A 56,248-nucleotide genomic window follows, 5' to 3' on the forward strand; every position below is an offset into this window, starting at 1 on the left:
GAAGCCGAAGCCGGGATCGATGCTCTCGAGCTTTCCGTCGAAGAGGCGGGCGATGTGCCTCGGATCTCGGGTGGCTTGGCTGGTGGCGCAGGTGACGGAGGAGACCTCTCCATCCGTGCGGTAGACGGTCAGGTGCACACGGCGGAGGCCTTTGCCTTCGTCATGGAGGTGGGTGCAGAGTTCCTCGGCCAGCTGGGGAATCCATTCGGTCGGGTCCTGCACTGGTTCGGCCAGTCGCGATTGCACCACGAAGCGCGGCGGATCCTTGGGGGCGGTCAGTGGCTCTGCGAGTTTGCCGGTCATCTGGTCCAGCCGCATCAGCGGGTTTTCTTCCAGCGCATTGCGGGCAAAACGGCGGGTGAGCGGCACGCGCGGGGTTGCCAGCAGATCACCGATGGTTTTGAGGCCGAGGCGGTTCAGCAGGGTAACTGTTTCGCCGTGAAGGCGCAGCGCACGTACGGAGAGGGCGGCGAGTTCGCCATCGTAGACATCGTGGCAGATCGCGGCACCTGTGCCGTAGCGGGCCAGGGCCCATGCGGCGCCGTGCGTCGGTGCGATGGCGAGGCGGCAGCTCATGCCAGCGCGGGCGAGGTCGGCCTCGACCGTGCTGAGGAAACCTTCCTCTCCGCCAAAGAGATGCGCGCAGCCGGTCACGTCCAGCACGAGGCCGTCTCTGCCGTCCATCGCGGACCACGGCGCCCAGCGGCGTGACCAGAGCATCAGACGTTCCAGCGCGTGTTTTTCGGCATGGAGGTCCGCGTGTTCCATCCGCAGGTCGGGGCAGAGCGCGCGCATGTCGACCACGCGGGCGCCAGCATGGATGCCTTGCGCTTCGGCTGCAGGATTGACCGCATGGACGACGGGGCCGCGCGGGGTGTCAAGGCCCAGAGCGCAGGGCTTTTCAGGGTCCAGCGTTTCACCGCGGCGTCGGGCGCGGATTTCCCAATGCTCCATTCCGAAACGCGGGAGGTAGACCGACAGAATGCGGCGGGGTTTGCTCATGTCAGGGGCGGTCGTCATTGGATCGCTCCGTTAGCGAAGGTGTGGGCGTCCGCTTCAATTCCATGCTCGAAGTGCATGTTTTCGTTTTCATATTTCACAACCCAGCGACCTGTCTTACCGTTGCGGCTGCGGAACAGTTCGGCCTCCCACATGGGGGTGCCGGGGGCTTGGGCGTTCCACGGGTGACGCAGCGATTGCAGCGAGGCGACGCGCCAGCGGTTGCGCGCGGCACTCAGGTTGGGCTGGGCGGAACGGCGGATGATCCAGCCGGGGACTTCATGACGTTCGGCGCGCAGGGCCAGACGTTTTGTTGCGGTGAAATCCAGCACCTGCGGGTCGCCCCAAATCTCCCCCAGAACCGCGCCGAAACCGGAGCAGTTCAGACCTTCCTCCATTGCCCAGAGGACATCGACGGGGCGCTTGGCGTCTACATACACGATCTCCATCGGGCGGAGCATTCCGGGCATGTAGGGGCGGCCCGATTCCTTGCGGGAAATGCGGTCCTGAATCCACAGAACGGGCTTGTCCGACTTGATATGCGCCAGCACGAAACCGACCGGCGCTGCGTCGATCGCGCGCTTGCAGAAAACTTCGGACAATGTGGGGTCGTCGGGGCAGGGATGGGTCATGTTCTCGTCCAATGTTCTTGCTTTGTTCTAATTCGAGTCGTTCTGTTCGTCAAATATTCTGATGGGCAGTGAGCCGTTGACCTTGCGGCCCATACGGCGATGATAGGCGCGGGACGCAGGGAGGAAAAAATGCGGGAATCCATTGGAATCAGCGCTTTGCTGATTATGCTCGGCGGTACTGTTTGGGCTGCGGACGGGCTTCCCGATCCTGTGACCGACGGCGATTTTGCGCCTGTGAACATGGATGAGGCCGCTCTGGGCCAGCTTTTGTTCTACGATCCCATCCTTTCGGGGAATCGCGAGGTGTCCTGCGCCACTTGCCACCATCCCAAGCACGGAACGGGCGATGGTTTATCGCTGCCTCTGGGCGATGGCGGGCATGGTCTGGGCATGGACCGTCTGGCCGATCAGGAGAACCTGCCCGAGCAGCGCGTGCCACGGAATGCGCAGGCGCTTTTCAACCTCGGAGCCCATGAATTCACACGGCTTTTCCACGATGGTCGCATCGAGGAAGACCCGACCCGCCCCGGTGGTCTGCGAACCCCGCTGGACGAGGAAATGGTTGCGGGCTTCGACTCGATTCTGTCGGCGCAGACGATGTTCCCCGTGCTCAGCCCCGACGAAATGGCCGGCCATTATTCCGAGAACGAAGTGGCCAAGGCTGTGCGCCTCGGTACGCTGACGGCAGAGGGCGGTGCGTGGGATCTGATCTCGCGCCGCGTGGCGGGGATTCCCGCATATGCCGACCGGTTCAAAGATGTTTACGGGCTGGAGGCGCAGGAGATCGGATTCACTGACATCTCCAATGCGATCGCGGCGTTCATGGCGCACGAATGGCGCTCCGATACGTCGCCGTTCGATGCCTATCTGCGGGGCGAGGGCGAGCTGTCCGCCGATGCGATGGCGGGGATGGAACTGTTCTACGGCGATGCGGGCTGCGCGTCCTGCCACTCGGGTAAATTCCAGACGGACCAGCAGTTCCACGCGACCGGCCAGCCGCAGATCGGACCTGGCAAGGGTGCGCGGTTCGAAACCCATGCGCGGGACGAAGGCCGCTTCCGTGTGACGGGCGATCCGGCAGACCTCTATGCGTTCCGCACGCCGTCGCTTCGCAATGTGGAACTGACCGCGCCTTATGGTCACGCGGGGGCCTATGCGACGCTCGAAGGGTTCATCGCGGCCCACGCCGATCCTGTTGCCGCGCTCGAAAACTACGACCGCTCGCAGGCAATGCTGCCCGCTTTGGAGGTGTCCGACTGGCGCATCATGGATGATCCGACAGAGGTCGAGGCAATCGTCGAAGCCAACGCGATGCCCGCCGTCGACCTGAGCGAAAGCGACATTGCAGAGCTGGTCGCTTTCCTTGGTGCACTCACCGATCCCGTCGCGAAAAGCGGCCGGATGGGTGTTCCGGCCACCGTGCCGAGCGGTCTGCCCGTCGCGAATTAATGCTGGATGATCAGAGGTTTATCGGCCTTGGCTAAGGTGGTGCTTTCGGTGCCATCCGGCCAAGTCACCGTGACCTCTGCCTCCGCCATATCGCCCAAACCAAAGTGGAGCGGCAATGCCTGACCGCCCGCATGACCGCCGCCGACAGTCACCTGCTGGGTGCGACTCACGCTATTCGCGGTGACGGTCACCTGCGCGCCGATGGCGTTCCGGTTGCCGCCGTCTTGCTCCAGCGCAATGGACAGCCAGTGGCCCGTGCCTTCGGTGACATTGCGGTAAATCTCCAGCGGAGCGCGGCGGTTCAGGACCAGCAGATCCAGTCGCCCGTCGAGGTCAAAATCCGCAAGCGCCGCGCCGCGAGAACGGTCGGTGGTATCAACGCCAGCAACATCCGCTTTCTCTACGAAGTGTCCGTTCGGCTGCTGCATCAGCATGTTGTTGGGATCGTGGATCGCGTTCGTCGGCATTTGGTCGACGTTGCCTTTGGCGATGAACAGATCGTCCAGCCCGTCGTTGTCGATATCGCCGAACTGCGCGTGCCAACCCGTCGACGGACGCCCGTCCGAGCCGTCGAACGGGATTTGCGCGTAAGTGCCGATGTCGTAGCGGGCAGCGGCGTAGGTGCCGTCGCCTTGGGCAAAGCTGAGGACGTTATCGCCCATGGAGGTCAGCATCACCTCGTCTTTACCGTCGCTATCGAGGTCGCGGCTCGCGATGCCCATGCCCCAGATCGACAGCTTCTTCCAACCGTCCTCTTCGGTGAGGAAGCGGCGGTCTTCGATGTCCCACATCTGCTCCCATCCGCCGCGCACGTAGTACTGACGATCGTTCGATAGGCGCAGCGTCATCCGGCCCCGCGCATCGCGAGCGGCGAGCATGGAGAGCGGGCAGAAACCGGGCTCCAGCGTCTCGCTGACGTATCCATCGCTCTCAGGGCGTAGGATCGCGTTGGTGTCACAGGCAAAGAACGGACCGTCGGGATTGGCGCGGTCGACGTAATTGCCGACGGCCATCACGGGGCGCTCGTCACCTTCCCACCACGCGGTGAAGGCGGTCGACCACGCGTCACCGCCATCGGGAATGCCCCATTCGGCGGTCGCGTCGGTAAAGCTGCAATCAGGGGCGCCCTTCAGCGCGATGTTCGGGCCGGCACGCAGCACGAAGAGGTCCATCCAGCCGTCAGCATCGATGTCGAGCGGGTAGGCGCCGGTGGTGTGCAGCATCTCGGGCAGGGTGCCGTCATGGAACGCGAAGTCGCCGTCATTAATGAACAGGCTCGCCGGATTGTCCCCGCCAGCGGCAAAGAAATCGGGCAGGTCGTCGCCGTTGCAATCAAACACAGCAACACCGCCGCCCACGAAATGCTCCCACCCGCCGACATAGGCGTGCTCGGTCAGCGCATCCGAGTGGTTTTCAAATGCAGGGTCGGCAACGGCGTTCGTTGCGAGCAGCAAGAGGGGAAAGGTGCGGATCATGACTGGCCTCCCAGCGCAGCGGCAGTGATTTCGGAAAGTGCCAGCGCCGCAGCGCCGCGCGCCCAGACAAGGTCGCCCCACGCGTGGGTTTCGATTTTGCATTCGGGCGGGCCGTTGAACAGGATCAGGTCGCGCGTCTCGCTCATCACCTCGTCGGCGTAGAGGTATTCGTAGCGCATCCGTTCGCCCGACACGATAATCAGCCCAGGATCGAACAGCTGCACGACGTTCGCGAGGCCAAGTGCGAGGTAGCGCCCTGCGCGGCGGAAGATCGTCAGCGCCGCCTGATTGCCTGCCTGCGCCTGACCGTAGAGCGTTTCCAGCATGGCGTGGGGGCTTTGCAGATTGCGGGTGTTGCGGCCAAGTGCTGTCGAGGCCTCGCGCACGAGGGCATAATCGGCGAGGTACGCCTCAAGGCAGCCACGCTGACCGCAGCGGCAGAGCGCACCGTCGAGTTGGACCTTCGTATGGCCAAGTTCGAGCGCCATGCGCCGTGTGCCGCGATAGAGGCGGTTGTTGAGCACAAGGCCCATACCCACGCCGTGTTCGATCGTGACCACCGCGAATTCGGAGCGCGACCGACCCGCGCCAAACCACAGCTCGGCCAGCGTCAGGACGTTCGCATCGTTGTCCAGATGCACGGGTACGTCGAAGCGTTCCTCGAACGCCGTGCGGAATTCGATGTCATTCTCAAGCATGAGCGGCGACCAGTGAACGATGCCCGAGGTGTTGTCGCACAGGCCCGAAATCCCGATGCCGATAGCCGATACCTCGCGGACCTTCATGCCGCGCGGGGTGAGGAGTGACATGATCAGCTGCTCGGTCTCTGCCAAAAGCTGGTCGAGCGTCTTTCGAACGGGCGGGGTAGGGAGCGTCGCATCGGCGAGCTGGTTTCCTGCGAGGTCGGTCAGAACGGCGGTGTGATTCTCGTCCGAAAGCTTGATGCCGATGACGTAATGGGTCTCCGCCACGACTTCGAGCGCGACGGGAGGGCGGCCACGGCCCGACTCGCGGGGCGTTCCTTCGACCTCGCGCAGCCATCCGGTGGAGATCAGGTCCGAAGTGACGGCGGTCGTCGATCCGGCGCTGATTCCCAGTGCGCGGGTCACATCGGCGCGCGCGGCGCGGCCTGAAGCACGCACATGTTCGAATACCTTCTGGCGCAACGGGGTCGCGTCATATCCACTCGAAGCAAGCAACGGGCCGCATCCCTTTGGAAAATCATCGGGTGCGGGCATCGCATCAGCGGGCCGGTCATACATTTTTCATTCCTTGAAGTATTTATCTCCGCTCCTCCAGCAGAGACGTCCTCCTGATCCCGAATCTAATCATGATTTGCAGGACTTCCCAAGTGAAAAGCTAAAAATTTGATCCCTGAACGAAAATTTTATTTTGACAACTGAATATAATTCGCCATGGTTGATGGTGTCGGATCAACGTCCGGCGTCTGCGTCGCACTGCGACGTGGAAACCTTTGGGAGGAAATCATGAATAAATACATCATCGCCGCTGCGGTTGCAGTGGCCGGTTTCAACTCGGCTGCAATGGCCGAAGGTCTCACCATCGGCGTTAGCTGGTCGAACTTCCAGGAAGAGCGCTGGAAAACCGACGAAGCCGCGATGAAGGCCGCAATCGAAGCCAACGGCGACAGCTACATTTCTTCGGACGCACAGAACTCGGCAGCCAAGCAGCTGACCGACGTCGAAGCTCTGATCGCTCAGGGCGCTGACGCTCTGGTCATCCTGTCGGTCGACAAGGACGCTATCGGCCCGGCTATCGACATGGCTTCGAACGAAGACATTCCGGTTGTCGGCTACGACCGTCTGATCGAAGACGAGCGCGCCTTCTACCTGACCTTCGACAACAAGGGCGTCGGCCGCATCATCGCTGAAACCGTTACCGCAGCGCAGCCGGACGGCAACTTCGCCATCATCAAGGGCGACCAGGGTGACCCGAACGCGCTGTTCCTGCTCGAAGGCATGATGGAAGTCATCGGCGACGACGTCGAAGCTGGCAACATCACCATCGTTGGTGAAAGCTTCACCGACGGCTGGAAGCCGGACAATGCTCAGAAGAACATGGAACAGATCCTGACCGCCAACGACAACAACGTTGACGCAGTTCTGGCCGAGAACGACGGCATGGCCGGCGGCGTTATCGCTGCTCTGCAAGCTCAGGGTATGGTGATCCCGGTTGGTGGTCAGGACGGCGATCTTGCTGCTCTGAACCGCGTTGCCCGCGGCACCCAGACCGTTTCGGTCTGGAAAGACTCGCGTGCTCTGGGTTCGGCTGCCGGTAACATCGCTGCTGCTCTCGCGAACGGCACTGCAATGGCCGACGTAGAAGGCGCAGAAGCATGGTCGGGCGGCGCCAACGGCGTTGAAATGACCGCGATCTTCCTCGACCCGACCCCGGTAACCGTCGACAACCTCGACGTTGTTATCGACGCTGGCCACATCTCGAAAGAGCAGGCTTGCGAAGGTGCGATGGATAGCGTTGCTGCCTGCCAGTAATCACTGATCCGCAATAACCGGTACCGCTCCGAAAGGGGCGGTGCCGACGACCTCCGCCTCTCAGGCGCTCCGTGACGGCAACGATCCGCACGGACCAGTCTCATTTCGCCGAACGCCCCTCTGCACACCAGAGCGACCAGCACGGACCGAGGACATGACCACCGAAAAATCATCTGCATCCGGGGCAAACGCCTCGACCTCCGGCACATCTCACGAAAGTGCCTTCAACCGCTTCTTGCGCGTCACCGAAATCGATCCCCGTCTTCTGGGCATGGTCGGCGCGCTGCTGCTGATCTGGCTGGGCTTCCACCTCTACGGTGCGATCGTCAACGGCTTCGGCGCATTCCTCACGCCGCGCAACCTCTGGAACCTTTCGGTGCAAACGGCGTCGATCGGCATCATGGCAACAGGCATGGTGCTCGTCATCGTGACCCGCAACATCGACCTCTCGGTCGGTTCGATCCTCGGTTTCTGCGCGATCGTCATGGGCGTCATCCAAGTCGATATCCTGCCGCAGTACCTTGGCCTCGGCCATCCGGCGATCTGGATCATTACCGTCATCTGCGGCCTGCTCCTCGGCGCGATGATCGGCGCCTTCCACGGTTTCCTGATCGCTTACCTCGAAATTCCGTCCTTTATCGTGACCCTTGCCGGCCTCATGGTCTGGCGCGGTGCCGCGTTCCTTGTTGCACGCGGTGAAACGATCTCTCCGGTCGACAGCACTTTTGCGCTACTCGGCGGTGGACCTTACGGCGCCATCGGCAGCACCGGCAGCTGGGCAGTTGGCCTCGTCGCTTGCGCTGTCATCCTGTGGATGCTCGCCAAGTCCCGCAAGCGCCGCGAGACCTACGGTTTCCACGTGCGGCCGGTCTGGGCCGAAGCCGTTGTGGCCGCGCTTACCTGCGGCGCTGTTATCGGAGCCGTCCTTCTGGTGAACGCATACGGCTGGCCGCGCGGTATCGTCCGTCGCTATGCCGAAGCGAACAACATCACCATTCCCGAAGAGGGCCTGTTCATCAGCCACGGCTTTGCCATTCCGGTACTGATCCTTGTGGTCGTGGCCATCGGCATGACGATCCTCGCCCGCCGCACCCGTTTCGGTCGCTATGTCTTCGCCATCGGCGGCAACCCCGAAGCGGCAAAGCTCGCCGGTATTAATGTCAACATGATGACCGTGAAGATCTACGCACTGATGGGCACGCTCGCCGCACTAGCCGGCGTGGTTTCCTCGGCCCGTCTGACCTCTGCGACGAACGCGCTGGGCCAGTTCGACGAACTCTATGTCATCGCGGCAGCCGTGATCGGCGGCACCAGCCTCGCTGGCGGTGTGGGCACCATTTACGGCGCGATCCTCGGTGCGCTGGTGATGCAGTCGCTCCAGACCGGCATGATCCTCATCGGTTTCGACAGTGCAATCCAGCAGGTCGTCGTCGGTGTGGTCCTCGCCTTCGCCGTCTTCCTCGACAACCGCTATCGCAGTGCGCGCAAGTAAGGAGCCAAGACCATGACTGTTGATTACAATGGCACCCCGCTTGTCGAAATGCGTGATATCTCCATCGCCTTTGGTGGTATCAAAGCGGTCGATCACGTTTCCCTCTCGCTCTATCCGGGCGAAGTCGTGGGCCTTCTGGGGCACAACGGCGCGGGTAAATCGACGCTGATCAAGATCCTGTCGGGCGCCTACAAGGCCGACTCCGGCGAGATCTACGTCGACGGCAAGAAGGCCGACATCTCGTCGCCTCGCGATGCCCGCGACTTCAACATCGAGACCATCTACCAGACGCTCGCGCTGGCCGATAACCTCGATGCGGCATCCAACCTGTTCCTCGGCCGCGAGAAGGTCGATGCGATGGGCTTTGTCGACGACAGCTTCCAGGAAGCCGAGACGCGCAAGATCATGGCGCGCCTCAACCCCAACTTCCGCAAACTGAAAGAGCCGGTGTCGGCCCTTTCGGGCGGTCAGCGCCAGTCGGTCGCGATTGCGCGTGCGGTCTACTTCAATGCCCGAATTCTCATCATGGACGAGCCTACCGCTGCCCTTGGTGTGCATGAAACGGCAATGGTTGCTGACCTTATCAAAGAACTGAAAGCTCAGGGTCTTGGCATTTTCCTCATCAGCCACGATACGCGGGAGATGATGGATCTGTGTGACCGTGTGTCCGTGATGAAGAACGGGCAGATGGTCGGCACGGAACGTGTCGAAGATGTGACCGAGGACGACATCCTTTCGATGATCATTCTCGGCAAGAACCCTAAGCGAGAGGTAGCATAGCAATGTACATCGGATTGGATCTGGGAACGTCTGGTCTCAAGGGCATCGTCATTGACGATAACCAGACCATTCTGGCCGAAGCCAATGCAGCTCTGACCGTCAGCCGTCCGCACGACGGCTGGTCGGAGCAGGCTCCGGCAGATTGGATCGCCGCAGTCGAGGACGTCATGAGCGCCCTCGCATCCAAGGTAGACATGTCGGGCGTCCGCGCCATCGGCCTTTCGGGGCAGATGCACGGTGCGACCCTTCTGGATGCCGCCGGCGAAGTCCTGCGTCCCTGCATCCTGTGGAACGACACCCGTTCGGCTGTCGAAGCCGCAGCGATGGATGCCAATCCGATGTTCCGCGACCTGACCGGCAATATCGTGTTCCCGGGCTTCACCGCTCCGAAACTGGAGTGGGTGAAGAACAACGAACCCGACACCTTCATGAAGGTCGCCAAGGTTCTGCTCCCCAAAGACTACCTGCGCTACTTCCTGACCGGTGAATACGTGGCTGAAATGTCCGATGCCGCCGGTACGTCGTGGCTCGATACCGGTGCGCGCGACTGGTCGGATACGCTGCTTGCTGCGACCGATCTGGGCCGCGAGCACATGCCGCGCCTCGTTGAAGGGTCCGAAGCATCGGGCAGCGTCCGTGCGGAACTGGCGTCGAAGTGGGGCCTGCCCGCAAATGTCGTCGTCGCCGGTGGCGGCGGTGATAACGCGGCTAGCGCCGTTGGCGTCGGCGTCGTGAAATCGGGCGATGCGTTCGTATCGCTGGGCACCTCGGGCGTGCTCTTTGCCGCATCCGACAGCTACCAGCCTGATGCTGCTTCGGCGGTTCACACCTTCTGTCACGCGCTGCCCGACACGTGGCACCAGATGGGCGTGATCCTCGCGGCTGCCGATGCGATGAACTGGTTCGCCAAAGTGCTGGGCCAGAAGCCTGCCGCACTGACCGGCGCGCTGGGCGACCTTCAGGCACCGGGCCGTGCGCTATTCCTGCCGTACCTCGGCGGTGAACGTACCCCGCACAACGACGCGAAAATCCGCGCGAGCTTCCTGCATCTCGACCACAACGCCGACCAGCACACGATGGTTCGCGCGGTGCTCGAAGGCGTGACCCATGCGGTCAAGGATAGCTTTGATGCGCTGACCTCGACCGGCACCAAGATCGAGCGTCTGCTCGCTGTCGGTGGCGGTTCCAAATCCGACTACTGGGTGCAGGCAATTGCGACCTCGCTCGGTATGCCGGTCCACCTGCCGGTCGCAGGCGACTTCGGCGGTGCCTTCGGTGCTGCCCGCCTCGGCATGATGGCGGCAACGGGTGCAGGCGCCGAAATCGCTACGCTGCCCACCATTGAACGTACCATTGACCCCGTTCCGGAACTCAAGGGCGACTTCGATGCCGCCCACCAGCGTTACCAGAACGCTTACAAGGCTCTTAAAGGGCTTAACTAGGACATGAGAGATGACTGACTTTTTCAAAGGTATTCCGCAGATCACCTACGAGGGACCGGAGACGGATAACGAGTTCGCTTTCCGTCATTACAATCCCGATGAAGTGGTGATGGGCAAGACGCTCAAAGACCACCTGCGCTTTGCAGTTGCCTACTGGCACTCGTTCGCGTGGGAAGGCGGCGACCCGTTCGGTGGCCGCACCTTCGAGCGTCCGTGGTTCGGCTCCGAAATGGATCTGGCCAAGCTGAAGGCCGATGTTGCATTCGAGATGTTCTCGATCCTGCAGGCACCGTACTTCTGCTTCCACGATGCGGATGTGCGTCCCGAGGGCGCGACCTTTGCAGAAAGCAGTTCCAACCTGTCCGAGATCGTCGATTACTTCGGCGAGAAGATGGAGCAGACCGGCACGAAGCTGCTGTGGGGGACGGCAAACCTGTTCACCAACCGCCGCTTCATGTCCGGTGCTGCGACCAACCCTGATCCGGAAGTCTTCGCCTATTCGGCAGCGACCATCAAAACCTGCATGGACGCGACCCACAAACTCGGCGGTGAGAACTACGTCCTCTGGGGCGGCCGTGAAGGCTACGAGACCCTGCTGAACACCGACCTCAAGCGCGAGCGCGAGAACATGGCGCGGATGCTGCGCATGGTCGTCGACTACAAGCACAAGATCGGTTTCAAGGGCGCGATCCTCGTCGAGCCCAAGCCGCAAGAGCCGTCGAAGCACCAGTACGACTACGACGTGAACACCGTCTTCGCCTTCCTCAAGGAATACGGCCTTGAGAACGAAGTGAAGATGAACATCGAACAGGGCCACGCCATTCTGGCCGGTCACTCGTTCGAGCACGAATTGGCCATGGCCCGCGAATTCGGCATCCTCGGTTCCATCGATATGAACCGCAACGACTACCAGTCCGGCTGGGATACCGACCAGTTCCCGAACAACGTTCCTGAAGTCGCGCTAGCCTATTACGAAGTGCTGAAAGCGGGCGGTTTTACCACCGGCGGCACGAACTTCGACGCCAAGGTCCGCCGTCAGTCGATCGACCCCGAGGATCTGATCCTCGGTCACGCTGGCGCAATGGACGTCTGTGCGCGCGGTCTGAAAGCGGCTGCCAAGATGCTCGAAGACGGGAAGCTCGAAGAGCTGCGCAACGAGCGCTATGCCGGTTGGGACACCGACTTCGGCAAGGAAATGAAGTCCTCCGATCTGGACGCCATCCACGACAAGGTGCTGGCGGACAACATCAATCCGGAGGCCAAGTCGGGCCGTCAGGAACGGCTCGAAAATCTGGTTAACCAGTACTGCTAAAAAACAAAAGCCCCGCTCAAGCGGGGCTTTTTCTTATGCGAGGTGGCTGGGCGTGACGCGTTCTTCGGGCGGCATCTGCGCATGGCCTGCTTTGTTATGGATTTCGACCTCCACAAGGATTGGCAGGTGATCCGACGCCTTCGGCCCGCTGGGCGAGCGCGGAACGGGCAGGGGATGCACGGTGCAGCAGTCATTGTGCGCGAACCGGTCGAGCGGTGCCACTGGCAAGCGCGACGGATAGGTCCGGCCCCCCGGTGCGAGGACGGTAAACCCGTCGAGGCGTTCAAACCCCTTCGACTGATGCCATTCGTTGAAGTCACCCATCATCACCGTGGGCATCCATTCGAGGTCATCCAGATATTCGCGGATATGCCCCAGCTGTGCGCGGCGATCGCGGCGCAAAAGGCCGAGGTGCACCGCCACGACCCGCAGACCGATGTCGAAATCGACGACCGATGCGCCGCGCGGCTCCAGCCCCGGTAGGGGCAGGCGGTGAATGTCGACCGCTTTGATATGCGGTTTGGCCAGCACCGCTACACCGTGCCAGCCCAGCGAGACGTCGTTCTCCGCCAGCTGAACCGGACAAAGCCCCGTGTGGTCGATCAAAGACTCTTTAGGCAGGGCCGTCGGACGGCGGCCCATGCGAAAGTCGGCTTCTTGCAGCGCGACGATATCCGCTTTCAGCGCAGAAATTCCGCTGATTGCACGTAAAGCGTCCCGCCGCAGGTCGGTTCCCAGACCCGCACGGATATTCCAGCTCGCAAGACGCAGACGGTGTGATGACGTATCAGACATACGCTCTATGTAGGTCATTAAATTGATTTGTGAGGTATTATGCGCCGCCCGCCCATTATTGTGATGATCCTACAGGCTATTCTCCTGTTCGAGTGCGTCACTGCCGTTCTGTCCGGTCGCCCGTTGCAGGTGTTCATTCCCGGACTGACCCTGGCCATCAGCTTTGCACCTTATCTGTTCGAGAAAGCCGTCGGCATCCGCCTTCCCAGCAGCTTTATCGTCGCCATCGTCGTCTTCGTTTTTGCCACGCTATTTCTGGGCGAAGTCGAGGATTTCTATAACAAATACTGGTGGTGGGACACGCTGCTGCACTTCAGCTCCGCGCTGTCGTTCGGTGTGATCGCGTTCCTGTTCATCTTCATGCTGTTCGAGGGCGACCGCTACGCCGCGCCGCCTTGGGCTATCGGCTTGCTGTCCGCTTGCGTGGCGCTTTCCATCGGCGCGATCTGGGAGATTTTCGAATACGCGATGGACCAGTTTTTCGGCACGAATATGCAGAAATCCGGTCTGCCCGACACGATGAAAGACATCATCGTGGATACTTTGGGTGCGATCATTTCGGGAACCGCAGGGGCCGTTTACCTGCAAGGTCGCCACGCCGGAGGGATCTGGCTGGTCTACGACAGCTTCTTGAAAAAGAACCGCAAGCTCTACCGGAAATTCCGTCGCCGTCCGATCGACGAATAAGGAAAAGGCCGCGCATGGAGCGCGGCCTTTTTTATCACACGCGTTCGAGCGCGATAGCGATGCCTTGGCCGACGCCGATGCACATGGCGGACAGCGACCGCTTGCCGCCGTTTTCGAGCAGTTCTAGCGCGGCGGTGCCGGTGATGCGCGCCCCCGACATGCCCAGCGGATGGCCGAGTGCAATCGCGCCGCCGTTCGGGTTCACACGCGGATCATCGTCCGCGATACCGAGGTCACGCAGCGTGGCGATGCCTTGGGACGCGAAAGCCTCGTTCAGTTCAATCACATCGAAATCGGTCTGCGACAGGCCAAGGCGTGCCATCAGTTTCTTCGACGCAGGCGCAGGGCCGAAGCCCATGATGCGCGGCGCAACGCCAGCGGTGGCGCCGCCAAGCACGCGGGCAATCGGGGTCAGGCCATGCTTTTTTGCCGCTTCCGCCGAGGCGATGATCAGCGCAGCCGCACCGTCATTCACGCCCGAGGCGTTGCCTGCGGTGACGGTGCCATCGGCTTTGACGAAGGTCTTCAGCTTAGCCAGCACATCCAGCGTGGTCGCACGCGGATGTTCGTCGGTGTCGATGACCTTTGGATCGCCCTTGCGCTGCGGGATCACAACCGGAACGATCTCTTTCGCCAGACGGCCGTTTGCCTGCGCGGTGGCGGCTTTGTCCTGCGAGCGCAGAGCAAACGCATCCTGATCGGCGCGGTTCACGTTGAAATCTTCAGCCACGTTTTCAGCCGTCTCGGGCATCGAGTCCACGCCGTACTGCTTTTCCATCAGCTTGTTGACGAAGCGCCAGCCGATGGTCGTGTCATAGATCGCGTTCGAGCGGCTGTAGGCGCTCTCGGCCTTGGGCATCACGAACGGCGCGCGGGACATGCTTTCGACGCCGCCCGCAATAATGAGATCGGCTTCGCCTGCCTTGATGGCGCGGGCAGCCGTGATCACCGCGTCCATGCCAGAGCCGCAAAGTCGGTTCATCGTGGTCCCCGGCACTTCGACCGGCAGGCCAGCGAGAAGGGCGGACATGCGGGCGACGTTGCGGTTATCTTCGCCTGCTTGGTTGGCGCAGCCGTAGATCACTTCGTCAACCGCGGCCCAATCGACACCGGTGTTGCGTTCCATCAGGGCCTTGATCGGGATCGCGCCGAGGTCATCGGCACGCACCGACGCCAGCGCACCGCCGAACCGTCCAATGGGGGTGCGGATGTATTCGCAGATATAAACTTCGGTCATGTCAGAGCTCCGGTACGATCAGGTCGGCGACATCGCCATCAAGGTGCAACTGCGCGCCCGTCAATGACTGGAGGTCATCCATCGACACCGTGGGCAGCTTTTCACGCAGAACGAAATGGCCGTCCTCGATGTCGACTACAGCGAGCGAGGTATAGACGCGGGTCACGCAGCCGACGCCCGTCAGTGGCATGGTGCATTCCTTGAGCAGCTTCGGCTCGCCGTTCTTGGTGACGTGATCGGTGATGACCGCCACGCGCTTGGCTCCGTGGACAAGATCCATCGCTCCGCCAACAGCGGGAACGCCGCCTTTGCCGGTCGACCAGTTCGCCAGATCGCCCGATTGCGCGACCTGATAGGCACCGAGGATCGCTACGTCGAGGTGGCCGCCGCGCACCATCGCGAAGCTGTCCGCATGGTGGAAGAACGCTGCACCAGGGCGGAGCGTCACGGCCTTTTTGCCTGCGTTGATCAGATCCCAGTCCTCTTCGCCCGCAGCGGGGGACTCGCCGAAATTCAGCACACCGTTTTCAGTGTGGAAAATCGCCTGACGGCCCTCAGGCTGGAACTTCGCCACCATCTCGGGAAAGCCGATGCCGAGGTTCACGTAGGCGCCGTCCTGAATGTCCTGCGCGGCGCGCCACGCGATCTGGGCGTTGGTCAGTTTGGTTTCGATGCTCATACCCACGACTCCTCGGCACGGTTCAGTAGCTCTTCCTGAGCGGGGTTGGCGACTTCGACCACCACGTTGACGAAGATGCCGGGGGTCACGACGACCTCGGGGTCGATGGTGCCCGCATCGACGAGGTGCGAGACCTGAACGATGGTCTGGGCCGCTGCGGTGCACATCAGCGGACCGAAGTTGCGGGCGGCCTTGCGGTAGGTGAGGTTGCCGTGCGGGTCGCCAAGCTCGGCCTTGACCAGCGCGTAGTCGGCCTTCAGCCAACGTTCCTGCACGTACTTGCGGCCGTCGAATTCATCGACCGGCTTGCCTTCGGCCAGATCGGTGCCGAAGCTGGTGGGCGTGTAGAAGGCCGGAATGCCTGCACCGCCAGCGCGGATGCGTTCGGCGAGCGTGCCTTGGGGCACCAGTTCCAGTTCGATCGCACCTGCCAGATAGGCTTCGGTAAACGCGCGCGGATCGGCAGAGCGGGGGAAGGAGCAGATCATCTTGCTCACCATGCCTAGTTCGATCATCGCGGCGAGGCCGACTTTACCGTTACCGGTGTTGTTGTTGACGACGGTCAGGTTCTTGGGGCTGCCGGTTGCCTTGAAGCGTTCGACGAGCGCCTTGATCAGTTCCAGCGGAGCGCCGGAGCCACCGAAGCCGCCGATCATCACCGATGCACCATCGGGGATCGCGGCCACGGCCTCTGCGGGCGTAGCGATAGTTTTGTCCATTCGGGATCTCCTCACGATTGGCGGCAAGCTAGGCGCGTCATTTGCGGATGAGAAGGCAATCTGTTCGCATATTGACATTTGTTCGTATCGCGGATTTTTCTGTTCGCATGGCGAACAAATCGGACTTCATAGGCTCATTGGCCAAGGGGCTGAAGGTCATCGAGGCTTTCAACGCCGAACACGCACGGCTTTCGATCTCCGATGTGGCAGAGGCGACGGGCCTTGACCGAGCCACCTCGCGGCGCTGTCTGCTAACCCTGCATGAACTGGGGTATGCGGCCTATGACGGCAAATTTTTCACGCTCACGCCGCGTGTATTGCGGCTTGGGATGGGGGCGCTGGCGTCGCTGCCATTAGCGCAGGTGGTGCAGCCTTGGCTCGACCAGTTGTCCGAACAGATCGGGCAATCGACGTCCGTCTCGATCCTCGACGGGACCGAGATCGTCTACCTCGCCCGTGCGGCGCAGCGGCGGGTGATGTCCATTGGCCTGATGCCCGGATCGCGTCTGCCAGCGCACTGCACGTCTATGGGGCGGGTGCTTTTAGCCGCATTGCCAGAGGAAGAAGCGAGGGCGCTCGTCGATGCGTCTGACCTCACGCCCCGCACAGTAAACAGCGTCACGGAACCCGAACGAATCATGGAACGGCTCGCCGCGGCCCGCACCGATGGCTATGCGGTGATCGACCAAGAGGTCGAGATCGGCCTTCGGTCCATTGCCGTGCCGCTCTACAATGCGCATGGTCATGTCGTAGCGGCCCTGAACACAGGCGTGGCAGCGGTTCAGTCCGAGGCGAGCGACCTCGCGGCGCTCTACCTTGAACCGCTCAAGCGCGTGCAGGATGGCCTACGCCGCGTCCTGCGGTAATTACTTACCCGACTTCGCGGCGGTCAGGCGCGCATTCACCGACCGAGCCAGATGCACTCGTCCCTGACGTTCCAGCGCGTTCGCCATGTGTCCGACGAGACCAAAGTGCTTTGCCTCTAGCGCCTTTTCAGTGAGCCCGTTGACGTACCACGGCAAATTCCGGCGCTCGCGGTACATCTTATAGTAGGACTGCGGCGTCAGCGTGCCGTCCATCGCCTCGCGAGTGATCGGCTTCAGCAGTTCGGCGCGGCGCAGGAATAGCGCGGATTTGTGGTGCGAGAACCATGTGGCCAGCGGCACGATGTTCTTGCCCTGATAGCGCTCGGCGTGGAGGCGGTCCTGCTTGAAGTGTGGATCGTAGAGGATATAGACGTTGCCCGCTTGCTCCAGCGCTTGCGCGCCATCGGCAAATCGGCCCGACCAGTCCTGCTTGCGGCCCGACCCGAAGCGGGTTTCCCAAGGCACGAGGTTCGTATCCAGCGTCGACTGCGGCGAGAATGCGAGCACCGTGCAGCCGGGGATCAGGCGGGCAAATGCGGTCGAGGCGTAGGCCCCCATCGACGTGCCGGTCAGCAGGACGCGTTTGAACCGCTTGAAGAAACCCTGACGCGCCATGCCTTCGATCCAGTTGAACAGGCTCGCATCGCGGTACCAATTTGCCTCGAAGCTCATGACGCCAAGGTGCGACCAGCCTTCGGCGCGGTAGAACGTGTATCCCCAGCTTTCGCGGGAGAGGGCGGCCTCGTTCACGCTCGACAGGTTGTCGAAGGAGATGACCAGCTTTTCCTTGTCGCGCAGTACGAAGTTGGCGGCGAATTTCTCGTCCGAGTGATAGAACCCGCGGCGGTGTTCCGAGCGGCGCAAATCGGCCAGCCACTGCGGCGCGGCATCGGCCAGCGGGACGGTTGGTTCGTCATCCTCGGGGGCGTCGTCGTCCTGCGCTACAGGCTTGGGCTTAGGCTGCGGTTTAGGCGCGGCAGCCTTCGCGCGCGCCTCGGCCACCCACTTTTCATCTGCGGCAATCTGGGCGGCGATGTTTTCGGGGTTCACCAGTTTGTCGAAGACTTCCTTGTCCGCCTTTTCGAGGTCGGAGGTCAGCGCGGCGATCTTCTGGCGGAAGAACGCAACGCAATTGTCATGCGCCGCCGCGATCTCGCGGTGCATGTTGCGGATGGTCGCGATCTCGACGCGGATGCGGTCGGACCAGCGGCGCATCGAAGCGTCTTCGGTGTGGTTCGAATTGAAGTCGTCGTAGTAGGAGAAATTGATCCGGTCGGCGTCGCCGCTGTTCGCGGTGCCGCGATAGCGCTTCATCAGGAACAGCTCGTTCGACTTGATCATGTAGTGGTTGACCTGACAGAGGTCGTAGCCCTTGTTCGCGGGCGAGTTGGCCCATCCGGCTTCGCGGAAGAACCGTGTCACGTCCTGACCCGAGCCGTTCAGCCAGCGCAGCGGCTTTTCGGGGCGTTTGAACTCACCCTTCAGGAAGGGGCGGTGAATGCCGAGGCGATGCACGGGGCCGGGGCGGAACATGGTCTTCATGCCGAAGTGGCGGAAAGACACCTGAACGTCCTTCGGGGCACAGCGGATGAACTGGTCGGTAATCAGATCGTCGACATACGTAACGATGCCCGAGTTGCCGTAGACGCACCAAGTGCCCGAAATGACATCGGCCTCGCCGACGGTTTCGAACAGATCGTCCAGCGTGCCGTCGCCTGCGTGGATGTTGAAGAATTCGTCCGCGTCGAGGACCATTGCCCACTCGGACTCCTTGACGTGATCCATGGCAAAGGCGCGGCGGTAAGCGCGGTTCTGCGGGTCGGCGGGCAGGCCCTCGGGGATTTCGGAGTTGTCGTAGTAGCGAATGATGCCTGCGGCATCGAGCGCCTCCAGCATCTCGTCGCTGCCGTCTTCGCAGTTGTTGGCAAAAACCACGAGGTTATCGAAGCCGATCAGGCGGTGGTAGGCAATCCACTCGAGCAGGAACGGGCCTTCGTTCTTGGTGGTAACGATAATGGTCCGCGAGCCGCTCATGTCGGGCTTCCTTCCGAGGTGTTATTCAGTTTTTCGGCCAAGCGGGCCTGACGTTCCGCGCGCTGAGCCTCAACGGCGGCCATGCGTTCGGCTTGCAGGGCTTGGCTTTCCTGTGCGCGCTGGATCGATGCGAGAGCGGTTTCGAGCTCCACGTCGCTCGCGCCCATGTCGGCGAAGCGTTCGATGCACTCAAACGCAAAGTCGGTGCGGCGCAGGCGTACGGCGTGCATGGCGATAACGCGCCAGTAGGATCGCCCGTTGCGGCGTGCGTCCAGCAGCGTGCGGTTCCATTCTGCCGTGTCGATTTCGCCCGCGATAGCGCTGGTCACGAAACGGGACAGTGCACCTGCCTGCAGCAGCAGCATTAGCGGCGTGTGACCGGAGTAGGGCAGGCGGAACTGGTGCCAATTCGGGCGCTTGCGATAGAGCGAGATTTGCGCCTCGTCCGTGTTGCGCGGATCGTGGAGCGAGTAGATTCGCGCGTCCTCTGCGATCTCGGCCTCCACATCGTAGCTGAAATCGCCAATGCGCTCGGCGTGGGCCTTCCAGCGGCGCTCCCACGGGACGACTTTGCGGTCGATGGAAAACTGCGGAACGATCGAAAGCACACGCGCCGCGTTCAAACGGCCGGACGCGAGCAGCGCGCCGTAGCCGCCCATTGAGGAGCCATAGGTGACGATCTCGCGGTCTTCAGAAATATCGGCGCGGATGGCTTCGATCGCATCCCAGAACTGGGGGTGCTGGAACCAGTCCACCTGAGCGTTCAGAACGTGATAGGCATCGATGCCTTTGGCGCGCAGGAAATTTTCGCCGAACGCAATGCCGCGGCCCATGGTCGGACCGCCGGCATGGGGAAAGGTCACGACGACCGGACCACCTGAGTTCTCTTCGTTTCCGCTGCCCGGCGTTTTACGGACTGCGAACCTGTCACCTTCGAAAATGAGCACTACCCGTCCTTATGCGGCGTCGACTTTACGTGGCTCAACCTTGAACTCGTTCATACGCGTCAGCGCAACCAGATGACGCAATGAGGAAGGTAACCAACCACGACGGATTGCGATAGTGTCAAAGCCGAAGTCGTACACATCATAGCCGCCACGGTGGAAGTGGTTGAATAGCCAGTTCTTCAAGTTCGGCGGCAGGTGGCGGGTTTCCACCTCGATGATAGAGGGGCGGAACTGTGCCCAGCGGAAGGACGAGAACACCAGCTTCTCGGCGCCCTCGACATCGACGACCAGCACGTTCGCGTCGTTAAAGCCCGCTTCTTCGAGGATCTGCGACAATGGGTGGCACGGCACGGTGATCGAGTCCACGTGCTGCGGCTTAATCGCTTTTTCGATGTGTTCGCGGTCGAAGGACGCAAGGCCGCGCGCCCAGCCGGGGTATTCGGCTTCGAACTTGGTCGACAGGTGGAAGATCGTTGCCGTGCCGCCGTCGTTCGAGATGGCGAAGTTCTTGAGGTGCATCTTTTCGTTGCCAGCGTATTTCTCGCTTAGCTTGGCGAAATAGCGGGGGACGGGCTCGATCAGCAGGCCGCTCCATTTGAAGCGGCCGATCACAGGGGACAGCGGATCAGCCATGGTGCCGTCGTTCGCGCCGACCTGCACGACTTTGACGTTTTCGCCCAGCTGTTCATTCAGCCAGTGAAGGAGAAATGTCCGGACCGGTTTGATGTAGTCAACGTCGTCTCGTTCCAAAGCGATCACCATGGTTTGCCTGCCCAATTCTGCTGTCGCGCGACTACTCTGACGGCGTCGTCGCTTTTGGCGCAGTATGGAGCGGATTGATGCCTAGGTGAACCACTAAGCCGTGATCTGTAACGAAATTTTAGCGAAATCGTAAACAATGAACCCCCTCAGTCGAGGGGATGCATCATTAATTCGCAATCTTTATTGTAGAAAAAATGAAACAAAAGCCTGCCCTAGCGCGTATACTAGACGCATAAAAGGAGCTGCCAATGCATCTGACGCGCCGTATTTTTATGACTGCCGCTGTTTCATCGCTGGCACTACCCGCGCTCGCCAACGTGACGCAAAATCCTATTCCCAGATTCACCTTTGTCAGCGCCGATGGCGGCTTCTTGGACACCGATGATTGGAAGGGGCGTCCGGTACTCGTGGTAAACACGGCCAGTCGCTGCGGATTTACCGGTCAGTACGACAATATGCAGGCGCTTTATGACGAATACCGTGATCGCGGGCTGCTGGTGGTCGCGACCCCGTCGGACGATTTCAATCAGGAGCTGGCCGACATTGGCGAGGTCAAGCAGTTCTGCGAGCTGAACTTCGGCCTCGACATCCCGATGACGGATATCGTCCACATCAAGGGTGAGGGTGCGCATCCGTTCTACGCGTGGCTCCGCCAGAACGCCGCCTATGAGCCGCGCTGGAATTTCAACAAGGTGCTGATCGGCGCTGACGGCCGCGTGCGCGGTACGTGGGGGAGTCTGACGAAGCCCGACAGCGCGATGATCCGCGATCTTATCGAAGTCGATCTGCCTATGTGATTTCCGCCTCGGGAAGAATGAAACTGTAATTTTGTATAATTGCAGTCGAAAATTTTCAAATGAAGATCAAATGAAGTCGATACGACTTCTGGCGCGGGTGTACAGAAGAAACCAATAGAACGGTTTTTTCAGGACTGCCGCCATGGACCCTACGTCCCTCGACCACTTCACGACCGACGCCAAATTCGCTGACGAACAGGCGCTGCTTTCCTCTCTTATTCAAGGCGCGGCCTTGTCCGCCGACACCCGCCAATCCATCGCCAAACGCGGTGCCGATCTGGTGAAGCGTATTCGCGACGACTCGCGCCCCACGATGATGGAGCATTTCCTTGCCGAGTATGGTCTTTCGACCCGCGAGGGTGTCGCGCTCATGTGTCTGGCCGAAGCGATGCTCCGCGTTCCCGATGCCGACACCATCGACGCGCTGATCGAGGACAAGATTGCACCCTCCGACTGGGGTAAGCACCTTGGCGAAGCGTCGTCCTCGCTGGTGAACGCGTCCACGTGGGCGCTGATGCTGACGGGCCGCGTCCTCGACGACGAGAAACCGGGTCTGGCGGGCGTCATGCGCGGCGCGATGAAGCGTCTGGGCGAGCCTGTCATCCGTGCTGCCGTTGGCCGCGCGATGAAAGAAATGGGGCGTCAGTTCGTGCTTGGCGAAAGCATCGACAAGGCCTTGACCCGCGCGAAAGGGCAGGAGTCCAAGGGCTACACCTACAGCTACGATATGCTGGGCGAGGCGGCCCGCACCGCCGAAGACGCGCAGCGCTATTTCGAAGCCTACGCCTCCGCCATCCGCCGCATCGCGACCGCTTGCACAAAGAGCAGTGTCGAGGAAAACCCCGGTATCTCGATCAAGCTGTCGGCGCTGCATCCGCGCTACGAGGTCGCTCAGGAAGAGCGCGTGCTGACCGAACTGGTGCCACGCGTCCGTGCGCTTGCACTGATGGCCAAGGACGCGGGCATGGGCCTTAACATCGATGCGGAAGAACAGGACCGTCTGGTCATTTCGCTGAAGGTCATCCGCGCTGTGCTGGAAACGGACGAGCTGGCTGGCTGGGATGGCTTTGGCGTTGTCGTGCAAGCCTACGGTAAGCGTGCCGGACTGACGATCGACTGGCTGAACGCGCTGGCCGAGCGTCTGGATCGCCGCATCATGGTGCGTCTGGTCAAGGGGGCCTACTGGGACACCGAAATGAAGCTCGCGCAGGTGAACGGCCTGCCGGATTTCACCCTGTTCACCACTAAAACCGCCACCGACGTCAGCTACATCGCCAACGCTGAAAAGCTCTTCGGCTATGCGGACCGCATCTATCCGCAGTTCGCGACCCACAACGCGCACACCGTCGCCGCCGTGCTGGAACTGGCCGAGGGACGTCCGTTCGAATTCCAGCGCCTGCATGGCATGGGCGAGCGTCTGCACGACATTGTTCTAGCCCAGACCAAGGGTCGCTGCCGCATCTACGCGCCTGTCGGAGCCCACCGTGACCTGCTGGCGTATCTTGTGCGGCGCCTGCTGGAGAACGGCGCGAACTCCTCGTTCGTACACCAGATCGTCGATGACACCGTTTCGCCCGAGGAAGTCGCCCGCGATCCGTTCGAAATGATCGCAGAGGCCGCCGCGCCTGCCGGGCTGCTGCATCCGTCGAAGCTGTTCGGTGAGGGTCGTGAGAACTCCACGGGCTATGACCTGACGGATGAGGCGACCTTGGCACGGATCAATGCCGCGCGCGACGTTGCGATTCCGGATGCCAAGCCGATCACAGTTGGCGCGGCAACCGGCGAGGTGATCGAGGTGCGCAATCCAGCGACCAGCGAAGTCATCGGTTCAGTTACCGAAGCCGACACCGCAACCGTCCAAGCAGCCATCGAAAATGCCGAGCTGTGGTCAGCGCGAGTTGTCGAGCGCGCAAACGCCCTGCGCCGCGCGGCGGACCTCTATGAGGCGAACTACGGCACGCTCTTTGCGATCCTCGCGAAAGAAGCAGGCAAGAACCTTCCCGACGCCGTCGGCGAACTGCGCGAGGCCGTCGACTTCCTGCGCTATTACGCGAACGAAGCAGAGCGCAACGCCACGACCCCGCGCGGTATCATCACCGCGATCAGCCCGTGGAACTTCCCGCTGGCGATCTTCACTGGCCAGATCGCGGCTGCACTCGCCGCGGGGAACGCAGTGCTCGCCAAACCCGCCGAGCAAACGCCGTTGGTCGCGGCCTTCGCCACGCGCCTTATGCATGAAGCAGGCGTGCCTGCGTCCGCGCTGCAACTCCTGCCAGGGCAGGGCGCGACAGTTGGTGCGGCGCTGACGTCCGATCCGCGGATCAAGGGCGTGGTCTTCACCGGCTCGACCGACACAGCGCTGGTGATCCGCAAAGCGATGGTCCAGAACCTGTCGCCCGACGCGGTGCTCGTCGCGGAAACGGGTGGTCTCAACGCCATGATCGTGGACTCGACGGCGCTACCCGAACAGGCCGTGCGCGACATCGTGGCCTCCGCGTTCCAATCGGCGGGGCAGCGATGCTCGGCGCTGCGATGCCTCTATATCCAAGAGGACGTTGCGCCCCATGTGATCGAGATGATCGAAGGTGCGATGGACGAGCTGACCGTCGGCAATCCGTGGCATCTATCCACAGACGTCGGTCCGGTCATCGACGACGAGGCCCAGCAGCAGATCGCGGATTACATCGCGGCAGCGTCGGACCGCGTTATTCATCAGATCGACGCGCCGACCGCGGGGCACTTTATCCCGCCTACCATGATCCGCGTTGGCGGCATTGAGGATCTGGAGCGCGAGATTTTCGGCCCCGTTCTTCATGTCGCGACCTTCAAGGGGAGCGATCTTGAAAAGGTCATCGATGCGGTAAACGCGAAAGGCTACGGCCTGACCTTCGGTCTGCATACCCGCATCGACTCCCGCGTTCAGGAGGTCGCTGACCGTATCGAAGTCGGCAACCTCTACGTCAACCGAAACCAGATCGGGGCTGTCGTCGGCAGTCAGCCCTTCGGGGGCGAGGGGCTTTCGGGGACTGGACCGAAGGCGGGTGGGCCGCTTTATCTGCCGCACTTCGGCAAGCCAGAAGCCGCGCCGAAGGCGGGGCAGTGGGCCACCGAGGCGGACGAGCAGGACGTGCAGCGCAGGATCAACAGCCGCTATGACGACAGCATCGGTGCGCAGATCGCGCTGCCTGGACCGACGGGTGAATCGAACCTGCTCAGCACATTGCCGCGCGGGCCAATTCTCTGCATGGGGCCGGGGCAGGAAGCAATGGATGCGCAGGCCGAAGCCGTCGAAGCGCTGGGCGGCATTGCCATCCGCGTGGCGGGTAAGTTGCCTGCCGAAGCACTGACCCGTCTGACCGGCTTCCGCGCGGCGATCTATTGGGGCGATAATCCGCAGGACTATCTGCAAGCGCTTGCGAGCCGGAAAGGTCCTATTATTCCGTTGGTCACAACCATGCCGACGGCGGCAAACGTTCTGCATGAACGCCATGTCTGCGTGGATACGACGGCGGCAGGCGGCAACGCTGCGCTGCTTGCGGGGTAGGGGTTAGCCTTTGCGCGGCTTCACGTAGATATCGAGCCGGTGGCTCACGATATCGAAGCCGTACTTGCGCGCGAGTTCCTCTTGGATGCGTTCAATCTCGTCCGAGCGGAACTCGACCACCTCGCCGGTTTCAACGTTGATGAAGTGGTCGTGGTGGTCCTCGGGGACCGCTTCGTAGCGGGCGCGCCCGTCGGAAAAACTGTGCCGTTCGATCAGCCCGTGCTCGGCCAGCGTGTTCATCGTCCGGTACACGGTCGCGATGTTGATGCCGGGGGCGATGCGGCTCACGCGGCGGTGCAGTTCTTCGACATTCGGGTGGTCTTCGGAGCCTTCGAGCGTTTTCAGGATCGCCTTACGCGGTGCAGTAATGCGCAATCCTGCGTGGCGGCAGCGTTCGGTCAATGTCAGCTTTACGGACTTATTCATATCCGGCGCTGGTCCTTTCGTTGGGCGCTGGGCGCATCGCTCGTGGTGCCATCATAGCGTGATTGCTGCGGGACGCAAAAGGCGCGCGCGTCATTTTTCGCCCATTAGGCGGGCAATCATTCGCAACTGGACCCCGCTTTTCGCAACTGCAGTATGTTTTTGCCAGTTGCGAATGGATTGCACTTGATCGGCATCAGGCTTCAGCTATGTCTTGTTGCAACTCAGTCGCAAAAGTGGTGCGTAATGATTTTCAAATTGCAGTCGATGAAGGTCGGTCTGGTAGGGGCCGTGATGCTTGGGGCGATGTCGCAGGCCACTTTTGCTGACGAACACCGCATGAAGGTTGCGACCACGTTCACTGTGCTGGCCGATATGGCCCGCAACGTGGCGGGGGATGCTGCCGACGTTGTTTCGATCACCAAACCGGGTGCGGAAATCCACGGTTACGAGCCGACACCGCAGGACCTTGTCCGTGCGAGCGATGCCGATCTGATCCTTTGGAACGGGCTGAACCTCGAACGCTGGTTCGAGCAGTTCATTCGCGTGTTGGGCGACATTCCCTCAGCGACGCTCAGTGACGGCATTCAAGAAATCCCGATTGCGGAGGGCGCATACGAGGGTTTGCCAAACCCGCACGCGTGGATGGGCCTCGACAATGCGCAGGTCTATATCGACAACATCGTCGCGGCATTTTCGGCGCAAGACCCTGCAAATGCCGAAGTCTACGCAGCCAATGGCGCGGCCTATAAGCAGCAACTCATCGACACCCTCGACCCGCTGCGTGAACAAATTGCCGCAATCCCCGAAGACCAGCGTTGGCTTGTCACTTGCGAAGGCGCGTTCAGCTATCTGGCCCGCGATTTCGACATGAAAGAGCTTTACCTCTGGCCGATGAACACCAGCCGCATGGGCACGCCCCAGCAGGTGAGGGCGGTCATCGACGGAGTGACCCAACACGACATCCCGACCGTATTCTGTGAGAGCACGGTCAACACCGCGCCGGCAGAGCAGGTCGCCCGCGATACGGGCGCGCTGTACGGCGGGGTGCTTTATGTGGACAGCCTTTCGCAAGCGGGCGGGCCGGTGCCGACCTACCTCGACCTGCTGCGTGTGACCTCCGAGACGGTCGCCGACGGGCTGACGAACGGTTTGAACAGACAGTGAATTATCGCCCCGCGGGGCTGATCTAGGGCAGCCGTCCCCTCCGGCAGAAAGACGCATGATGAAAGATGTTCAGCAATTTGCCACTTCGGACACCTCGGGCGGGATCGCTGCCGAGGATGTCACCGTGACCTACCGAAACGGTCACACGGCACTGCGCAGCGCCAGTTTCGAGGTGCCTCGCGGTACGATTACCGCGCTCGTCGGCGTGAACGGTGCGGGCAAGTCCACGCTGTTCAAGGCGATTATGGGCTTCGTGCCCGTCGCCAAGGGTGAAATCCGTCTGCTCGGCATGTCGGTGAAGGACGCGCTGCGCAAGAACCTCGTCGCCTATGTCCCGCAGAGCGAGGAGGTCGATTGGGCCTTCCCTGTGCTGGTCGAGGACGTTGTGATGATGGGCCGTTACGGCAAAATGGGTTTCCTGCGCCGTCCGTCCAAGGCCGACCACGAAGCCGTCAATTCGGCACTGTCGCGTGTGAACATGCTCGATTTTCGCCATCGTCAGATCGGTGAATTGTCGGGCGGCCAGAAGAAGCGCGTCTTCCTTGCCCGCGCGCTGGCGCAAGACGGTCAGGTGATCCTGCTGGACGAGCCATTCACGGGCGTCGATGTGAAGACCGAGGAACAGATCATCAAGCTCCTGCGCGAACTGCGCGACGAGGGCCGTGTGATGCTGGTGTCGACCCACAACCTCGGCACGGTGCCGGAGTTTTGCGATCGCACCGTGCTCGTCAAAGGCACCGTGCTGGCTTACGGGCCGACCGAGACGACCTTTACCCGCGATAATCTCGAAGAGGCGTTCGGCGGTGTGTTGCGTCATTTCTCGATCTCGGACGCTCTGTCGAAGGCCGCGCAATGAGCACGCTGCTGGAGCCGTTTACCTATTCCTACATGCTGAATGCGATGTGGGTGTCGGCGCTCGTCGGCGGCGTCTGCGCGTTCCTGTCGTGCTATCTGATGCTCAAGGGCTGGTCTCTGATCGGCGACGCGCTCTCCCACTCGGTCGTGCCAGGTGTGGCGGGGGCGTACCTGCTGGGCATCCCGTTTGCACTGGGCGCGTTCATTTCAGGCGGGCTTGCTGCGGCGGCGATGCTTTTCCTGTCGGATCGGTCGGGGCTGAAGGTCGACGTGATCATCGGGATCATCTTCACCTCGTTCTTCGGAGTGGGGCTGTTCATGGCGTCCGTCAGTCCGATGGCGATCTCTATCGACACCATCACCATGGGCAACATTCTGGCCATCACGCCAGAGGACACTTTGCAACTCGCCATCATCGGCGTGGTGTCGATGGCGGTCCTGATGTTGAAGTGGAAAGACCTCATGGTCGTGTTCTTCGACGAAAACCATGCCCGCTCAATCGGCCTGCGCCCGCAACTGCTCAAAGTCGTGTTCTTCGTTCTGCTGTCGGCCAGCGTGGTTGCGGCCATGCAAACCGTTGGCGCGTTCCTCGTCATCGCGATGGTCGTGACACCAGGCGCGACGGCCTATCTGCTTTGCGACCGCTTCCCGCGATTGATCATCACGTCGATCAGCATCGGCACCGTGACCAGCTTCGTGGGCGCTTACATCAGTTACTTCCTTGATGGAGCAACTGGCGGGGTCATCGTGCTGCTGCAAACGCTGATCTTCCTGACGACCTTCGTTCTTGCCCCCAAGCACGGGCTGCTGGCGCACAAACGCAAGGCGGCCAAAGCACTTCGGGCGGAGGGTGCATAATGCTCGATACACTTCTGTTTCCCTTCGCTTTTCCGTTCATGCAGAACGCGTTCTTTATCGCGTTGATGATCTCTGTCCCGACCGCTTTGCTGTCCTGTTTCCTCGTCCTGAAAGGCTGGGCGCTGATGGGGGACGCGGTGAGCCACGCTGTCCTTCCGGGCATCGTGCTGGCCTATATCCTTGGCCTGCCGCTGATCGTCGGAGCGTTTCTGGCGGGCATGATCACGGCCACCGCAACGGGCTATCTGACCGAGAACAGCCGCATCAAGCAGGACACCATAATGGGCGTCGTGTTCTCGGGCATGTTCGGGCTGGGGATCGTGATGTTCGTCGCGGTCAAAACCAACGTCCACCTCGATCACGTGCTCTTCGGCAACATGCTCGGGATCGGGCCGGAGGACCTTTGGACCGCTGGTATCATCGGATTGGTCGTGACGGTTCTGCTGCTGGCGAAGTGGAAGGATCTTCTCCTCCACGCCTTCGATCCGATCCAGGCCAAGGCATCCGGCCTACCAGTGAACATGCTGCACTTCGGGTTGCTGACGGTGCTATCGCTGACCATCGTGGCAACGCTGACGGCAACGGGCCTGATCCTCGCGGTCGGTCTGCTCATCGCCCCCGGAGCCATCGCATTCCTGATGACCCGCCGCTTCAGCCACATGATGGTTGTCGCGGTTCTGGTCTGCATCGTCGCGACCTGCGGCGGTATCTATGCGAGCTTCTGGCTCGATAGCGCGCCAGCACCGACGATCATTCTGGTGCTGACGGGGTTCTTCATCATCGCCTTTATATGGCGGTCGTGGAAAGTGCGCCGCGCCTCGGCTATGGCCTGACGCGGCGTTCCGTTAGACGAGCTTCGGTAGGTTTTCAGCCAGTCGCGAAATTCCCGGCGCGAGCGGGAACAGCGCCGCCTGAACCGAATGGTAGATGTCCGGCTTGCCGAGGAATTGACGACCCGTCGGTTTGCTGTCCTCGTCCAGTTCAGGGAACCAGCCGCCGTTGGTGTGGTCGATCAGGTGCTTGTCGGCGAAGTTCCAGAGGCGGCGATACCACTCTTCGTCCTCGGGCTTGCGTTCGAGCTTGATGAACGTCGCGATGACGCCAATCGCCTCGGTCACAGGCCACCAATAGCGGTCACGGATCGTGGGCGTGCCGTCGAAATCGAGCGTGTAGAAGAACCCGCCCTTTTCCGCGTCCCACGCGCCGTTCAGTGCCTGCTCCATCAGGCGGCGCGCGGTAGCGGGGGCGGTGTCGTCCTTGCGGCCAGACAGATCCCAGTATTGCAGAAGCAGACGTGCCAGTTCGAACGAGTGACCCGGAGTGGTGCCAGCAGGGCGGAACATCGGGTTCTCCGAATAGCCCGGATCGACCTGCCAGTCTTTTGTGTAGTGTTCCGGCAGGCGCCAGTCGTTGGCAGGAGCCATCTTGCCGAGGAAGAAATCGAGGATGCGTCCGGCGCGGGTCAGGTAGACCTCATCGCCCGTGGCTTCAAAAGCGCCGAGCAACGCCTCCACCCCGTGCATGTTCGCGTTCATGCCGCGATAGTCGGAGAACGGCGTCCAGTCCTGGTTCCATTCGTCGGCAAAGAGGCCGTTGTCCTCTTCCCAGTAGTGCTTGTCCAGAATGGCGCTGACGTCGGCAATCAGTTCGTCCGCGTCAGGATGACCAGCCATTTTCGCGGTCGCACCGGCGAGCAGCACGAATACATGCCCGTAGGCTAGCTTGCGTCCGTCATGAACGTTGTCGCCGTCCATCGCCCAGACATACCCGCCGTTTTTCATGTCGCGGTGGTGGGAGACGAGGTACTTCATCCCCTTGTCGACCAGCTCTGCCGCGCCCGGAACGCCGGCCAACTGACCCAGCGCGAACGAATGCACGAGGCGCGTGGTAGTGTGGAGCTCCTGCACGGTGTCGGGCAGGGGCTCGCCTTCGTAGTTCAGAACGTAGAAGCCGTCTCCGCTACGCAGGCTCGCGCGGAAGAAATCGAATTGGCTCAGCGCATCGGCGGCCAGCCATTTGCGGTGCCCGCTGTCGTCCAGCCAGAAGGCCGCAGAGTTGTCGGACGCTTTGTCCACGGTGGTCGTCATGTTGAATCCTCCCGAACGGGCAACGAAAATGCTGAAAAGCCCTGTTAAAATCGGGCGCCGCGCTCCTCCGCGCTTCGCCGTCAATGGGACGCTAATCCAAAGGCATGATAGCGGCAACATCGTCCGTGGTGCATTTCGGATATGTGGCGCTTACCGATCATTTCGTGTCGGAATAGATGTGAAAGCGTTCGAGAATGGCGGTAAGGGACGTTACGCATTCTGTGGTTCACAGGCTGCGGTAAGGTTTTCGGAACAGGTGAAGTTCAGAACACATGACGAAGCTCGGCCTTGACGCTACAGACATTCGCATCCTCAGCGCCGTGCAGGCGCATGGCCAGTTGAGCAAGACCCGCCTGTCCGAAATCGTGAACATCTCTGCGACGCCATGTTGGGCGCGGCTCGACCGCCTGAAAGCGGCGGGCTATATTCGCGGCTTCCATGCCGAAATCGCGCTGGAGCGGGTTTGCGACTTCACGCAGGTCATGGTGACCGTATCGCTCACGCATCACCGCCGCGCTGACTTCGACCGGTTCGAAAGTTGGGTCGCGCAGCAGGACGCGATCACCGAATGCGTCGCGACGGGTGGAGGCATGGATTACGTCATGAAGACTGTCTCCCCGACGCTCCAAACGTTTCAGGCATTGATGCAGGAGATGATCGAGGCGGATCTGTCGGTGGATCGCTACATGACCTACATCGCGACTCGCGTGGTGAAATCGTCCCGCCCGAATGTCGCAAAATTGGCCGCTCCATCGGTCCGCGACCGAACGGTCTGAGACGCGGCATATTTTCAGTCCGAACAGTCTGCGCCGTGCCCGCATTTTGGCCCGAAGCGCAGCGAAATTTTCCCATTAATAAGCGCCATCATCCACCACATCCCGGGCCACTAGCCCGGCGTTTTTCGAGGGCGCAGGACATGAACGCAGACGAGTTCGGCTTTGGCACGCAGATCCGTAAATCTCCTTATTTCGACGCTACTGTGCGTTGGGGTGCCAAGGGATTTTCCGTTTATAACCATATGTATATCCCGCGTGACTTCGGTGATCCGGAGCAGAACTTCTGGAACCTCGTGAACGATGCGATCCTGTGCGATGTGGCCGTCGAACGTCAGGTCGAGATCACCGGACCCGATGCTGCGAAGTTCGTGCAGATGCTGACCCCGCGTGATCTGTCGACGGTGGCGGTCGGTCAATGCAAATACATCCTGATTACCAACGCGGACGGCGGTATTCTGAACGATCCGATCCTGCTGCGACTGGCTGAAAACCACTTCTGGATCTCGCTTGCTGACAGCGACATCCTGCTTTGGGCGCAGGGCGTTGCCGTGCACGCTGGCCTCGACGTGTCGATCTGTGAGCCGGACGTGTCGCCGCTCCAGCTACAGGGGCCGAAGTCGGGCGAGGTGATGCGCGCGCTCTTCGGTGACGAGATCATGGACCTCAAATACTACTGGCTGCGCGAGGTCGAACTCGACGGTATGCCGCTCATCGCGTCCCGCACCGGCTGGTCGAGCGAACTGGGCTACGAGATTTACCTGCGTGACGGTAGCTGCGGCGAGGCACTTTGGGAGCGGATAATGGCTGCAGGGATGGAGTTCGGCCTGAAGCCCGGCCACACCTCGTCCATTCGCCGGATCGAGGGCGGGATGCTGTCCTATCACGCCGACGCCGACATCCACACCAACCCCTTCGAGCTTGGTCTTGGCCGACTGTGCAACCTCGATATGGAGGCCGACTTCATCGGCAAAGCCGCGCTGCGCCGTATCAAAGAGCAGGGTATTACCCGCAAACAGATCGGCCTCATCATCGACGCCGCACCGCTGAGCGGACCGAACACCAGCTTCTGGCAGATCAACTCGGGCGGCAACGAGGTGGGCAAGGTCACTTCGGCCATCTACTCGCCGCGCCTTGGTCAGAACATCGCGCTCGCGATGGTGGCAATCGAACACGCAGAGATCGGAAGCCAGCTCGAGGTTGTTCTGCCGTCAGGCCCGACGGTCGCGACGGTCGTCGAAGTTCCTTTCTTCGACCCGAAGAAATCGCTCGCCGCCGCCTGATCCGCTTTGGGCAATCTGGAACTGCACATTCTCTGAGGCCATATGACCGATATCCTGCTGCGCGAATGCGATGCCGACGGCATCCTGCGCCTGACCCTGAACAACCCCGCCAAGCGCAACGCCTTGTCAGAGGCGATGCTGGCCGCACTGACGGGTGCATTCGCCGAAGCAGGCCGCGATCCTGCGGTGCGTGTCATTATCCTTGCGGCCAATGGTCCCGCGTTCAGCGCGGGTCATGACCTCAAGGAGATGACCGCTGGACGGTGCGGTGATGACCGCGGGCGGGCGTATTTCACCAAGGTGCTCGGCGATTGCTCTGCCATGATGCAGGGCATCGTCAATTGCCCCAAACCGGTGATCGCCGAGGTGACAGGCATCGCCACGGCGGCGGGGTGCCAGCTCGTGGCAAGCTGCGATCTGGCGATTGCGGCGGATACCGCAGCCTTCAGCACACCGGGGGTGCACATCGGCCTCTTTTGTTCGACGCCGATGGTCGCGCTGTCGCGCAATGTGGCCAACAAGCACGCGATGGAGATGCTGCTGACGGGCGATATGACCTCTGCCGCCCGCGCGGCAGAAATCGGTCTGGTGAACCGCAGTGTGCCGCCGGATGCGCTGCGCGAAGAGGTCATGTCCGTCGCCCGCAAGATCGCGTCGAAATCCGCCCTGACCGTCGCGACAGGCAAGCGTGCGTTCTATGCGCAATCCGAAATGAGCCTCGCTGAAGCCTACGACTATGCGGCGCAGGTCATGGTCGACAATATGCTGGCGCGCGATGCGGAGGAAGGAATTAGCGCCTTCATCGAAAAACGCACCCCCGAATGGCAGGACGCCTGATGAACCCCTACAATGCCGACCTTGACCGCAACCCTGCGAACTACCAGCCGCTGACCCCGATCGGTTTTCTGGAGCGTGCGGCGACGGTTTTTCCAGACCATACGGCGATTGTGCATGGCGCGTTGCGGCGCAGCTACGCCGAATTCTATGCCCGCTCGCGGCGGTTGGGCTCGGCCTTGGCGCAGGCAGGGATGGGGCGCGGCGATACCGTGTCGGCACTGCTCGCAAACACGCCCGCAATGCTGGAGTGCCACTACGGCGTTCCGATGTGCGGCGCGGTGCTGCACGCGATCAACACGCGGCTCGATGCTGCGATCATCGCGTTCCAGCTCGATCACGCACTGTCCCGCTTCGTCATCGTCGATTCAGAGTTCCTGCCACTGCTGACCGCTGCACTACAACTCTGCGCGGCCAAGCCGGCAGTCATCGTCTACGATGATCCGGAGTTTGACGGCCCGCGCCTTGCGACGGCCGCTACCGACTATGAGGACTTCCTCGCCACGGGTGACCCCGATTTCGCGTGGCTCATGCCGGAGGACGAATGGGACGCCATTGCGATCAGCTACACTTCGGGAACGACGGGCGATCCAAAGGGTGTCGTGACGCATCACCGTGGTGCCTATCTGCTGGCCCAAGGCAATGCGCTGACCGCGAGCATGGCGAAGCATTCGGTCTACCTGTGGACCCTGCCGATGTTCCACTGCAACGGCTGGTGCTTCCCGTGGACGCTGTCGGCCATCATCGGCACCCACGTCTGCCTTCGCCAGGTCAGGGCAGAGCCGATCTGGGCCGCGCTGGCGGACGAAGGCGTGACCCATCTGTGCGGTGCGCCGATTGTGATGTCGCTGATGATTTCTGCGCCCGACACGGTAAAGCGCGACCTTCCGCAGCCGGTTCAGTTCTTCACCGCAGCCGCGCCGCCGCCGGAAAAACTGCTCGCCGCGATGAAGGACGCGGGTTTCGACATCACCCACCTCTACGGCCTGACCGAAACCTATGGCCCTGCGGTTGTCAACGACTGGCACAGCGCATGGTCCGAATTGCCGAGCGCGGAGCAGGCCCGCCTCAAATCCCGTCAGGGCGTGCGCTATCTACCGCTTGAAGGTCTGGATGTGCTGGACCCCGAAACCATGCTGCCCGTCCCGCGCGACGGCCAGACGATGGGCGAAGTGATGTTCCGTGGGAACGTCGTCATGAAAGGCTATTTCCGTAATCCGAAGGCAACGCGGGAAGCCTTCGCGGGCGGCTGGTTCCACTCCGGCGATCTGGGTGTGGTGCATCCCGACGGCTATATCCAGCTCAAGGACCGGTCCAAGGACGTCATCATTTCGGGCGGTGAGAATATCTCGTCTATCGAGGTGGAAGAGACGCTCTACCGGCACGATGCCGTGGCCGTTTGTGCCGTCGTCGCGATGCCTGACGAGAAGTGGGGCGAGACGCCCTGCGCCTTTGTCGAATTGGCCGATGGTCAGGGGGCGGATGCCGACACGCTCAAGGTCTGGTGCCGTGATCATCTGGCGCATTACAAGGTGCCGCGGCGGTTTGTTTTCGGTCCGATCCCGCGCAGCTCGACCGGCAAGATCCAGAAGTTCGCGCTACGCGATCAGGCGCGCGAAATGCAAGATTGGCGAATTTCCTCGTTGACATGACCCTAGGTCACTCGGAATATGCGCATACGTCAGGGGAGTCCCGCCTAGGGGACTGAGAGGCTGACAGGGGCGTTCTAAACGCCTCGGTGACGCGACCCTTTGAACCTGACCCAGTTGACGCTGGCGTAGGAAGACCGAAGGGCTATTCCGTTTTCTCCATCTACGTGGGGGCGGTCCTTTCGGGCCGCTCTTGGCCCTCGTGCGTTCGCACGTCCGGGCCATCCGGCCCCTTTCTGCCACCTGTTTCTATTGGGTCTCATCACTTTTGAGGAGACCGAAATGAAAGACACTATTCCCGCCATCACCACCGGCAGTCTGCCTGCTTCGCGCAAGGTTTATGCCCCCGGCGACATGCACGAAATCAAGGTGCCGCTGCGCGAGATCGCCATCTCGAACGAAGAGCCGCTGACGATCTACGATAGCTCGGGGCCCTACACCGATCCGTTATCGACGATCGACATTGCCACCGGCTTGGGCGAGGTGCGCGGCGGCTGGCTGCAAGCGCGCGGCGATATCGAAGAATACGATGGCCGCAGCGTGACCGATGCCGACAACGGCTTTGCCACCGGCGCCCGCCTGACGCCTGCTTTTCCTGTCCAGCGTGCGCCCCTGCGCGCGGTTGGTGATCGGGCGGTGACCCAGCTGGCCTATGCGCGCGCGGGTATCATCACCCCCGAAATGGAGTTCGTTGCGATCCGTGAAAACGAAGGCCGCCGCGCTGCGCAAACCCGCGACGGCGAGGCATTCGGTGCAGAGCTGCCTGATCTCGTGACACCTGAGTTCGTCCGCAGCGAGATTGCCGCAGGACGCGCGATCATTCCGGCGAACATCAATCACCGCGAGCTCGAGCCGATGATCATCGGTCGCAATTTCAAAGTGAAGATCAACGCCAATATCGGCAACTCGGCCGTCACCTCCAGCATGGAAGAAGAGGTCGAGAAAATGGTCTGGGCGATCCGTTGGGGCGCCGACACGGTCATGGACCTCTCCACGGGCCGAAACATCCACAACATCCGTGATTGGATCATCCGCAACGCGCCGGTCCCGATCGGCACGGTGCCGCTCTATCAGGCGCTCGAAAAGGTCGGCGGCGTGGCCGAAGACCTGACGTGGGAGATTTTCCGCGACACGTTGATCGAACAGGCGGAACAGGGCGTCGATTACTTCACCATTCATGCCGGCGTGCGGCTGCACATGATCCCGATGACCGCCAAACGCGTCACCGGCATCGTGTCACGCGGCGGCTCGATCATGGCCAAATGGTGCCTGCACCATCACCGTGAGAGCTTCCTTTACGAGCATTTCGACGAGATCTGCGACATCTGCCGCCGGTATGACGTGAGTTTCTCGCTCGGCGACGGGCTGCGCCCCGGATCCATCGCGGACGCGAATGACGAGGCGCAATTTGCCGAACTGCACACGCTGGGCGAGCTGACCAAGATCGCTTGGGCCAAGGACTGTCAGGTGATGATCGAAGGGCCGGGGCATGTTCCGATGCACAAGATCAAAGCGAACATGGACGAACAACTCAAGCACTGCCATGAAGCGCCGTTCTACACGCTCGGGCCGCTGACCACGGACATCGCGCCGGGTTATGACCACATCACCAGCGCGATTGGCGCGGCGATGATCGGTTGGTTCGGTACGGCTATGCTCTGCTACGTCACGCCCAAGGAACACCTTGGTCTGCCTGACCGCGACGACGTGAAGACCGGTGTGATCACCTACAAACTCGCGGCTCATGCCGCCGATCTGGCCAAGGGCCATCCCGGTGCGCAAAGGCGCGATGACGCGCTAAGCCGCGCCCGGTTCGAGTTCCGCTGGGAGGACCAGTTCAACCTCGGGCTCGATCCTGACACTGCGCGCGAGATGCACGACCAGACGATGCCTGCCGAGGCGCACAAGGTCGCGCATTTCTGTTCGATGTGCGGGCCGAAATTCTGCTCGATGCGGATCAGCCACGACATTCGTGCCGAAGCCGAAAAGCAGAAGGGCATGGAGGACATGGCCGCGAAATTCCGCGAGGCTGGCGCGCTTTACGTCCCGGCGGAGGACGCGTGATGATCTCGGTTCTGGGTGCGGGCGTGGCGGGGCTTTGCGCCGCCACAGCCCTGTCCGAGGCGGGCTTTGCGGTCGAGGTTATCGAGGCCGAAGGCGCACCGAGTCCTGCGTCGCTCTTGGCTGGCGGGATGCTTGCACCTTTTTGCGAAGGTGAAAGCGCCCCTGACGCCATCGTCACGCAGGGGCAGGCGGCAACCGACTGGTGGGCGGCACATGTGCCGGATGTGCAGCGGAGAGGCACGCTCGTTCTTGCGGCCTCGCGCGATACCGCAGAGCTTGACCGCTTTGCCCGCGCCACGCGCGCGCATTGTTGGGTTGATCCCGGATCGCTTGAGCCCGACCTCGCGGGCCGCTTTGCGCGGGGCCTATTTTTCGAAACCGAGGCCCACATGGACCCGCGAGCGGCGCTAGCCAGTCTGCGTGCCAATCTACGCGCACGCGGCGTTTCCATTCACGATGCAACGCCGTCGGGCCGGATTGTCGATTGCCGCGCCATGGCTGCCAGATCCAGCCTGAACGACCTGCGTGCTGTGCGCGGCGAAATGGTCGAAGTGGTCACGCCTGACGTCGAGCTAAGCCGCACTGTACGCCTGCTGCATCCTCGCTTCCCCTGTTACATCGTGCCGCGCGGACACGGGCGTTACATGATCGGTGCCACGATGGTCGAAAGCGCTAACGCAGGCACGATCACGGCGCGGGCGGTGATGGAATTGCTCTCCGCCGCGTACACCGTCCATCCCGCCTTTGCAGAGGCAGAGGTTGTGACAACCGAAGCGGGGCTGCGTCCCGCATTTCCCGACAACATCCCTGCTATTCGGCGCATCGGCGAGCGTATCTACGTCAACGGCATGTATCGCCACGGTTTTCTGATGGCACCCGTTTTGGCCGTCCAGCTTGCCCAGATGATGACAGAGGAGCTTGCCCATGCAGATTGATCTGAACGGCGCGCCGGTCGCGACAGCTGCCGAGACCTTGGCCACGCTGATCGACGAACATGGCTTTGACGCCGCCTCGGTCGCTACAGCTCTCGATGGTGTCTTCGTTCCTCGTCCACTGCGGTCGAAAACTCCACTGCACCGCGGGGCAAAGGTCGAAGTTCTATCTCCGATGCAGGGGGGCTGACGGATGTTCTACGGAACCGAATTGAACAGCCGCTTGATGCTGGGGACGGCGCAATATCCGTCGCCTCAAATCCTTCGCGATGCAATCACCGCTTCTGGAACCGAGGTTATTACGGTTTCCCTGCGACGCGAAGGGCAGGGCGGCGAGGCTTTTCGCGAAATCCTGCGGGAAAGCGGCTGCCGCATTCTGCCCAATACCGCCGGATGCCACAGCGTCCGCGAGGCTGTCACCACCGCGCAGATGGCGCGCGAACTCTTTGGCACATCATGGATTAAACTCGAGGTGATCGGCCACGCCGACACGTTGCAGCCCGATCCGTTCGCCTTGGTCGAGGCTGCGCGTATCCTTTGCGCCGATGGCTTCGAGGTGTTTCCCTACACGACCGAAGACCTCATCGTCGGCGAGCGCCTGCTGGAGGCAGGGTGCCGCGTATTGATGCCGTGGGGCGCACCGATCGGATCGGGGCAGGGGCTGCGCAACATCGAAGGGTTGCGCACGATGCGCACCCATTTCGCGGGCGTTCCTCTGGTGATCGACGCAGGCATCGGCGCGCCGTCGCAGGCGATGGCGGCGATGGAGATGGGCTTTGATGCGGTGCTTCTGAACACCGCCGTGGCCAAGGCGCTCGATCCCGTCGCGATGGCACGGGCCTTTGGTCAAGCCGTCACCGCAGGGCGTGCGGCGTACACTGCGGGCCTGATGCCGCGGCGCGACATGGCTGCCGCATCGACCCCGATTTTCGGACAGGCGGTGCTGGCATGACGGCGCTCGACCCGTTTTACCTGATCGTCGACGATGCCGACTTGCTGGAGCGGTTGGTGCCGCTGGGCGTCCGGCTCGTGCAACTGCGGATCAAGGACCGCCCCGAAGATGCTATCCGCGACCAGATCAAGCGGGCGCAGGTCTGCTGCGCGGCGCATGGCGCACAGCTTGTCGTTAATGACTACTGGCAGCTTGCGATTGAGCTGAATTGCGATTTCGTCCATCTTGGCCAAGAGGACATGGATACGGCGGACTTTGATGCTCTGCGACGGGCCGAGGTCCGTTTCGGCCTGTCGACCCATGACGAAGTCGAGCTTGCCCGTGCGCTGGGCCAAAAGCCCGCCTATGTCGCGCTCGGACCTGTCTATCCGACTTTACTCAAACAGATGAAATGGGGGCCGCAGGGGCTGGACCGTGTGCGGCAATGGCGTCAGCTCGCGGGCTCCGTTCCGCTGGTTGGGATCGGAGGGCTGGTGCCGGAACGCTTGCCAAACCTCTTCGCCGCAGGCGCCGACAGCGCGGCGGTCGTGACGGATATCAAGATGGCTGAAGACCCAGAAGCGCGCTGCCGTGAGTGGATCGCGGTCACGCGGGAGTATTGCAAATGAACCGCTACATCCGGCAAAGCTGCCTGCCCGGAGTCGGCGACGATGGTCAGGCAAAGCTGGCGCGCGCGCACGTTCTGGTCGCGGGGGCAGGCGGACTCGGGTCAACGCTGCTGCCGTTGTTGGTAGGTGCGGGCGTGGGGCAGATCACGGTTTACGACCCCGACGTGGTGGAGGTGCACAACCTGCATCGCCAAACACTTTATCGCATGAGCGATGTAGGCCAACCCAAGGTGCTTTGCGCCGCGCAGCACCTACGGGCGCTGAACCCCGATTGCAGTGTGACGGCGGTGGTCGCGAGGCTCAATCCCGAAACGGCACAGTCCGAGATTGCAAGCGCCAATCTGGTCATCGACGCGGCCGACAACTTCGCGGTGAGCTACGCGCTCTCGGATCTTTGCCTTGCGACCGCAAAGCCTTTGGTCAGCGCGTCCGTCATTGGTCGACAGGGGTATGCAGGCGGGTTTTGCGGCGGCACGCCCAGCCTACGTGCGGTCTTTCCCGACCTGCCGCCGACCGCGGGCAATTGTTCCAGCGCGGGGGTCATGGGGCCAGCCGTCGCGACGCTCGGGGCAATGCAGGCGCAAATGGCGCTTTCGATCCTGCTCGGGCATGAGCCATCGCCGCTCGGGTCGATCATGTCGGTCGACTTTTCAAACTGGCGCACCTCGCAGTTTCGCTTTGACGGGGCGCCGGAGCCTGAGGCGGTATGTCCAAGCATCATTTCGCGCGCTGCGGTCGGTGGTACGGATATCCTTGTCGATTTGCGGAGGGAAAGCGTGCCTGACCCGCAGAGCCTCTCGCTCCGCTCCGATCAGCGGATCGTCTTTGTCTGCGCGAGCGGCTTGCGGGCATGGCGTGCCGCACGGATATTCAATGACGCTGGGCACAGCCAAGTTGCAATCTGCGCGGAAGGAGAGTGATGCCTCGGGTTCTTTTCATCGGCGGCACGGATTCCAGCGGGGGGGCGGGGCTTGCCCGCGACATTGCAACAGCCGCGCAGATGGGAGCGGAGGCGTGCCTCGCCGTCACGGCGGTGACGGCCCAGACGGATGACGCCGTACACTCTGTTCGGCTGATGTCATGCGGTGATGTGGCGCTTCAGGTCAAAGCGGCGGGAGAGGTCGGTGCGGTAAAGGTCGGGATGCTGGGCGCCGCAGCAGTTGTCTCAGCCGTCGCTACGGCGCTGCCCTCGGTGCCATTGGTCCTCGATCCCGTGCTCGCGTCGAGTTCGGGAACTGCGCTGCTTGATGAGGACGGCGTGGACACATTGATCGCGGAGCTTTTGCCCCGCACGACGCTGCTGACGCCGAACCTGCCGGAACTCGGGATGTTAGCCGCCCGTCTTGGTTTCGACGAGAATACTGAGGAGGCCGAACGTGTCCGCGTTCTAATCATGCGCGGTTGCGGCGCGATTCTTGTGAAGGGCGGTCACGCAGAGGACGACGCCTTTTGCGAAGACAGGCTGCATCTGCCGAGCGGCGAGATCATGAAGTTTCGCGGCCCACGGTTTGGCTTCCCAATGCGCGGTACCGGATGCCAACTCGCCAGCGCGATCGCGGTCGGGCTGGCTGAGGGTGCTGACCTTGGCACGGCCGTGCAAGACGCCCGTGCTCAGGTCGAGATGCGGTTCCGGATGCGTGAGCGGTCGCTTAATGCGCGCGTTTGAACGCGGCGGTCGCCACGCCCATTGCGACCAAGGCTCCACCGCCCAGACATGAGAACCACGCCAGAACCGACGGGCGGGCCACCTTTGCCCGCAATTTGTCCGCCAAGAGCGCATAAGCCAGCGCATTGATGGCGGCTAGTCCAACGAAGGTCACGACGAGGATAGTGAACTGCGGCAGCAGGGGCGCGTCCAGGACGACGAATTGCGGCACGAACGCGATGAAGAACACGATGGATTTCGGGTTAAGCGCCGTCACTGCGGCGGCATGGCCGAACACGCTCCGCGCGCTGGTTTGCGACACCCGCTCCAGATCGCCGAGTGAGGCTGTCGATGCGCTTCGGAACAGTTTGACGCCAAGGAAAACAAGGTAAACCGCGCCGATCCACTTCAGGGCGGTAAACAAAGTCGCCGAGGCAAGGACCAGCGCCCCCAAACCGGCGAGCGACGCGGACATGGCGATGAAGTCACCCAGAGCAACGCCGCCCACGGTCGCAAGGGCGACCCGTTTGCCTTGGCTGATGGCGTAGCTGAGAACGAGCAGGACGGTCGGTCCCGGAATGAGCAAGAGCGCTGTGGAGGCCGCGACGAAAGCCAGCCAAATCTGAAAATCCATGAATACACCTTTCCAACTATAAGTTGAGCCAGCCATAGGGGCGGAAAGCTGTAAAGGGGTGAATTCGTGTTCAGGAGAACATGATGGAGCAGCACCCATGGGGGGCGGACCTCCGCAAAACGCCTCTTCGCCCATTTACCTGACTATTTTGGTATGCTATTTGCCGCCCTGTCGAGTCGCCATCCAGACCTCCTCGGTCAAGACAGCCTGTTTTCGACACAGTCAAACGCTGCAAAATAAACCGAGGGACATATGCGCAATCTGCGACAGCAGCCGCTCGCGGCTCAACACGGCTTTTCCGTACCGACCACTTCACTCTTGGGTGCTTCGCTGACCGCGATGGCATTTGCCACCGGCGCGATGGCGCAGGACACCGATACCACGATAATGCTTCCGACCGTCGAGGTCGAAACCACTCAGGTCCAGCCCGCACAACAGAGCGTTCCGGCTGCCGCGCCGCGCCGTACTGCTGCGCCCGCCGCGCCGCAGGTTTGCACGCCCGAACTGGCGGGAACGCCGGTTTGCGCAGCGCAGGAAGCCGCAGAGGCAGCCGCTGCCGCCGAAGCCGCTGCCGTTGCTGCCGCCGAAGCGAAAGCTCGCGCGGGCACCAATCCCAATGCCGACCCAGATGCGCCGTTCCGCGCCGAGACGCTGACCAACTCGCGCCTGCCGGGGCCGGTTCTGGACACGCCGCGCACCGTCACAGCGATCACGCAGGAAACGATCGAGACGACAGGCACCACCGCTATCCGAGAACTGGCCCGTAGTACGCCGGGCATTTCGCTGGGCTTCGGTGAGGGTGGCAGCTCGTTCGGGGACAACATCTATATTCGTGGTTTCAAGGCCAACAACGACATCTACGTCGACGGCGTGCGTGATCCGGGTATCTCGGTCCACGAGACCTTCAACACAGAGCAGGTCGAAGTCGTCAAAGGTCCGGCCGGTTCGGTCGGCGGACGGGGCACCACTGGCGGTGCGCTGAACATCGCAACGAAAAAGCCGCAGGACGTTGATTTCACCGAGCTTGCGACCACCGTCACCGATGCGGGCACCACCCGCCAGACGGTCGACACGAACTGGGCGGTCAGCGACGACCTTCAGGTCCGCGTCAACGGTATGATCCAGAACGGCGAAGTCGCGGGGCGCGAGAGCCTCATCGACGACCGCCGCGGTCTTTCGGCTGCGCTGCGTTACCAAGCCGCGCCGAACGTGACGGTTGAAGCGGACTACACCCACACGGAAATCGAACAGACGCCGGATTGGGGCGTTCCCTATATCGCTGATGGCGACGAGACCGACGGCATCGACATCCCGAACGGCCCCGTGACCGAATTCGGCGTCGACCGTGACACATTCTACGGCGTTGCGGGACGGGATTATCAGGAAACAACGCAAGACGTCGCGACCGCGCGTGTCATTTGGGACATCTCGCCCGACATGACGCTGACCAACACGCTGCGTGGGTCGACCTCGATCAACGATTACGTGCTGACCGCACCGAGCAGCGTTTCGGACAACGGCTCGACCGATCCAAACGACTGGACCGTCGGTCTGAGCTTCAAGAGCCGCTATCAGGAGACGGATGTCCTCTCCAACGAAACCGAGCTGGCGGGCAAGGCCGAGGCCTTCGGTCTATCGCATAATTACATCCTCGGCGTTAGCATTTCGCAGGAAGACGTGCGTTCGACATCCTATGCCAACCTGCAATCGGAGGACTACCAGCCGCCCGCAGGTCAGAACGGTTGTACAGTAAGTGTGGTCGATCCCGATCCGACCGACTGCTGGGGCGGCGAAACGCCGACGCGCGGTGACAGCTTCACCACGACCGAGGTGCGCACTACGTCCGTCTATGCGCTCGACACCGTGGATATCACCGACAAAGTCAGCGTGACCGCCGGTCTGCGGGTCGACAACTACTCCATCTCGCGTTCGGGCGTTGGCTGGACGGGCGATGCCTACGACTATGCCCGTGAAGACACGATGGTGAACGGCAACCTTTCTGCCAACTACAAGCCGCGGGAAAACGTCACCTTCTACGGCGCTTACTCGACCTCGACCAACCCGATGGGGCAGGAGATCGCAGCGGGTGGCGGCTACTATGGCGGTCTGGACGAAGGCGGCATGGCGCTCGCTCCCGAGCAGAACACCTCGCTCGAATTCGGCGCGAAGTACGAGTATCAGGACGATCTGCTTCTGACCGCTGCACTGTTCCGCACGACCAAGGACAATGCCCGCGAAGACATCGGCCCGCGCGGCGCTTCGGTCACCTATGACACGCTGGAATACATGGTGCAGGGTGTCGAACTTGGCGTGAGCGGCAAGCTTAACGACCGGATCGGCCTCTTTGGTGGCGCGGTGTGGATGGAGAGCGAAGTGCTCGACAGCCAAGATCCCGAAGCCATCGGCCAGTCGGTTCCGACAATTGCGCACGAGCAGTTCAACTTGCTGACCACCTATGACTTCACCGAGGACTTCATGCTCGGCGTTCAGGTCAACTACACAGGTGAGCGCGACCTCGGCACTTCCACGCCGAACGGTAATACGCTGCCGTCCTACACCACCTTCGACATCGTCGGCGAATACGCCTTCAACGATACGACGGGTGTGCGCTTCGGTGTCTCGAATGCCACCGATCAGACCTACTACGACACCGCGTACCGTTCGGGCGAGCCGTTCACCTACGTCGCTCCGGGCCGTGAGGTCTGGGCCACGCTGGAAATGAAGTTCTGATCCGAAATGGAGGGGCGGGTCCGCTCGCCCCTCGCATCCAAAACAGAGGGGTGAGCCATGCTCGTTACCATTCCCGAGGTATTCACCAAGGACGAAGTCCGCAGCATCCGCGATCTGCTAGATCAGGCGGATTGGGATGACGGCCGTAAAACCGCTGGCGCTCAATCGCAGTCCGTGAAGGCTAATCAGCAGCTGCCTGCAACCGGTGAGACGGCGCAGAAACTCGGTCAGCTGATCCTGAACCGACTTGGCGAAACCCCTTTGTTCCTATCGGCGGCATTGCCCCTGCGGTTCTTGCCGCCGATGTTCAACAAATACGAGGTCGGCGAGACGTTCGGTGTCCATGTCGACAATGCGATCCGCGTCAATCCGCACACCGCGGAGCGGCTGCGGACTGACCTGTCGATGACCATCTTTTTCTCTGAGCCGGACGAATACGACGGCGGCGTTCTTCAGGTGGAGGATCACTACGGCACGCAAGAGGTCAAACTCCCAGCGGGCGATATGGTACTCTATCCGTCGACGTCCTTGCATCAGGTCACGCCCGTCACGCGCGGCGCGCGGGTGTCGTCGTTCTTCTGGCTGCAAAGCATGGTGCGGTCGGACCAGCAGCGCTCGATCCTGTTCGACCTCGACCAGACCATCCAGACGCTTGCGATGCAGTCCGGTGTCGAGGACCCGCAGGTCGTCCGCCTGACCGGTATTTACCACAACATGATCCGTGAATGGAGCGAGGTATGAACCGCCTTTGGTACGCCGCATCCGCGTCAATCTTTGCTACGCCAGCCGCTGCGCAGAGCATGGAAAGCCTATCCGATTGGCTGGCGGAGGCCGGACAGGACCACATGAGCCCCGTCGGCATGTACCTCGCTGCCGACATCGTGGTCAAAGGCGTCATGGTCACGCTCTTCGTCGCCTCAGTGCTTGTCTGGGCGGTGTTCATAGCCAAGCTTCTGTCGCTGGGCGCGGCCAAAGCGCGCCTGCGGCGCGGGTATCGCAACCTTGACGAACGTGGCACGCTGGAAGGCGTCCGCGTTAAAGGCCGCGCACCGATGAATTTCATGATCCGCACAGCGCAGGAAGAACGTGATCGCTCGGCCAGAGGCAGCGTGGACGGCACCAAGGAGCGCACAGAAAACGCACTCAGCCGTATCGAAACGGGTGCCGCGCGCAAAGCCAGTGCAGGAACGGCGCTTCTGGCGATCACCGGCTCCTCGGCGCCTTTCATAGGCCTTTTCGGCACGGTCTGGGGCATCATGAACAGCTTCATTTCGATTGCCGAAACCAACACCACCAACCTCGCCGTCGTCGCGCCGGGCATTGCGGAAGCTCTGCTCGCCACGGCCATCGGCCTCGTCGCGGCAATCCCTGCGGTCATTTTCTACAACCTGCTGGCCCGCTCCATCAGTGGCTATCGGGTGATGCTCGGGGACGCCTCGGCGCTGGTCTATCGCACGCTCTCCCGCGATCTCGACCTCGCGAAATCGCACGCGCGCGCGCCCATCATCGCTGCGGCGGCGGAGTAAGTCATGGGCGCGAAACTCGGTGGCGACGACTTCGATGATCTGGGCGAAAGCGCGGAGATCAACATCACGCCATTCATCGACGTCATGTTGGTGCTGTTGATCATCTTCATGGTCGCAGCGCCGCTATCGACCGTCGACATTCCCGTCGAACTGCCCGTCGCGGTCGCCGATGCGCCTGTCAGGCCGTCGGAGCCGGTGTTCATCACGATCGAAGAGGATCTCTCCATCTCCGTCGGCGACTATCCCGCCACGCTGGACTCGCTCGTGATGGAGGTCGGCATCGCGACCGGCATCAATCACGACGAACGCCTCTACATTCGCGCCGACAAATCGGTGCCGTACGGCGAATTGATCGGCGTGATGAATGTGCTGCGGTCAGACGGCTACCTGAAGGTCGGCCTCGTCGGCCTCGATGAAATGGGCGCTCCGCCGGAAGAGGGGGGAGCGGAATGAGCCTCGCTTACAAAGGCGGCGTGTCGCTGTTGCCGATGCTCGCCGCGACCGTCGCGTTCAGTGGTGCGGCGCATGTTGCGTTGCCAGTGGTGCTGACATCTCAGTCAGAGGAGGCAGCTCCCGCGCCACTGGAGGCCGGCGTGCAGGGCGCGATCATGTTCGATCTGTCGGACATCATCGCAGCGCCCACCGCTGCGGGTGAAGACAGCCGCGAGGTCGCCGAAGCCGAGGAGGCCGCGACCGTCACCGAAAGCCCCGAACTGGTCGACCCTGCAAAGGCGGCGGATGAACCGGTCCTCAACCAAAGCCCCTATGAGGTCGAAGACGACACCCTGAAATTCGGTGTGGCCAGCCCCGATCCGGTCGAGAATACCGAGCGCGATGCGACCGCCACTGCCGCCGAGTATGAAGAAGAGAAGGTTCACGAGCCTTCATCCACAGGTGCAACGGCTGCCGAAGCCTCAGATGCGTCCGTGTCGGGCGTCGATGCCGACCAAACGGCCGACAGCGCTCAGGCAAGCAGCGAAGGGCTTTCAGCCGCCGATGTCGAACAGATTACCGAGTGGCAGAAAGAGATCGTGCTCAAGGTCGCCCACGCCAAGTCCTATCCCGATGCGGCGCGTTCGGCGGGGATCGAGGGCGAGGTGCGCATCCGCTTCGAACTGGACCGCTACGGCAACGTGCTCGCGCGGTCGATCGAGCAGAGTTCCGGCCATGATGTGCTGGATCAAGCCGCGCTGGGCGTGATCGACGGAATTGGCAAAATGCCGACCCCGCCGAATGCGCTCGCCGGTGACAGTTTCACGCTGGTGATCCCGATCAATTATTCGATCAATAGGGGCTGAAGCCGTCGGGCACCCTGACGCAATCGCGCGTGATGTCGCCAAGTGTACGGCATCCGGTGAGGGCCATTGTGATCTCCAGCTCGTCCCTCAGCAGACGCAGCACATGGCTCACGCCGAGCGCGCCGCCCATGACAAGGCCACAGAGCACTGGCCGTCCGATCAGCACCGCGTCAGCGCCGAGGGCGATGGCCCTGAAAATATCCACACCGCGACGGATGCCTCCGTCGAAGAGCACGGGAAAACCCGCTCCGGCAGCGTGTCTGATCGCAGGCAGAACCGAGATGCTCGACGGGACACCGTCCAGCACCCGTCCGCCGTGGTTCGACACGATCAGCCCTGTCGCCCCAGCGTCCTGCAACAGCGCCACATCCCCGGGATGCATGATGCCTTTGGGCAAGACCGGCAGGGGCGCATGGCGGCAGAACCAAGCCACATCGTCCCACGTCGGCATGACATAGGCGATCCGGTCGAAAATTGGGGACCCGGTGCCCGTCAGCGGAGTAAACTGCGGAGGCTGCGCGGCTAGGTTGGGAAAGGGCAGGGAGGCAGGAAACTGAAAGCCGCAGGTAATTTCCTCATCTCTGACGCCCTTTACAGGCGCATCGACAGTCAGAACAAGGGTCTGAAAGCCTGCATCGGCGGCGAGTTGGGCTTGCGCGAGAGTGGCGTCTCGTCCTTGCCAATAAAGTTGAAACGTCTGAGCGTTTGGCCCCTCCGACCGGACGTGCGCCATCGGAACATTGGATTGTGTGCTGAGCGCCATTCCGCACCCCTGCGCCGTGGCGGCGGCAGCGGTCGCGGCCTCGCCTTGGAGGTGTAGCAATTGCTGCGCGGCCATTGGTGCCACCATTATGGGAGCAGCGAGATCCTGCCCGAGGACCGTGCACCGCGTGCCGCCGCCTCTGATATCCCTCAGGTGCCGAGGTAGAAGTTGGACGCTCGCGAGATCGGTAAAGTTCCGCTGCGCAGTCTGTCCGTCGCCAGCCGCTCCAAAAAAATAGGCCGCTGTGGCTTGGTCCAATCGCTCGCGAGCGGCACTTTCATAGCCCCGCAAAGTGCTCGGCAATGACGGGCTATCGCTCATTTTGTCAGAATGAGCTTACCCGCCCGCGTGATGCGCAAGGTATAAACCTGCCCCGCCAAGGAAATCTGAGCCAGATCTCCGCCTTGAGTAAGATCGGTCGCCGAGTAGAGGGGCAGGCCCGCCTTGTCAGATGGGCCGACGCTCCGCTCGTTATTGGGTTTCCCATCATGGTCCGATGGCAACATTTGAAGTCTCCGCTGTCTCCGGTTTCCTGGCTGAGTGCGGCGACTCTGGCTGGGTCAATTAAAGTTGACTTATTATGTCAGGAATATGCGGAGCGCAAGCGCGAGTGGGTTTATTGGAGCCAATTCGGGACGCGAAAATATTGGTAATTTTCAGTTAGGTCGTCGCGTGACGTCTCGTTGGTGAACCAAGCCGGCTCGCCTGCACAAACGTTGCCGTCAGGCGCCATCAAGCAAGACCTGTATCGACGGCGCGATTATTTTGGCGACCTCGGCACGCGAGAGTTCGGCGGTGAGTGGAACGATCACCATGTTCCGCGTCAGTACCAGCCCCATCAGCATTGACAGAACCAGACCGGCACGGCGCGCGGCCTCAGGGCCATTGCCGACCTTGGGGCCGATCACGTCGACCAGTCGGTTTTGTACGAATTGGCCGAGCTGTTCGGCTGCGTAGGTATTGGAGGCCGCGCCGCGCAAGGCCGCCATTAACGGCGGGCGGTCCTCGCTGTCTTCCCAAAGGTTCAAAAAGGCTTCGGTCAGGTTTTGACCCAAGCGATCATGGGGGCCGTCGAAAGCTGCCGTGATCCGGTCCTGCACCTCATCCGAGAGGATGAGGCTCGCGGCGAATAGGCCGTCTTTAGATTTGAAAAACTGCATGACGAGCGCAGGATCGACGCCCGCATCGCCAGCGACCTTTCGGATTGAGGTGCCGTCAAATCCGTCTCGGGCGAAACGCTTTTGCGCCGCACGCAGCACCTCGTCGCGGGTCGTGCTGGGGCCTGAACGGCGCCCGAGCTTGGGGCTGTCGGCTTTTTCTTGTCCGGACATTGATCTGTCACCGTTTCTTGGTCGCTGCGTTCCGGTCGCAAAGTACCTGTATCCGCTAATATCAACAAGTGTTGACATGCGGGGCGCGCCGATTATATCAACACACGTAGAGATGGCCCGAGTCGGAAACGGAAAGCATCAAACCGGCTCAGCCGACCTCGCCATGCAATGCGCGATCGGCAATCCAGTGAAAGGATGAGAAAATGAACAACTTCATCTACGCAAAACAGCCTGCTCCGCAGGACACCAAGGACCGCCACGGCCTGTTCACCGGCTTCAAGCCGAGCACGGTTCTTCTGCCGAAGGGTTTCCGGATCAGCGAAACCACCGCTCCGCTGACCGTGGACATCATTTATGAAAAGGACGTCGCCGTGACGCTCCGCGACGGCACCACGATCTATACCGATGTTCTGCGCCCCGTCACCGACGAGGCCGTCCCGACCATCGTGTCGTGGAGCCCCTACGGCAAAAGCCGTGGCAATGCTCCGCAGTATGATGCCCTGTTCGGCCTTCTCGGCGTGGACACCAGCCACCTGTCGGGCCTGCAAAAGTTCGAAGGCGCCGACCCTGATTGGTGGTGCGCTCGCGGTTATGCGCTGTGCCATCCTGATCCGCGCGGCTGCTATTATTCGGACGGCGACTCCCGCTGGTGGAACCGCGAAGAGGGCGAGGATTTCCACGATCTTGTCGAATGGTGCGGCACCCAGGACTGGAGCAACGGCAAAGTCGGCGCAGCCGGTAATTCGTACCTCGCCGCATCGCAGTGGTTCATGGCAGCCGAGCGTCCCGCCCACCTCGCCGCAATCGCGCCGTGGGAAGGCCTGTCGGACGTCTACCGCGACTTTGCCGTGCGTGGCGGGATCCCCGATCTGGCATTTTCCGAGGTGCTGCAAGACGCGTTCGTCGGTGACAACCAGCGCGAAGACCTGATCGGCGATGTATCGGCCCACCCGCTGCTTGATGCGCTCTGGGAGCGCCGTGGTGCCGACTTCGCCAAGATCGACGTGCCCGCTTACATCGTGGCAAGCTACACCAACACCATCCACACCCCCGGCACGTTCCGCGGATGGCGCAGCATTTCGTCGGAGCAGAAGTGGCTCCGCATTCACGGCACAATGGAATGGCCCGATTTCTACCGCATCGAGGCGCAAGAAGACCTGCTGAAGTTCTTCGACCGCTTCCTCAAAGGGCTGGAGAACGATTGGGAAGCTACCCCGACCGTCCGCTACACGCTGCACGATCTGGAAGGCAACGACCGCACCGAGTTGGCCGCTGACCAGTTCCCGCCGGCAGAGGCAGTGGCTACGCGCTTCTACCTTGATGCGGCGAACGGCGCGCTGACGACCGATGCGCCTGCCGCAGCCAGCACCAGCTATGACGCGGAAACCAGCGAAGGACTGGCCAGTTTCAGTTTGACCGTGGACAGCGACACCGCATTCATCGGCTACCCGAGCGTGCGTCTCTACGCTGCTGCGGAAGATGCGGACGATATGGACATCTTCGTTCTGCTGCAAAAGCTGGATAAGAACGGCGAGCTCCTTGAGCAGATCACCGTTCCGAACAACGGCCCCCAGATGGTCGGCATCACCCGCAACGGCGCGTCGATCCTGATCAACAAGGGCTCGAACGGGCGTCTGCGTGCCTCACTACGCAAGCTGGATATGGAGCAAAGCACCGCTGATGTTCCCGTCCAGTCCTTCGACACCGAGCAAAAGCTCACTCCCGGCGAAGTCGTGGCGATGGACATCGCGCTCTTCCCGACGGGTCTGCTGCTTTATCCGGGTGAAACGCTGCGCCTGACGATCAGCGGACAGAATGTCCTCGGCGGCGCAATGCCTGGTCACAAGGACGTCCAGCCGAACAATAAGGGCCGCCATGTGATCTACACAGGTGGAGAGACGGCCTCCTATCTGCGCATCGGCACGATGCCGTTCGTAGAAGATTGACCTAGCCTACAAGAACACCCCGTGCGGTAACGCCGCGCGGGGTAAATGGCAGATCGACCGACCGTTGGAAGATCGGGCTTTAAGGGTCTGCATCTGTCGACTGATGCGCTCTTGATAGACTTTTATGCAGTATCGATAGCCGACACACTCCATCGCGTGCCGCTCGAATTTGCTGGTCCATTGCACTGCCATGGCGATGCCGTCCGGCATAACGCAGGACGGGAAGCTGTTCATCCGGAGCACCTCGATCAGGTGACTTCGATCCAGTTCGTCATGCCCGAAGCGGCATGGCCCAGCATATGGCAATGCAGCAGCCACTTTCCCGGATTATCCGCTACGAAAACGATCTCGGTGGTTTCGTTCGGCAGAACCAGAACCGTATCGCGCATCGGCCCGTGAGTTCCATCCTGATTACGCACTCGGAAGTGCATCCCGTGGAGGTGCATCGCATGGGGAAAGATCGTGTCGTTGGTCATGCGGATACGGCCTGTCTCGCCCCGCGCGAAGGTGGCAAAGGGCGCATCGCCCAAGCCGACCTGACCCGCCAAGGCCCAGAACTGGCCGTTCTGAACCAGCTCCTGCCAGCCCATCCTCCGCCCGTCGAAAGTCGCGCTTTCCAAGCCGCGCATGGCGCCGCCCTGCATCGGCATATCGAGGACGGCTGCATCTTCGACGCCCAAGACCTCCATCCGCGGGTTGGGCGGCAGGGCCTCAGGCGCACCGCGGGGCACGGACGCCGCGCGCCCCTCAACAAGGACGTCAGCCAGCGTGAGCCAAGTGTCATCCGCTGCGGCGAAGAGCAGCCCTGCGGCCTCCCCTTCCTCCGCAGTGACATCGACGATCAGGTCCATGCGCTGAGCTGGCGCGAGAACAAGCATGTCCGTAACCGGTTCCGGCGCGCCGAGAGGCATCCCGTCGAGAGCCACGGTCCAGCCCCTCATTCCCTCAAGTCTCAGGCCGAAGATCTGAGCATTGGCCGCGTTGATCAATCGCAGCCGCAAACGCTCGTTCTGCTTGGCCGAGAGTTTGAAACCGTAGCGCCCGTTCACGCCCACGAGGTTGCCGATCTGGCCCCCATGACTGCGCGTCATCGGATCGGAGAAACTGTCGACAAATGCGCCGGTGTCGGGATCCAGCAGCCAGTCGTCGATCATCAGAATCTCGTCCCGATCCACATCCGGCAGGTTCGCCTCTTCGATGATCAGAGCACCGGAGAGCCCGCGCCCGACCTGCTCCATCGAGTTAGTGTGCGCGTGATACCAATAGGTTCCGGCATCAGGCAGGTCGAACGCATAGTCGAAGGTTTCGCCTGGCTGCACAGCCTCTTGGGTGAGCCCCGCGACCCCATCCATCGCGTTGTCGATACGGATGCCATGCCAATGGATTGAGGTCGGAACGTCCAACGAGTTTATTAGCCGCCGCTCCAAGCGGCTGCCTTGGCCCGCACGGATCACCGGCCCCGGAATCGTGCCGTCATAGCTCCAGACTGGCGTCGCCGGATAGCCTTCAGGCGCAAGCTGGACCGTGGCGATTTGTGCCGTCAGGAGGGGCATATCTTGACCAAAGACAGGCCGCGCCAACGGAGCAGCGGCGAGACCTGCGCAAAAAGCGCGTCGCGTCATCGTCATGTCAGTTGATCCCGTTCGCGCGCTGCATCTCGCGGACATAGGCGATGATCAGACGGACATCTGCCTGCGTCACTTCAGGCTGCGGCGGCATATCGCCAAATCTCCAGTGGTGCGCGCGCACGCCGTTCGCAGCGGCCACTTGGAAAGCCATGTCGCCATGATGCGACGGCTCGTAGACTTTGTGGATCAGCGGCGGACCGAAGCCCATGTTTCCGGCAGCATTTTCGCCGTGACAAGCGGCACAGACCGCATCGAAAGCCCGCTTCCCCATCGCCGCCTCGGGCGACAGCGTTTCGGGCAGCGTCACGGCAACCATGGGCGTGCCCTCGGCTGGCGCGGCGGTTTCCTGCACGGGGGCGGATTGCTCGGAGGAGCGGGTGACGACATAGGCGCCAAGCGCGACGGCAAGAACCGCAGCCCCGGCGAGGGTGAATTTATTCATGTAAGTATCCTGTCCTGCACGGCATTGCTGGCCGCGCGCTCTGGTGATGGATCGAGCGTGGTCGATCCGCGTTCAACTGGAGCCGGCTCAGGCGCGTGGAGGAGGAAGGTCCAATGACAGACTGACCGTGGTGCCATGTCGAGGCTCAGGCCACAGATGGGTAAGACGCGGCAGGTCAATACCACGGAGAGGCTGAGCGCTATCGATCAGAGCATAGGAGGCGCAGGTTGCCATATCGGTACAAGGCGCGTCACTGTGGTTGTGCGCCGGAGCCTGCTGATCTGGTGCCACCATCGCCTCTGGACAGGCAGCACAGTCATGCATCCCAGTCCCAGCCGCAGACATCTGCGGCAAGGCAGCCAGCATGATGAGGCTTGTCAGAAAGATGACGGCGACTAGGCGCATGAAAACCCTCGATTGCAGTATCAAAAGTGGGTGCGGAAAGCTGTTCCGTCAATCCCCAAACGGGCCATTGCAAACCGATGTCTCAGCATCAAAATGCTACATATCAGCGGTGGTGGAACGGTTTGTGTGAGCGCAGAGCAAGGATATGGTCAGCTCCAAGATCGGACACATTGCACTTGTATCTGCTGGTAGCGCGGTGCCTTATCGCGCGGATAAACGGTGCATGATTGAGAATTTCGAGATGGATGATCTGAAGAACGGGCTGACTTACGAGACCGCAAAATTAGGCTTGGTGACCATTGGCGATATCGTCCTGAAGTACCGCGACGCTGATGGCGGGGGTAAGCACTATCACGGGCGTGGCCATTTCGAAGAATACGTGAGCCCGATGTACCGCCTCCTCGCAAACGAGCTGGACCCATCTCACTGCATCGATATCGGAGCCAATTACGGGTATACGGGACTTCTCATGCGCCGTGCATTCCCTGAGGCAAATCTTACGTTGGTCGAGCCGATCCCATGGCTTGAATCATTCGTTCGCAAGAACTTTGAAAACAACGGCGCACGCTTTGATCGTTTCATTTCAGCCATCGCATCGGATTCCGCTACCACGACCGAATTCGGTGTCAATACCAACGCCTCGCAAGACAGCAGGGTCAAAGCGCAGGGGAACTGGGACGTTATCTCGACGACTTCGGTCACCTTGTCCGAAATCGCTTCGCCTGTGTCCGCTGATCAGGGCGTTTATATCAAGATCGATACGCAAGGCTGGGAAGAGAACGTGTTCCGCGGCGGCGAGCAGTTTCTTTCTTCTCATAATCGCTGGTTCATCAAAACGGAGTTCGCGCCGCACTGGATGATCAGTCAGGGGAGCGATCCGGTCGAGGTTCTGGAGAGCTGGCTTGAGAAGTATGATATCTACGAAAGCCTCGGGCGGGTTGCTTGGAACTGTTCCAGTCTCGCAGACATGCTCGGTAAGAAGCTCGAGCCCGGTGATGGCGCGGATTTCGTCGATTATGTCCAGACGCTGAACAAGAATGGTCTGGGCTGGGTGGATCTGTTTGTCTTGCCACCTGCGTCGCGTCGGGCCTACGCAAACACCGTGGAGCGCCCACGCAGCATTTGGAAGCGCCTCTTCGGCTGACGCTCTGGCGGTTGTCGCCGGACTGAAACACAGCTATCTAGCCAGCTTCCAAAACGTTTTCCTCTGGAGTTCGTCAGTGCAAGCCGTCAGCAAATCCCTAGATCGCGCCGCCCGTCTGAGCATTGCACCCATGATGGACTGTGCCAACAGTGCGCGCATCTAATTGAAAGTAAACGGATTATAATTCTGCCGAAAAACGTGTTGGACGGAGAGTCCAACAGGATGGATGTTTCAGGCAAAGAAAAAGCCCGCCGAAATGGCGGGCTTTCTTATCCTTCCGGCTAAAGGTGGCCACCTAGAGTTTCGGGATGTCGTCAGCATCGCAGTAAACCCGGAGCAGGGCAACCTGTAATGCGAAAGGCCCACCGATGTGGCGGGCCTTTCTGCGGGGGGTTAGTTGGACTGGGGGACTAAAGCACCCCGTAGGGCGTCGATCATCTCAGCCGCACTGCCGTATGCACCAATGACGTCGTCCTGATATACGGGGTGATCGCTGTGTGCCAAGACGATCCACCCTCCGTTCGGCGCCGCGCGGAGCAGTAGGCGGTCGGTCCGTGCCAAGACGTCGTCGGGCTGCGTCTTCGCCTTGCAGCGCAGCATGGCGTTGGTGGTGATTTCTTCTGTCATAAGGTTGGCCCTCCTGTGGCCTCAGAGGGTTAGCTGGACTGGTCGTGTTCCACGACCTGATCGGCTTTGTCCCGTTTGCAGAGCTGCCGAGTTAGAAAGGTCGGGGCGGCGTGAGCCTGAACATCATTTATGTTGACCCAACCCCATACAGTTTGGTTCGGGCCAAATGCCACGTAGGCAAACCCCGTCAGTTCGCCAGCTTCTATTTTCAATGCAATCTCGCGCGCTGCTTCGGCGGCTTCCTTTCGGCTCATGGTGTCATCCTTTCGAGCGGAAGTGTTGTTTGTAATTCGATCAGCCGGCGAGCTTCTTAAAATCGGATCGCGCCTGCGCCATCCTCTTGTCGAGGAACGCGGCGAGATCCGTAATCGCCACCATCCGCTGCGCCTTCTGGCTGTCGGTGCCGGTGAATGTGACGAGCGGTATGTCACCGCTCATCACGTCCGCTTTGAAGCGGGGGAACAGCATGTGCGCGAAGTAGTC

54 protein-coding genes (2 of these 54 only partly in view) are annotated in these 56,248 nt (G+C 61.5%); 32 read left to right on the forward strand and 22 right to left on the reverse strand.

The window, feature by feature from the left end; all coding sequences use genetic code 11:
• On the reverse strand, positions 1-1,020 hold the 5' portion of the coding sequence (locus tag IF204_RS02785; protein ID WP_228069033.1) for a Y-family DNA polymerase. Its footprint begins 528 nt before the window's first position; the window shows 1,020 of its 1,548 coding nt (coding positions 1-1,020); the start codon lies at positions 1,018-1,020; its stop codon lies beyond the left edge, outside the window.
• A complete protein-coding gene (locus IF204_RS02790) occupies positions 1,017-1,631 on the reverse strand; it encodes an ImuA family protein (protein WP_194094485.1) in 615 nt (204 codons plus the stop codon). Before IF204_RS02790 ends, IF204_RS02785 begins: the two co-directional genes overlap by 4 nt.
• Before the next feature lie 129 nt (positions 1,632-1,760).
• Between IF204_RS02790 and IF204_RS02795 the strand changes: the two genes are divergently transcribed.
• On the forward strand, positions 1,761-3,080 hold the full coding sequence (locus IF204_RS02795) for a cytochrome-c peroxidase (protein WP_194094487.1): 1,320 nt from the start codon (positions 1,761-1,763) through the stop codon (positions 3,078-3,080).
• On the opposite strand, the gene IF204_RS02800 is transcribed toward IF204_RS02795, so the two are convergent.
• Positions 3,077-4,555, reverse strand: a complete 1,479-nt coding sequence (locus tag IF204_RS02800) for a CRTAC1 family protein (RefSeq protein WP_194094488.1) — start codon at positions 4,553-4,555, stop codon at positions 3,077-3,079. The two genes, IF204_RS02795 and IF204_RS02800, sit on opposite strands and share 4 nt — an antisense overlap.
• Positions 4,552-5,817 (reverse strand): ROK family protein, encoded by a 1,266-nt coding sequence (locus IF204_RS02805; RefSeq protein WP_194094490.1) that lies wholly within the window; start codon positions 5,815-5,817, stop codon positions 4,552-4,554. The genes IF204_RS02800 and IF204_RS02805 overlap by 4 nt, the downstream gene beginning before the upstream one ends.
• A 225-nt stretch (positions 5,818-6,042) precedes the next feature.
• On the opposite strand from IF204_RS02805, the gene IF204_RS02810 reads away from it, so the two are divergent.
• From IF204_RS02810 to xylA, 5 genes are all read left to right on the forward strand, one after another.
• Positions 6,043-7,068: a substrate-binding domain-containing protein gene (locus IF204_RS02810; protein WP_194094492.1), complete on the forward strand. Its 1,026-nt coding sequence runs from the start codon at positions 6,043-6,045 to the stop codon at positions 7,066-7,068.
• A gap of 154 nt (positions 7,069-7,222) precedes the next feature.
• A complete protein-coding gene (locus IF204_RS02815; RefSeq protein ID WP_194094494.1) occupies positions 7,223-8,560 on the forward strand; it encodes a sugar ABC transporter permease in 1,338 nt (445 codons plus the stop codon).
• A 12-nt stretch (positions 8,561-8,572) separates the two neighbouring features.
• Entirely contained in the window at positions 8,573-9,340 is a 768-nt protein-coding gene (locus IF204_RS02820) for an ATP-binding cassette domain-containing protein (protein WP_228069035.1), read from the forward strand.
• Between the two features lie 2 nt (positions 9,341-9,342).
• Positions 9,343-10,782 carry a xylulokinase gene (xylB, locus tag IF204_RS02825; protein WP_194094496.1) on the forward strand — a complete coding sequence of 480 codons (1,440 nt, stop codon included), beginning with the start codon at positions 9,343-9,345 and terminating at the stop codon, positions 10,780-10,782.
• Positions 10,783-10,792: 10 nt separating this feature from the next.
• Positions 10,793-12,094, forward strand: coding sequence for a xylose isomerase (xylA, locus tag IF204_RS02830; protein WP_194094497.1), 1,302 nt, complete (start codon positions 10,793-10,795; stop codon positions 12,092-12,094).
• Positions 12,095-12,127: 33 nt separating this feature from the next.
• Here the strand turns inward: xylA and IF204_RS02835 are convergent, their stop codons facing one another.
• The gene (locus IF204_RS02835; RefSeq protein WP_194094499.1) at positions 12,128-12,889 is read right to left on the reverse strand and encodes an endonuclease/exonuclease/phosphatase family protein; all 762 of its coding nucleotides are present in this window, start codon (positions 12,887-12,889) and stop codon (positions 12,128-12,130) included.
• Positions 12,890-12,928: 39 nt separating this feature from the next.
• Between IF204_RS02835 and IF204_RS02840 the strand changes: the two genes are divergently transcribed.
• A complete protein-coding gene (locus tag IF204_RS02840; protein ID WP_194094501.1) occupies positions 12,929-13,576 on the forward strand; it encodes a hypothetical protein in 648 nt (215 codons plus the stop codon).
• Between the two features lie 34 nt (positions 13,577-13,610).
• On the opposite strand, the gene pcaF is transcribed toward IF204_RS02840, so the two are convergent.
• Genes pcaF through IF204_RS02855 form a run of 3 tightly spaced genes read right to left on the reverse strand, consistent with a single transcriptional unit; the run spans position 13,611 to position 16,211 of the window.
• A complete protein-coding gene (gene pcaF, locus IF204_RS02845; RefSeq protein WP_194094502.1) occupies positions 13,611-14,813 on the reverse strand; it encodes a 3-oxoadipyl-CoA thiolase in 1,203 nt (400 codons plus the stop codon).
• Position 14,814: 1 nt separating this feature from the next.
• Positions 14,815-15,492, reverse strand: coding sequence for a 3-oxoacid CoA-transferase subunit B (locus IF204_RS02850; protein ID WP_194094504.1), 678 nt, complete (start codon positions 15,490-15,492; stop codon positions 14,815-14,817).
• The gene (locus IF204_RS02855; RefSeq protein ID WP_194094506.1) at positions 15,489-16,211 is read right to left on the reverse strand and encodes a 3-oxoacid CoA-transferase subunit A; all 723 of its coding nucleotides are present in this window, start codon (positions 16,209-16,211) and stop codon (positions 15,489-15,491) included. The genes IF204_RS02850 and IF204_RS02855 overlap by 4 nt, the downstream gene beginning before the upstream one ends.
• A 107-nt stretch (positions 16,212-16,318) precedes the next feature.
• Here IF204_RS02855 and IF204_RS02860 point away from each other — a divergent pair, with 107 nt between their 5' ends.
• Entirely contained in the window at positions 16,319-17,077 is a 759-nt protein-coding gene (locus IF204_RS02860) for an IclR family transcriptional regulator domain-containing protein (protein ID WP_194094508.1), read from the forward strand.
• On the opposite strand, the gene IF204_RS02865 is transcribed toward IF204_RS02860, so the two are convergent.
• From IF204_RS02865 to IF204_RS02875, 3 genes are read right to left on the reverse strand one after another with little or no spacing between them, the layout of a single operon-like run.
• Positions 17,078-19,111, reverse strand: a complete 2,034-nt coding sequence (locus tag IF204_RS02865) for a glycosyltransferase family 2 protein (protein ID WP_194094509.1) — start codon at positions 19,109-19,111, stop codon at positions 17,078-17,080. It abuts the gene before it with no gap.
• A complete protein-coding gene (locus tag IF204_RS02870; RefSeq protein ID WP_194094510.1) occupies positions 19,108-20,058 on the reverse strand; it encodes a hypothetical protein in 951 nt (316 codons plus the stop codon). The genes IF204_RS02865 and IF204_RS02870 overlap by 4 nt, the downstream gene beginning before the upstream one ends.
• A 9-nt stretch (positions 20,059-20,067) precedes the next feature.
• Positions 20,068-20,820 carry an FkbM family methyltransferase gene (locus IF204_RS02875; RefSeq protein WP_194094511.1) on the reverse strand — a complete coding sequence of 251 codons (753 nt, stop codon included), beginning with the start codon at positions 20,818-20,820 and terminating at the stop codon, positions 20,068-20,070.
• A gap of 248 nt (positions 20,821-21,068) precedes the next feature.
• Here IF204_RS02875 and IF204_RS02880 point away from each other — a divergent pair, with 248 nt between their 5' ends.
• Both IF204_RS02880 and putA read left to right on the forward strand, forming a co-directional pair.
• Complete coding sequence (locus tag IF204_RS02880; RefSeq protein ID WP_194094512.1) at positions 21,069-21,617, forward strand: glutathione peroxidase; 549 nt, start codon at positions 21,069-21,071, stop codon at positions 21,615-21,617.
• A gap of 142 nt (positions 21,618-21,759) precedes the next feature.
• Positions 21,760-25,161: a bifunctional proline dehydrogenase/L-glutamate gamma-semialdehyde dehydrogenase PutA gene (gene putA, locus IF204_RS02885; protein ID WP_194094513.1), complete on the forward strand. Its 3,402-nt coding sequence runs from the start codon at positions 21,760-21,762 to the stop codon at positions 25,159-25,161.
• A gap of 3 nt (positions 25,162-25,164) precedes the next feature.
• Here the strand turns inward: putA and IF204_RS02890 are convergent, their stop codons facing one another.
• Entirely contained in the window at positions 25,165-25,587 is a 423-nt protein-coding gene (locus IF204_RS02890) for a Fur family transcriptional regulator (protein WP_167638407.1), read from the reverse strand.
• Positions 25,588-25,878: 291 nt separating this feature from the next.
• Between IF204_RS02890 and IF204_RS02895 the strand changes: the two genes are divergently transcribed.
• Genes IF204_RS02895 through IF204_RS02910 form a run of 4 tightly spaced genes read left to right on the forward strand, consistent with a single transcriptional unit; the run spans position 25,879 to position 29,297 of the window.
• The gene (locus IF204_RS02895; protein ID WP_228069285.1) at positions 25,879-26,751 is read left to right on the forward strand and encodes a metal ABC transporter substrate-binding protein; all 873 of its coding nucleotides are present in this window, start codon (positions 25,879-25,881) and stop codon (positions 26,749-26,751) included.
• A gap of 58 nt (positions 26,752-26,809) precedes the next feature.
• Positions 26,810-27,607 carry a manganese/iron ABC transporter ATP-binding protein gene (locus IF204_RS02900; RefSeq protein WP_194098128.1) on the forward strand — a complete coding sequence of 266 codons (798 nt, stop codon included), beginning with the start codon at positions 26,810-26,812 and terminating at the stop codon, positions 27,605-27,607.
• On the forward strand, positions 27,604-28,464 hold the full coding sequence (locus tag IF204_RS02905; RefSeq protein ID WP_194094514.1) for a metal ABC transporter permease: 861 nt from the start codon (positions 27,604-27,606) through the stop codon (positions 28,462-28,464). The genes IF204_RS02900 and IF204_RS02905 overlap by 4 nt, the downstream gene beginning before the upstream one ends.
• The gene (locus IF204_RS02910) at positions 28,464-29,297 is read left to right on the forward strand and encodes a metal ABC transporter permease (protein WP_228069037.1); all 834 of its coding nucleotides are present in this window, start codon (positions 28,464-28,466) and stop codon (positions 29,295-29,297) included. Before IF204_RS02905 ends, IF204_RS02910 begins: the two co-directional genes overlap by 1 nt.
• Before the next feature lie 12 nt (positions 29,298-29,309).
• On the opposite strand, the gene IF204_RS02915 is transcribed toward IF204_RS02910, so the two are convergent.
• Entirely contained in the window at positions 29,310-30,551 is a 1,242-nt protein-coding gene (locus tag IF204_RS02915) for an AGE family epimerase/isomerase (RefSeq protein WP_194094516.1), read from the reverse strand.
• 272 nt (positions 30,552-30,823) lie between these two features.
• On the opposite strand from IF204_RS02915, the gene IF204_RS02920 reads away from it, so the two are divergent.
• From IF204_RS02920 to thiD, 11 genes are all read left to right on the forward strand, one after another.
• On the forward strand, positions 30,824-31,327 hold the full coding sequence (locus IF204_RS02920; RefSeq protein ID WP_194094518.1) for an Lrp/AsnC family transcriptional regulator: 504 nt from the start codon (positions 30,824-30,826) through the stop codon (positions 31,325-31,327).
• A gap of 140 nt (positions 31,328-31,467) precedes the next feature.
• Positions 31,468-32,607 carry a glycine cleavage T C-terminal barrel domain-containing protein gene (locus tag IF204_RS02925; protein WP_194094519.1) on the forward strand — a complete coding sequence of 380 codons (1,140 nt, stop codon included), beginning with the start codon at positions 31,468-31,470 and terminating at the stop codon, positions 32,605-32,607.
• Positions 32,608-32,649: 42 nt separating this feature from the next.
• Positions 32,650-33,444, forward strand: a complete 795-nt coding sequence (locus IF204_RS02930) for an enoyl-CoA hydratase (RefSeq protein WP_194094520.1) — start codon at positions 32,650-32,652, stop codon at positions 33,442-33,444.
• On the forward strand, positions 33,444-35,093 hold the full coding sequence (locus IF204_RS02935) for an acyl-CoA synthetase (RefSeq protein ID WP_228069039.1): 1,650 nt from the start codon (positions 33,444-33,446) through the stop codon (positions 35,091-35,093). The genes IF204_RS02930 and IF204_RS02935 overlap by 1 nt, the downstream gene beginning before the upstream one ends.
• Positions 35,094-35,372: 279 nt before the next feature.
• The gene (gene thiC / locus IF204_RS02940; RefSeq protein WP_194094522.1) at positions 35,373-37,154 is read left to right on the forward strand and encodes a phosphomethylpyrimidine synthase ThiC; all 1,782 of its coding nucleotides are present in this window, start codon (positions 35,373-35,375) and stop codon (positions 37,152-37,154) included.
• Entirely contained in the window at positions 37,154-38,089 is a 936-nt protein-coding gene (locus IF204_RS02945) for an FAD-dependent oxidoreductase (RefSeq protein WP_194094523.1), read from the forward strand. Before thiC ends, IF204_RS02945 begins: the two co-directional genes overlap by 1 nt.
• The gene (thiS, locus tag IF204_RS02950; RefSeq protein ID WP_194094524.1) at positions 38,079-38,276 is read left to right on the forward strand and encodes a sulfur carrier protein ThiS; all 198 of its coding nucleotides are present in this window, start codon (positions 38,079-38,081) and stop codon (positions 38,274-38,276) included. Before IF204_RS02945 ends, thiS begins: the two co-directional genes overlap by 11 nt.
• A gap of 3 nt (positions 38,277-38,279) precedes the next feature.
• Positions 38,280-39,038 carry a thiazole synthase gene (locus tag IF204_RS02955; protein WP_194094525.1) on the forward strand — a complete coding sequence of 253 codons (759 nt, stop codon included), beginning with the start codon at positions 38,280-38,282 and terminating at the stop codon, positions 39,036-39,038.
• Complete coding sequence (locus IF204_RS02960; protein ID WP_194094526.1) at positions 39,035-39,646, forward strand: thiamine phosphate synthase; 612 nt, start codon at positions 39,035-39,037, stop codon at positions 39,644-39,646. The genes IF204_RS02955 and IF204_RS02960 overlap by 4 nt, the downstream gene beginning before the upstream one ends.
• The gene (locus tag IF204_RS02965) at positions 39,643-40,566 is read left to right on the forward strand and encodes a HesA/MoeB/ThiF family protein (RefSeq protein ID WP_194094527.1); all 924 of its coding nucleotides are present in this window, start codon (positions 39,643-39,645) and stop codon (positions 40,564-40,566) included. Before IF204_RS02960 ends, IF204_RS02965 begins: the two co-directional genes overlap by 4 nt.
• Positions 40,566-41,312, forward strand: coding sequence for a bifunctional hydroxymethylpyrimidine kinase/phosphomethylpyrimidine kinase (gene thiD, locus IF204_RS02970; protein WP_194094529.1), 747 nt, complete (start codon positions 40,566-40,568; stop codon positions 41,310-41,312). The genes IF204_RS02965 and thiD overlap by 1 nt, the downstream gene beginning before the upstream one ends.
• Here the strand turns inward: thiD and IF204_RS02975 are convergent.
• A complete protein-coding gene (locus IF204_RS02975; RefSeq protein WP_194094531.1) occupies positions 41,296-41,925 on the reverse strand; it encodes a LysE family translocator in 630 nt (209 codons plus the stop codon). The two genes, thiD and IF204_RS02975, sit on opposite strands and share 17 nt — an antisense overlap.
• A 252-nt stretch (positions 41,926-42,177) precedes the next feature.
• On the opposite strand from IF204_RS02975, the gene IF204_RS02980 reads away from it, so the two are divergent.
• Genes IF204_RS02980 through IF204_RS03000 form a run of 5 tightly spaced genes read left to right on the forward strand, consistent with a single transcriptional unit; the run spans position 42,178 to position 47,479 of the window.
• Positions 42,178-44,655, forward strand: a complete 2,478-nt coding sequence (locus tag IF204_RS02980) for a TonB-dependent receptor (protein WP_228069043.1) — start codon at positions 42,178-42,180, stop codon at positions 44,653-44,655.
• Positions 44,656-44,712: 57 nt separating this feature from the next.
• The gene (locus tag IF204_RS02985; RefSeq protein WP_194094533.1) at positions 44,713-45,396 is read left to right on the forward strand and encodes a Fe2+-dependent dioxygenase; all 684 of its coding nucleotides are present in this window, start codon (positions 44,713-44,715) and stop codon (positions 45,394-45,396) included.
• On the forward strand, positions 45,393-46,181 hold the full coding sequence (exbB, locus tag IF204_RS02990; protein ID WP_194094535.1) for a tonB-system energizer ExbB: 789 nt from the start codon (positions 45,393-45,395) through the stop codon (positions 46,179-46,181). The genes IF204_RS02985 and exbB overlap by 4 nt, the downstream gene beginning before the upstream one ends.
• Positions 46,182-46,184: 3 nt before the next feature.
• Positions 46,185-46,634, forward strand: a complete 450-nt coding sequence (locus IF204_RS02995) for a biopolymer transporter ExbD (RefSeq protein WP_194094537.1) — start codon at positions 46,185-46,187, stop codon at positions 46,632-46,634.
• Positions 46,631-47,479: an energy transducer TonB family protein gene (locus IF204_RS03000; protein ID WP_194094539.1), complete on the forward strand. Its 849-nt coding sequence runs from the start codon at positions 46,631-46,633 to the stop codon at positions 47,477-47,479. Before IF204_RS02995 ends, IF204_RS03000 begins: the two co-directional genes overlap by 4 nt.
• Here IF204_RS03000 and IF204_RS03005 read toward each other — a convergent pair.
• The 3 genes from IF204_RS03005 to IF204_RS03015 all read right to left on the reverse strand — a co-directional run bounded on the left by IF204_RS03005 (position 47,466) and on the right by IF204_RS03015 (position 49,573).
• Entirely contained in the window at positions 47,466-48,563 is a 1,098-nt protein-coding gene (locus IF204_RS03005) for an alpha-hydroxy acid oxidase (RefSeq protein WP_194094541.1), read from the reverse strand. The two genes, IF204_RS03000 and IF204_RS03005, sit on opposite strands and share 14 nt — an antisense overlap.
• Entirely contained in the window at positions 48,560-48,748 is a 189-nt protein-coding gene (gene hemP / locus IF204_RS20320) for a hemin uptake protein HemP (RefSeq protein WP_194094543.1), read from the reverse strand. Before hemP ends, IF204_RS03005 begins: the two co-directional genes overlap by 4 nt.
• 216 nt (positions 48,749-48,964) lie before the next feature.
• Positions 48,965-49,573, reverse strand: a complete 609-nt coding sequence (locus IF204_RS03015; protein ID WP_194094545.1) for a TetR/AcrR family transcriptional regulator — start codon at positions 49,571-49,573, stop codon at positions 48,965-48,967.
• Between the two features lie 203 nt (positions 49,574-49,776).
• Here IF204_RS03015 and IF204_RS03020 point away from each other — a divergent pair, with 203 nt between their 5' ends.
• On the forward strand, positions 49,777-51,519 hold the full coding sequence (locus tag IF204_RS03020; RefSeq protein WP_194094547.1) for a CocE/NonD family hydrolase: 1,743 nt from the start codon (positions 49,777-49,779) through the stop codon (positions 51,517-51,519).
• Positions 51,520-51,767: 248 nt separating this feature from the next.
• Here IF204_RS03020 and IF204_RS03025 read toward each other — a convergent pair whose 3' ends face one another.
• Both IF204_RS03025 and IF204_RS03030 read right to left on the reverse strand, forming a co-directional pair.
• A complete protein-coding gene (locus tag IF204_RS03025) occupies positions 51,768-53,147 on the reverse strand; it encodes a multicopper oxidase family protein (RefSeq protein ID WP_194094549.1) in 1,380 nt (459 codons plus the stop codon).
• Between the two features lies 1 nt (position 53,148).
• Positions 53,149-53,589, reverse strand: a complete 441-nt coding sequence (locus IF204_RS03030; protein WP_194094551.1) for a c-type cytochrome — start codon at positions 53,587-53,589, stop codon at positions 53,149-53,151.
• Positions 53,590-54,217: 628 nt separating this feature from the next.
• On the opposite strand from IF204_RS03030, the gene IF204_RS03035 reads away from it, so the two are divergent.
• Positions 54,218-55,138 carry an FkbM family methyltransferase gene (locus tag IF204_RS03035; protein WP_194094553.1) on the forward strand — a complete coding sequence of 307 codons (921 nt, stop codon included), beginning with the start codon at positions 54,218-54,220 and terminating at the stop codon, positions 55,136-55,138.
• 393 nt (positions 55,139-55,531) lie between these two features.
• On the opposite strand, the gene IF204_RS03040 is transcribed toward IF204_RS03035, so the two are convergent.
• The 3 genes in view from IF204_RS03040 to IF204_RS03050 are tightly spaced (at most 40 nt apart) and all read right to left on the reverse strand, a layout consistent with a single transcriptional unit that may run on beyond the window.
• Positions 55,532-55,765 (reverse strand): hypothetical protein, encoded by a 234-nt coding sequence (locus IF204_RS03040; protein ID WP_194094555.1) that lies wholly within the window; start codon positions 55,763-55,765, stop codon positions 55,532-55,534.
• Positions 55,766-55,794: 29 nt separating this feature from the next.
• The gene (locus IF204_RS03045) at positions 55,795-56,019 is read right to left on the reverse strand and encodes a hypothetical protein (protein WP_194094557.1); all 225 of its coding nucleotides are present in this window, start codon (positions 56,017-56,019) and stop codon (positions 55,795-55,797) included.
• Positions 56,020-56,059: 40 nt separating this feature from the next.
• On the reverse strand, positions 56,060-56,248 hold the 3' portion of the coding sequence (locus IF204_RS03050; RefSeq protein WP_194094559.1) for a pyocin activator PrtN family protein. The gene runs 72 nt beyond the window's last position; only the last 189 of its 261 coding nucleotides appear in the window; its start codon lies beyond the right edge, outside the window; its stop codon occupies positions 56,060-56,062.

Source organism: Marivivens aquimaris (genome assembly GCF_015220045.1).
GTDB lineage: Bacteria > Pseudomonadota > Alphaproteobacteria > Rhodobacterales > Rhodobacteraceae > Marivivens > Marivivens aquimaris.

Bases quoted from the DNA above. Each gene is read 5' to 3' on its own strand.
- IF204_RS02790 (WP_194094485.1), bottom strand. From the start codon at position 1,631: ATGACCCATCCCTGCCCCGACGACCCCACATTGTCCGAAGTTTTCTGC.
- IF204_RS02795 (WP_194094487.1), top strand. From the start codon at position 1,761: ATGCGGGAATCCATTGGAATCAGCGCTTTGCTGATTATGCTCGGCGGT.
- IF204_RS02800 (WP_194094488.1), bottom strand. From the start codon at position 4,555: ATGATCCGCACCTTTCCCCTCTTGCTGCTCGCAACGAACGCCGTTGCC.
- IF204_RS02805 (WP_194094490.1), bottom strand. From the start codon at position 5,817: ATGTATGACCGGCCCGCTGATGCGATGCCCGCACCCGATGATTTTCCA.
- IF204_RS02810 (WP_194094492.1), top strand. From the start codon at position 6,043: ATGAATAAATACATCATCGCCGCTGCGGTTGCAGTGGCCGGTTTCAAC.
- IF204_RS02815 (WP_194094494.1), top strand. From the start codon at position 7,223: ATGACCACCGAAAAATCATCTGCATCCGGGGCAAACGCCTCGACCTCC.
- IF204_RS02820 (WP_228069035.1), top strand. From the start codon at position 8,573: ATGACTGTTGATTACAATGGCACCCCGCTTGTCGAAATGCGTGATATC.
- xylB (WP_194094496.1), top strand. From the start codon at position 9,343: ATGTACATCGGATTGGATCTGGGAACGTCTGGTCTCAAGGGCATCGTC.
- xylA (WP_194094497.1), top strand. From the start codon at position 10,793: ATGACTGACTTTTTCAAAGGTATTCCGCAGATCACCTACGAGGGACCG.
- IF204_RS02835 (WP_194094499.1), bottom strand. From the start codon at position 12,889: ATGTCTGATACGTCATCACACCGTCTGCGTCTTGCGAGCTGGAATATC.
- IF204_RS02840 (WP_194094501.1), top strand. From the start codon at position 12,929: ATGCGCCGCCCGCCCATTATTGTGATGATCCTACAGGCTATTCTCCTG.
- pcaF (WP_194094502.1), bottom strand. From the start codon at position 14,813: ATGACCGAAGTTTATATCTGCGAATACATCCGCACCCCCATTGGACGG.
- IF204_RS02850 (WP_194094504.1), bottom strand. From the start codon at position 15,492: ATGAGCATCGAAACCAAACTGACCAACGCCCAGATCGCGTGGCGCGCC.
- IF204_RS02855 (WP_194094506.1), bottom strand. From the start codon at position 16,211: ATGGACAAAACTATCGCTACGCCCGCAGAGGCCGTGGCCGCGATCCCC.
- IF204_RS02860 (WP_194094508.1), top strand. From the start codon at position 16,319: ATGGCGAACAAATCGGACTTCATAGGCTCATTGGCCAAGGGGCTGAAG.
- IF204_RS02865 (WP_194094509.1), bottom strand. From the start codon at position 19,111: ATGAGCGGCTCGCGGACCATTATCGTTACCACCAAGAACGAAGGCCCG.
- IF204_RS02875 (WP_194094511.1), bottom strand. From the start codon at position 20,820: ATGGTGATCGCTTTGGAACGAGACGACGTTGACTACATCAAACCGGTC.
- IF204_RS02880 (WP_194094512.1), top strand. From the start codon at position 21,069: ATGCATCTGACGCGCCGTATTTTTATGACTGCCGCTGTTTCATCGCTG.
- putA (WP_194094513.1), top strand. From the start codon at position 21,760: ATGGACCCTACGTCCCTCGACCACTTCACGACCGACGCCAAATTCGCT.
- IF204_RS02890 (WP_167638407.1), bottom strand. From the start codon at position 25,587: ATGAATAAGTCCGTAAAGCTGACATTGACCGAACGCTGCCGCCACGCA.
- IF204_RS02895 (WP_228069285.1), top strand. From the start codon at position 25,879: ATGCTTGGGGCGATGTCGCAGGCCACTTTTGCTGACGAACACCGCATG.
- IF204_RS02900 (WP_194098128.1), top strand. From the start codon at position 26,810: ATGAAAGATGTTCAGCAATTTGCCACTTCGGACACCTCGGGCGGGATC.
- IF204_RS02905 (WP_194094514.1), top strand. From the start codon at position 27,604: ATGAGCACGCTGCTGGAGCCGTTTACCTATTCCTACATGCTGAATGCG.
- IF204_RS02910 (WP_228069037.1), top strand. From the start codon at position 28,464: ATGCTCGATACACTTCTGTTTCCCTTCGCTTTTCCGTTCATGCAGAAC.
- IF204_RS02915 (WP_194094516.1), bottom strand. From the start codon at position 30,551: ATGACGACCACCGTGGACAAAGCGTCCGACAACTCTGCGGCCTTCTGG.
- IF204_RS02920 (WP_194094518.1), top strand. From the start codon at position 30,824: ATGACGAAGCTCGGCCTTGACGCTACAGACATTCGCATCCTCAGCGCC.
- IF204_RS02925 (WP_194094519.1), top strand. From the start codon at position 31,468: ATGAACGCAGACGAGTTCGGCTTTGGCACGCAGATCCGTAAATCTCCT.
- IF204_RS02930 (WP_194094520.1), top strand. From the start codon at position 32,650: ATGACCGATATCCTGCTGCGCGAATGCGATGCCGACGGCATCCTGCGC.
- IF204_RS02935 (WP_228069039.1), top strand. From the start codon at position 33,444: ATGAACCCCTACAATGCCGACCTTGACCGCAACCCTGCGAACTACCAG.
- thiC (WP_194094522.1), top strand. From the start codon at position 35,373: ATGAAAGACACTATTCCCGCCATCACCACCGGCAGTCTGCCTGCTTCG.
- IF204_RS02945 (WP_194094523.1), top strand. From the start codon at position 37,154: ATGATCTCGGTTCTGGGTGCGGGCGTGGCGGGGCTTTGCGCCGCCACA.
- thiS (WP_194094524.1), top strand. From the start codon at position 38,079: ATGCAGATTGATCTGAACGGCGCGCCGGTCGCGACAGCTGCCGAGACC.
- IF204_RS02955 (WP_194094525.1), top strand. From the start codon at position 38,280: ATGTTCTACGGAACCGAATTGAACAGCCGCTTGATGCTGGGGACGGCG.
- IF204_RS02960 (WP_194094526.1), top strand. From the start codon at position 39,035: ATGACGGCGCTCGACCCGTTTTACCTGATCGTCGACGATGCCGACTTG.
- IF204_RS02965 (WP_194094527.1), top strand. From the start codon at position 39,643: ATGAACCGCTACATCCGGCAAAGCTGCCTGCCCGGAGTCGGCGACGAT.
- thiD (WP_194094529.1), top strand. From the start codon at position 40,566: ATGCCTCGGGTTCTTTTCATCGGCGGCACGGATTCCAGCGGGGGGGCG.
- IF204_RS02975 (WP_194094531.1), bottom strand. From the start codon at position 41,925: ATGGATTTTCAGATTTGGCTGGCTTTCGTCGCGGCCTCCACAGCGCTC.
- IF204_RS02980 (WP_228069043.1), top strand. From the start codon at position 42,178: ATGCGCAATCTGCGACAGCAGCCGCTCGCGGCTCAACACGGCTTTTCC.
- IF204_RS02985 (WP_194094533.1), top strand. From the start codon at position 44,713: ATGCTCGTTACCATTCCCGAGGTATTCACCAAGGACGAAGTCCGCAGC.
- exbB (WP_194094535.1), top strand. From the start codon at position 45,393: ATGAACCGCCTTTGGTACGCCGCATCCGCGTCAATCTTTGCTACGCCA.
- IF204_RS02995 (WP_194094537.1), top strand. From the start codon at position 46,185: ATGGGCGCGAAACTCGGTGGCGACGACTTCGATGATCTGGGCGAAAGC.
- IF204_RS03000 (WP_194094539.1), top strand. From the start codon at position 46,631: ATGAGCCTCGCTTACAAAGGCGGCGTGTCGCTGTTGCCGATGCTCGCC.
- IF204_RS03005 (WP_194094541.1), bottom strand. From the start codon at position 48,563: ATGAGCGATAGCCCGTCATTGCCGAGCACTTTGCGGGGCTATGAAAGT.
- hemP (WP_194094543.1), bottom strand. From the start codon at position 48,748: ATGTTGCCATCGGACCATGATGGGAAACCCAATAACGAGCGGAGCGTC.
- IF204_RS03015 (WP_194094545.1), bottom strand. From the start codon at position 49,573: ATGTCCGGACAAGAAAAAGCCGACAGCCCCAAGCTCGGGCGCCGTTCA.
- IF204_RS03020 (WP_194094547.1), top strand. From the start codon at position 49,777: ATGAACAACTTCATCTACGCAAAACAGCCTGCTCCGCAGGACACCAAG.
- IF204_RS03025 (WP_194094549.1), bottom strand. From the start codon at position 53,147: ATGACGATGACGCGACGCGCTTTTTGCGCAGGTCTCGCCGCTGCTCCG.
- IF204_RS03030 (WP_194094551.1), bottom strand. From the start codon at position 53,589: ATGAATAAATTCACCCTCGCCGGGGCTGCGGTTCTTGCCGTCGCGCTT.
- IF204_RS03035 (WP_194094553.1), top strand. From the start codon at position 54,218: ATGATTGAGAATTTCGAGATGGATGATCTGAAGAACGGGCTGACTTAC.
- IF204_RS03040 (WP_194094555.1), bottom strand. From the start codon at position 55,765: ATGACAGAAGAAATCACCACCAACGCCATGCTGCGCTGCAAGGCGAAG.
- IF204_RS03045 (WP_194094557.1), bottom strand. From the start codon at position 56,019: ATGAGCCGAAAGGAAGCCGCCGAAGCAGCGCGCGAGATTGCATTGAAA.